Genomic DNA, 42,306 nt, shown 5'->3' on the forward strand with positions numbered 1-42,306 from the left:
GTTTGCTCTGGTATTCGGTAGCCACGGGAATAATGTGATTCATAGCTAGGTCACCGAGAACACGAGCCTCGATCTGGATTTTTTTTGTGTACATTTCCCACTTCACTTCGTTGCGGGCTTCCAGTTCTTTGCGCGTCATGACGCCTGTTGCTTCGAACATGGCGATGCTTTCGGGTTTCAGGTAATTGTCGAATATCAGCGGACAACTGGTTTCGCAGTCCAGACCGCGTTTGGCAGCCTCAGCTTTCCATTCGTCTGAATAACCGTTGCCATCGAACCGGATAGGTTTGCATTCCTTGATGTATTGGCGGATGATTTCCACGATGGCGGAGATTTTTGGCTCTCCCTTTTCAATCAATGCATCCACATCCTTTTTGAATCTTGTCAACTGGTGCGCCACCGCCGTGTTCAGTGCAATCATGGCACTGGCACAGTTGGCTTCCGAACCTACGGCACGGAATTCAAAGCGATTGCCTGTAAAGGCGAAAGGAGAGGTGCGGTTGCGGTCAGTGTTATCAATCAGCAATTCGGGAATCTGAGGGATATCCAGCTTCATTCCCTGTTTGCCAGCCAGCGAAATAAGGTCATCATTTGCACTTTCTTCCATGTGATCCAGCACTTGTGTCAGCTGTTTGCCCAAAAAAGAAGAGATGATGGCGGGAGGTGCCTCGTTGGCTCCCAGACGATGTGCATTGGTGGCACTCATGATGGAGGCCTTCAGCAATCCGTTATGGTGGTAAACTGCCATCAGGGTATTGACGACAAAAGTAATGAAACGCAGGTTGTCTTCGGCTGTCTTTCCGGGAGCCATCAGCAGGATACCGGTATCTGTACCTAATGACCAGTTGTTGTGCTTGCCTGATCCGTTAACTCCCTTGAATGGCTTTTCGTGTAGCAGCAGACGGAAACCATGATTACGGGCTACTTTGCGCATCAGTGACATGATGAGCATATTGTGATCTACGGCCAGATTACATTCTTCGAAAATGGGAGCCAGTTCGAATTGGTTGGGAGCCACTTCGTTGTGGCGGGTCTTTACGGGGATGCCCAGTTCCAATGCTTGGATTTCCAGGTCTTTCATGAAAGCTGCCACACGGGTAGGGATGGCCCCGAAGTAATGGTCTTCCAACTGTTGGTTTTTGCTGGCTTCGTGTCCCATCAGGGTACGTCCGGTCAGTAATAGGTCGGGGCGTGCGGCGTACAGGCCTTCGTCTACTAGAAAGTATTCTTGTTCCCATCCTAAATAGGCCATTACTTTCTTTACTTCGGGATTAAAATAATGGCAGACATCAACTGCTGCTTTATTTACAGCACTTAACGCTTTCAACAGAGGGGCCTTGTAGTCGAGGGACTCGCCGGTGTAGGCGATAAATACGGTGGGGATGCACAGGGTGTCGTCTACTACGAATACGGGGGAGGAGGGGTCCCATGCACTGTAGCCACGTGCCTCGAAGGTATTGCGGATACCGCCATTAGGGAAACTGGAAGCATCGGGTTCCTGCTGTACAAGTAGTTTGCCGGAGAATTCTTCCATCATTCCGCCCTTGCCGTCGTGTTCTACAAACGCGTCATGTTTTTCGGCGGTTCCTTCGGTCAGCGGCTGGAACCAGTGGGTATAGTGGGTTACTCCCAGTTCGGTTGCCCAGCGTTTCATGCCTGCGGCTACTTCGTCGGCGATGCTGCGGTCCAAAGGAGCGCCATTGTCCATAGCATCTGTCAGTTTGGCATAGACATTGCTAGGCAGGTATTTGAACATTTTTTCACGGTTGAATACATACTTGGCAAAGTATTCACCGGGCCTTTGGGCAGGTGTTTCTACTGTTGCTGCTTTCTTCTTGAAAGCTGTTTCAACTACTCGGAATCTTAATTTTGACATAATACCTAAATTTGTTTAGTTGTTAATTTATTTAGAGTGAATGATTTTCTCTTTATTATTTTGATTCAAAATGACTTTTAGTTGTATGCAGATTCGCCATGTTCATAAATGTCGAGCCCTTCTTCTTCAATTCTGTTCGGGACGCGCAAACCATGAATCTTGTCCAATCCTTTGAAGATGAGGTATCCCATACCTGCTGCCCAGCAACCTACTACTGTTGTACCGAACAGTTGTGCTAGCAGGAAGTTGTAACCACCACCATAGAGCAGTCCTTCTTCGGTGGCGAAAAGTCCGGTAAGAATGGTACCGAGGCAACCACAAACACCATGTACAGAGGAGGCTCCGACCGGATCGTCTATTTTCAATATGTGGTCAATGAAGTCTACCGAGAAAATCATGACGATGCCGCAGATGGCACCGATCATGACTGCTCCGAAGGGGGAAACGAGATCACATCCGGCGGTGACTCCGACCAGTCCTGCCAATACACCGTTTAATGTTAATGACAAAGAAGGTTTTCCATATTTTATCCAGCTTGCTGTCAAAGCGAAGAAGCCACCGGCGCATGCTGCCAGGTTAGTGGTCAGGAATACGTGAGAGATAACTGTCTGATCAGTACCGGTAGCTGCTGCCAGTTGAGAACCCGGATTAAAACCAAACCAACCGAACCAAAGAATGAATACACCCAGGCAAGCCAATGTCAAGCTATGTCCCGGGATAGCCTTAGACCTGCCATCTTTACCATATTTACCGATACGCGGTCCTAGAACGGCAGCACCTACCAGGGCAATCCACCCGCCTACTGAGTGAACGACAGTGGAACCGGCGAAGTCATGGAAGGTGGTTCCGAATATGTTTGTCATAAAAGAATTTTCTTCACCATTCATCAGCCATCCGCCACCCCACGTCCAGTGTCCTGATACCGGATAAATCAGTACGCTGATGAAGATGGTGTATACCAAGTACATGGAGAATTTAGTACGTTCTGCCATAGCTCCTGATACGATGGTTGCTGCAGTGGCACAGAATACGGTTTGGAAGATCAGAAACCCTTCAATGGGTAGTCCGTTGTCAATGACTTTGTCCATTATGTCAAGGTTGAAAAAATGTGGCGTGCCTACGAAACCTCCCACACCGAACATCAATCCGAAACCGATGAACCAGAAGAGGATGGAGCCGAACATAAAGTCAATCAGATTCTTCATCAGTACGTTGGCGGTATTCTTGGTGCGGATAAATCCAGCTTCCACCAAAGCGAATCCCGGTTGCATGAAGAATACCAGCATGGCTGCCAGCAGCATCCATACAGTATTCAGACCGGTTACAATTTCATTGATGGCTTCTGTGTCCGTGCTCCTGACAGGAGTTTCCGATAGTGCGTCTTGTGCCCAAAGGCTGGCTGGGAACAGAAATAAAAGTATAAAGAGTCTTTTCAGGTATAGTTTTTCCATACCTTTTCTATTAGTTGTATCCATAATTTTTTCGCTTAAGTTGTAGTATGATTTTTACTTTGTAGAGTAGTTTTGACCGGGGTGTGTAATGAGTTATTTCTCTTGTTCTGCATTGTACAAGGCAATATCTCCACGTTCTCCTGTACGGATGCGGATGGCATCTTCAACGGGTATGACGAAGATACGTCCGTCACCGATCTCGCCGGTATGAGCAGCCTTGAGAATGGCATGAATGGTTTTGTCCACATTCTTTTCGCGGACTACAATGGAAACCAGGATTCTCTCAATGGAACTGGTGTCATAAACCACTCCACGGTAAATGCGTCCTTGACGTGTTTTGCCAATGCCTCTTACATCGTAATAGGAAAACCATTCGATTTCGGCTTCGAGCAACGCTTCTTTTACGTCCTCGAATTTGGTCTTACGGATAATAGCTTCAATTTTTTTCATTGTTGTATTTGTATTTTGTATATAATGTAATCTTTTTACCTTCTAAAAAACTGATACCTTGTTGTTATCCTTGTATTTATGCTCTTTATGATTAAAAACTTAGCCCGAAAACGAAATAAGCCCCTTCAGTGCGTGGGTTTACGGTGACTTTTGCAAAAGCTGGAACGGAAAATGAATCGGTGATTCTTATCTCCTTGGCGGCTCCCAGGCTGATGTCGCATACGGCGAAACCGTTGGAACCGTTGCATACAGGGTCTTCGGAATAGTTGTAAAAGTCTGTGGCCCACGGAGTCGCTCCTATTTCCGCTGTCCATTCCAGTCCTGCCAGTGTGAAAGGTACGGTAGCCGAGATGTAGGAAGAATAGGCTCTGTCTCCTTCGTTATTCACTCCGTCGGTTCCGGCGAAATTGGTATACCAGTTCAAGGCCAGCGGTCCGAAGTCATAACCTATCTGTGCCTCGAAGGTATGGTTGGTATTGTGTGAGCCGTAATGGAAATACCCCGGTCCTCCATTGAACCAGTAATCTGTGACGGAGATACTGAACCCTCCTGTGGTGTAGCCTAATGTGAGGTCAATCTCTTTTGTATCTTCTTTTTCGATACCTGTTGTTCCCCATGCAGACAATGAGAACCCTTTGTAAGAAACTGACAACGTGGGTTGGATACTGACACCCCCCAAATCCTGGCCACGCCAGATGTATCCGCTTACAAAGTCGGCTCCTACGCTGGCTTCTACTTTGTCCTGCGCCATGCCCATTGCCGGAACAGCTATTGCCAAGGCCGACAGAAATGTTGTTTTTCTAAAACTCTTTTTCATTGCTTTTTACCTTTTAAATTCATAATAGTGAGTTTGTTATATCTCGTATGTATTTGTTTTTCTTGTAATGGTTTGTGCTTGTTATGTGATAAATGTTGTTTATAATATCCATCGCCTGATTCGTTTCATTGCCTCTTCACAGTCCGCGCGTTCGCCGAAGGCGGTCAGCCGTATGTAACCTTCTCCACTGGGACCGAATCCTACTCCGGGAGTACCTACCACATTGGCTTCGTACAGCATTTGTTCAAAGAACTTCCACGAGCTGATTCCTCGGGGAGCCTTCACCCATAAATAAGGTGCGTTCTCACCGCCGAATACTTTTAGTCCGGTGCTTTCCAGTCCTTCTTTCATGATGCGGGCGTTGGTCATATAATAGTGGATGGTGGCTTTTATCTGTTCCTTTCCTTCAGGGCTGTAAATGGCCTCCGCACCGCGCTGGGTAATGTACGAGGTTCCGTTGAACTTAGTGCATTGGCGACGGTTCCACAACCGGTTCAGCGGGATGCGTTTTCCTTCCAATGTGGCGGCGGTCAGCTCCTTGGGTACTACGGTGTAGCCGCAACGCACTCCGGTAAAGCCGGCGGTTTTGGAGAAGCTGCGGAACTCTATGGCTACCTTTTTGGCTCCTTTTATCTCGTAAATGGAGTGGGGGATGTCGGGGTCTTGAATGTAGGCTTCGTAGGCTGCGTCATAAAGAATCAATGTGTCGTTCTCCAGTGCGTAATTCACCCATTTCTTCAATTCTGCTTTACTGATAACCGTACCGGTGGGGTTGTTGGGGTAACATAGATATAAAATGTCTATTCTGCGGTCGGGGATAGCGGGAATGAAATTGTTTTCACTCAGGCAGGGCAGATAGACCACGTTGCTCCATCTTCCGTTTTCCAGCACTCCTGCTCGTCCGCACATGACGTTAGAGTCGATATATACCGGATAAATAGGGTCTGTCACACCGATGCTGTTATCGTGGCGGAGGATGTCCCCTATATTTCCCGTATCGCTTTTGGCGCCGTCACTGACGAATATCTCGCCGGATTCCAAATGTACTCCGCGTGAGGCATAATCGTTTTTCAAGATGGCGTCGATTAGAAAATCATATCCTTGCTCGGGACCGTATCCACGGAAGGTTTCTTTGCTTGCCAGTTCGTCCACTGCTTTGTGCATGGCTTCTATGGATGCTTGGGGCAATGGTTGTGTCACGTCTCCGATGCCCAGACGGATGAGGTCTTTTTGGGGATGGGAAACTTTGAATGCATTTACTTTCTTGGCAATGTCCGAAAACAGGTAATTGTTGGGCAGTTTTAAAAAATGTTCGTTTACTAATGCCATAATTGCTGTTGTTTTATAGTTTGTCTTTACTGATTTCTTATTCCTGTTAAATTTCTATCTCACCATCGAAAACTTTTACTGCGGGACCTGTCATGTACACATGTCCGTCTGTTTCGTTCCAATGGACTTGTAAATCACCACCATCCATCCTTACCCGTGATTTTCTTCCGGCCTTGTGGTTCAGGTATGCGGCTACGGCAGTGGCACAAGCTCCTGTTCCGCATGCCATGGTGATGCCCGAGCCTCTTTCCCAGACTCTCATCCTTAAGGAACCGTCCGGCAATACTTCAACGAATTCTACATTTGTTCGTTCGGGAAAAAGCGGATGATTCTCCAGTTTCGGACCTATTGCCGGCAAATTTACATTTTTTATATCATCTATGAAAATTACTAAATGTGGATTTCCCATACAAACAAATGTTCCTTTGTATTCTTTTCCATCTACTGTGATTGTTTTTGCCAACATTTTGCCGTCCGGGGTATTTATTTGTCTGGAGTTGGTAAGCAGGGGAAGATCCATGTCTACTGTTACTTCTTCTACCAGCCCGTTCTCCGTATGCAGTTTTAGGATCTTGATTCCTGAGAGCGTTTCCAGCGTGATGACTTCCTTTTGAGTCAATTTGTTGTCATATACATACTTTCCTATACATCTGGAGGCGTTGCCACACATCATAGCTTCAGAACCATCTGCATTGAATATGCGCATACTGAAATCCGCTTTGGTTGATTTTCCAATCAATACCAGCCCGTCGGAACCGATCCCCGTGTGACAAGAACTCCATTTGATGGAAGTTCTCACGGGGTCTGCTATGGGGTGTCTCAGGGTGTTTACGTATATATAGTCATTACCTGCTCCCTGCATCTTCGTGAACTTGATTGTTGTTGCCATTTTGTCTATAACTTCTTCTGTTATTATTTCCTTTTGTCTTATTTTGGTGCAAATATATATCTTTTTGATGTTTTATAAACAATGGTGCTATCTATATTCTTATTTATTTTTATTCTAATGATAAATAGAAAGCTATTTTAGGTGTTTTTCTTTCAAACTGAAATAAAAGTCTAGTTATATTCTTTTTAATTGTAATTCATTAAGTCTGTACTCTGTTATGGAACATATAGTTTAGGTAATATTTTGTTGGTTATTCAGTGTTGTATAATCGGTATCGTATATAATTAAGGTGGATGATCGATGTAACAAAATGATAATATATTATCGTATTGCTATATTATTTTGTTACCTTTGCATCCTGTTGGGTAAAAAAGAGATTTGTAATGCAGAATATTATTGCGATAGAAAATGGTGTGACCCGCCATCCGCTGTACCGGATGAAGGAACCGGTGAATATGACACTTGCCGCCGGAGAACATATAGCTGTTGTGGGAAGAAACGGGGCAGGAAAAAGTATATTGGTAGATACGATTACAGGTCGGTGGCCGTTGTTGATGAACGAAGTGAAATATGATTTCTCTCCCTCTCCTTCGAAGATGGCATACGAGAATATAAAGTATATTGCTTTCCGTGATTCATACGGAGATGCCGATGGAAATTACTATTATCAGCAACGGTGGAATGCTCATGATTTGGATGAAACTCCACTGGTACGTGATTTGTTGCCCGAAGCGACCGATTCAGGCCTGGAAAAGGCTTTGTATGAACTGTTTGGCATGGAGAGGATGCTGGATAAACATATCATTCTGCTTTCCAGTGGTGAGTTACGTAAGTTTCAACTGACAAAGACTTTGCTGAGTAATCCGCGTGTACTGATTATGGATAATCCCTTTATCGGACTGGATGCGAAGACGAGGGACCTGCTTCATACATTGTTGGGTGAACTGACTAAAGTAACCCATTTGCAGGTAATCCTTATCTTGTCTAAGTCCGATGATATTCCTGCTTTTATCACTCATGTTATTCCTGTGGAAGACAGGGTGTGTGGTAAAAAGATGACTTTGCAGGAATATTTGGCGGTCCGTAAGTCGATACCGGAACGGATGCTTTCCGAAGAAAAGGAGGCACGGATTCTGAATTTGCCTTACGGCGGTGATTTGTATCACACCGAGCACGTAGTCGATTTGAACAAGGTAAGCATCCGTTATGGCGAGCGTACCATTTTGAAAGATTTGGACTGGACAGTGAAATGTGGCGAGAAATGGGCTTTGAGTGGAGAGAACGGTTCAGGAAAGTCTACGTTGCTGAGTCTGGTCTGTGCAGATAATCCGCAGAGTTATGCTTGTGATATTACCTTGTTCGGCAGAAAACGCGGTTCCGGAGAAAGTATTTGGGAGATAAAGAAGCATATAGGATATGTCAGTCCTGAGATGCATCGCGCTTATCTGAAGAACCTTCCTGCCATAGATATTGTGGCAAGCGGGCTACATGATTCTGTGGGGTTGTACAAACGTCCGCGTCCCGAGCAGATGGCGGCTTGTGAATGGTGGATGGATATTTTTGGTATTGCAAATTTGAAAGACCGGAATTTCTTGCAGTTGTCCAGTGGCGAGCAGCGTCTGGTGTTGTTGGCTCGTGCTTTTGTGAAGGATCCTGAGTTGCTTATTTTGGACGAGCCTTTGCATGGGTTGGACTTGTACAACCGCCGGTTGGTGAAAGATGTGATAGAAACTTTCTGCCGTCGTAAGGACAAGACCATGATTATGGTGACACATTATCAGGAAGAGTTGCCCGCATGTATAACTAACTCTCTTTTCTTGAAGCGGAATTAAAAGTTCTTTTTCAAAAGGTACGTTCCGGGCAGACGGAAGACGACAGGTTAAACGATAGTGCCCTGTCGCTTTCCGGACAAGCCGGGGTGTTGGACTGAGTACAAATAATTCTACTGTTCGTTTCATAAATATAGCATTGAAATTTTTTAAAGAAAACGAATCATGGAAAACACATTAAAAAAGCCTATGACAGGCATTATTCCTCCTTTAGTGACTCCGTTACTGGATAATGACAAACTGGATATTGACGGTTTGGAAAGATTGATAGAACGACTGATAAAAGGAGGAGTGCACGGATTATTTATACTGGGTACCACTGGAGAGGCGCAGAGCATCAGTTACCGGCTCCGCCATGAAATGATAAAGGAAACTTGCCGTATCAATGCCGGAAGACTTCCGGTTCTGGTTTGTATTTCCGATACATCAATTGTAGAAAGTATTCATCTGGCACATGTGGGGGCCGAGTGTGGTGCTTCAGCCGTAGTTTCCGCTCCCCCTTACTATTTTGCTCCGGGGCAGCCTGAACTGGCCGAATTTTATGAAGACCTTATCCCTCAGTTGCCGTTGCCTATCTTCTTATATAATATGCCGTCGCATACAAAAGTGAATTTTGCTCCGGCTACGATACAGTGCATTGCCCGTAACCCTCAGGTAGTGGGATTCAAGGATAGTTCGGCCAATGCCGTTTATTTCCAGTCCGTGATGTATGCCATGAAGGACCGACCGGATTTTGCCATGCTGGTGGGACCGGAGGAAATTACGGCCGAGTGTGTGTTACTGGGTGGACACGGAGGCATCAATGGAGGTGCCAATATGTTTCCGGAATTGTATGTAGACCTGTATAATGCCGCCTTGGCACGTGACATGGAAACGGTGAGCCGTCTTCAACCCCTGGTGATGCAGATAAGCAGCAGTATTTATACTGTGGGCCAGCATGGTTCCAGTTATCTGAAGGGATTGAAATGCGCGTTGTCTTTATTGGGCGTTTGTGATGATTTTGTTGCGGCTCCTTTCCATCGCTTCAATGCTCCGGAACGCGAGAAGATACGCAAGGCGTTGGAGGCACTCCCTTTTTGTCCGGAGTTGAAACCTTAAATGCTCGGTCTGTATGCATATCATTGATATAATCGTCTTTTTGCTGTTTACCGGCGGAGTCGTGGCCTTCGGTTGTTCTTTCTTTAAGAAGAAAGGTACTTCCGAGGAGTTCACTTCTGCCGGCAGAAGCTTGCCCGGCTGGGTGGTGGGGATGTCCATCTTTGCCACGTATGTCAGCAGTATCAGTTATTTGGGATATCCGGGAAAGGCTTTTTCGGGAGATTGGAATGCGTTTGTATTCAGCCTGTCTATCCCTATAGCTTCTTATTTTGCGGCTCGTTACTTCGTGCCTTTTTACCGAAGCCAGGACAGTATATCGGCTTATAGTTTCCTGGAAAACCGCTTCGGCCCTTGGGCCCGTATATATGCCTCGTCCTGTTATCTGCTTACCCAGATTGCACGTACAGGCTCTATTCTGTATTTGTTGGCATTGCCCATGAATGTATTGCTGGGATGGAATATCCAGACCATCATTATTGTGACCAGTGTGGCTATTGTACTTTATTCCATGCTGGGCGGCATGAAAGCTGTCATTTGGACAGAGGCCATACAGGGGATTATTCTGATTGGCGGTGCGCTGGTATGTATGTTTATCTTGCTTTTTGACATGCCCGAAGGTCCGGCACAGACTTTCTCCATCGCTATGGAAGATGGAAAATTCAGCTTGGGAAGTTTTGGAAGCAGTTTAAGTGAGTCCACTTTTTGGGTGTGCCTGATTTATGGCGTATTTACCAATTTGCAGAACTATGGTATAGACCAGAGTTATGTGCAACGTTATCATACGGCGAAGAATGAGAAGGAGGCTAAGTTCTCGGCCTTGTTCGGAGGATATTTGTTTATTCCCGTTTCGGCTGTCTTCTTTATGATAGGGACCGGGCTGTATGCGTTCTATAAAGTGCATCCGGGGGTCTTGCCCGACGGAGTGGGGGCGGATTATGTCTTTCCGTTCTTTATAGTCAATGAGTTGCCGGTGGGGTTGACAGGCCTGCTGATTGCTTCTATCTTTGCCGCAGGTATGAGTACCATTGCGACCAGTGTCACTAGTTCGTCTACCATCATTCTGACGGATTATTATCAGCGTTTCCGCAAACATGCCGGAAACAGGGAACGGATGTTGGTGCTGAAACTCTCTAGTGTGGGAGTAGGAGTGGCAGGAATTCTGGTGGCCTTTGCCTTTATGAGTGTGCAAAGTGCGCTGGATGCTTGGTGGGCGTTGGCGTCTATTTTCAGCGGAGGCATGTTGGGACTGTTTCTATTGGGGTATATTTCGAGGAAGGCACGTAATTTTGATGCGGTACTGGGAGTCGTTTGTGGGGTAATTCTGGTTTGTTGGATTGTGATATCCCCTTTTGTACATGCCAATCTGGCTATCGTATTCGGAACGTTGCTGATATTTTTGGTGGGATTCCTGAGTGCTAATTTGTTTAATAAGAGAAGGTGTAAGTAGAATAACTTAATTTTATGCATTAGGCGTGTCAAAACCAAAATGACTGCTCCTAATGGTTACAGATAGTAATTATAACACTTAAAAGGGTCGTATCAAGCTCTGTATTGAGTAATGATACGACCCTTTCTTAGTCTTTTAGGATGCTCAAATCTCAGATTATAAGTTCATATTTCCAAAAACTGAATTTGGACACATCCACTTTTATGTATTTGTCGGTTACAATCTGTAATCTTTAGAATGTTCATCTTGTTTTTGATTCATTCTCCGGTTTTTTGATTGTTTTATCGTCCTTCTTATCAGATAAATCTTTGCAACTCATTGACCCTGTTTAATGCGGCATTGAAATCTTCCACCAGTTCTTTCATCACTTCATCCACCGTCTGTAATTTATGTATGCAGGATGCGACTTGTCCTATTTCCAGTTCCCCTTCGAATAAATCTCCTTCAAAGATTCCCTTTTTTGCACGTCCTTTTCCTAACAAAGTGCGTAGTTCATCCGTTGTCGCGCCACGGCTTTCCGCTTCTTCCACTTGTTTGAAGAAATCATTTTTGACCAGCCGGACGGGAGAGAGCTGTTTCAATGTCAGTTGGGTATCTCCTTCGTTCAGTCGCAGGCATCGGTCTTTGAATGTGAAATGAGCGGAACTCTCTTCGGTTAATGCGAAGCGCGTGCCTATCTGCACTCCGTCGGCCCCCAATGCCATAGCGGCTAGTATACTTTCTCCCGATCCGATACCTCCGGCAGCCATCAACGGCACAGTGGTAATCTGTCTGACGGCTGGAATAAGACATAGGGTGGTCGTTTCCTCCCGTCCGTTATGTCCTCCTGCTTCGAATCCTTCGGCTACGATGGCGTCTACGCCTGCTTCTTCGCATTTGGCGGCAAACTTGGTGCTTGCCACTACATGGGCCACAATGATGCCGTGCTCATGCAGGTGTTCTGTCCAAGTCTTTGGATTTCCGGCAGAGGTGAAGACGATTCTCACACCCTCTTCTATTACCATATTGATAAGGATGTCTATTTCGGGATACATCAGCGGAATGTTTACTCCGAAAGGCTTGTCTGTCGCCGCTTTGCATTTCCGTATGTGCTCGCGCAAGGTTTCGGGATGCATGGAGCCTGCTCCTATCAGTCCCAGCCCTCCGGCATTACTTACTGCGGAGGCCAGTCTCCAACCGCTACACCATACCATTCCTCCCTGTATGATGGGATACTTTATTCCAAAAAGGTTGCAAATTCTGTTCATATATAATAATTTAATAATTTGCACATTATTCATTATACAAAACAACTAACTTTTATTGAATGTTTTAGGGGGAAAGTAGTGAAAAAAGGAAAAATTCTTAGAAATTTTAAGGTTTGTAGAACAGAAATGGTCTATCTTTGTTCTCGGAATTAAAATTGTATATTTATAAACGGATAAAAACCATGTTATTGCAATTGCTATTTGTACTTGTCGCTATTATTGTAGGTGCCCGTTTGGGAGGTATCGGATTGGGAGTGATGGGAGGTGTAGGCCTTGCCATATTGACTTTTGTCTTCGGACTTCAGCCTACCGCTCCCCCTATTGATGTGATGTTGATGATTGTCGCCGTTATCTCTGCCGCCTCTTGTATGCAGGCTGCCGGCGGACTGGACTATATGGTGAAGTTGGCGGAACGGCTGTTGCGCCGTAACCCTTCGCAGGTGACTATCCTGAGCCCGTTGGTTACTTATCTGTTTACTTTTGTCGCAGGTACAGGGCATGTGGCCTACTCTGTGCTTCCTGTCATAGCCGAGGTAGCTACGGAAACTAAAATTCGTCCTGAGCGTCCTTTAGGCATTGCCGTTATCGCCTCGCAACAGGCTATTACCGCCAGCCCTATCTCTGCCGCTACCGTAGCGTTGCTGGGCCTGCTGACAGGATTTGACATTACTTTGTTTGATATTCTGAAGATTACCATTCCTGCTACATTAATCGGTGTGCTGGTCGGTGCTTTCCTTTCAAAAAAGGTCGGCAAGGAGTTGTTGGAAGATCCTGAATACCTGCGCCGTCTGGAAGCCGGAATGATTGATACAAAACATGTGGAACTGAACGATGTGAAGAATATGTTTCACGCCCGTATCTCGGTGATTATCTTTATTGCCGCCACACTGCTGATTGTATTATTCGGCTCTATCCCTGCTATGCGTCCTGTGTTCAACGGTGCGGCTTTGGATATGCCTTCTATTATTGAGATCTTGATGTTGTGTGCGGCAGCTATTATTCTTATCATTTCACGTACGGATGGAATCAAGGCTACACAAGGCAGCGTGTTTCCTGCCGGAATGCAGGCGGTAATCGCTATTTTTGGTATTGCATGGATGGGGGATACGTTCATCAATGGAAACATTACGGAACTGACAGGTTCTATTGAAGGGATTGTGCGTCAAATGCCCTGGCTGTTCGGTCTGGCATTGTTTGTCATGTCTATTTTACTTTATAGCCAGGCTGCTACGGTGCGTGCTATTGTACCGTTAGGAATAGCACTGGGTATTTCTCCGATGATGCTGATTGCTTTGTTCCCTGCCGTCAACGGATATTTCTTTATCCCTAATTATCCTACGGTGGTGGCAGCCATCAACTTTGACCGTACAGGAACAACGGGTATTGGAAAATGGATTCTGAACCATTCGTTTATGATGCCCGGAATGGTGGCTACCCTTGTTTCTATTGTGGTAGGCCTGCTGCTGATACAGGTATTCTAGAAAGGAAAGGGATAGGTGCGGTCAGGCTTGAAGATGAGTAATCTTTCATCTGTAACATGAGTAATCTTCTGCCTGTAACATTTATAATGATTCGATGTGCACATATATATCATCGGCGCATCTTCTTCCTCTGTGTGTGAACAAAATTTCCAAATAATTATTATAGTAATAAAACCTAAACTTGAAAAGATTATGAACGGATTAAGAAAACTCAGCCTTATGGCGGCAATGCTGGTATGTACCACATTGGCTGCTGTCGCCCAAAAGCCTAATATCCATATATTGGCTACAGGAGGGACTATTGCCGGAACAGGCGCTTCGGCTACTAAAACAAATTATACTGCCGGACAGGTGGCTATCAGCACATTGCTGGAAGCGGTTCCCGAAGTGAACAAAATAGCCAATGTGACCGGGGAACAGATTGTAAAAATCGGCTCTCAGGACATGAATGATGCCGTATGGCTGACGTTGGCCAAGCGTATCAACGAGCTTTTCAGCCGTGGAGATGTGGACGGTATCGTGATTACCCACGGGACTGACACGATGGAAGAAACCGCCTTTTTCCTGAACTTGACTGTGAAGAGTGACAAGCCTGTTGTATTGGTAGGAGCCATGCGCCCCTCTACGGCCATGAGTGCGGACGGACCGCTGAACTTGTATAATGCAGTAGTCACTGCCGCCGCCAGGGAATCACGGGGAAAAGGTGTCGTAATTGCTATGAATGGTTTGATTTTGGGAGCTCACGGAGCCATGAAGACCAATACGGTGGATGTACAGACTTTCCAGTCCCCTAACTCCGGTGCGTTGGGATATGTATTGAATGGTAAGGTTTTCTATAATATGGAATCTTTGAAACGCCATACCACCGGTTCCGATTTTGATGTAACCCACCTTGACAAGTTGCCGAAAGTAGGTATCGTTTACAGTTATTCCAATGTAGAAGCTGATATCATGACTCCTTTCTTGAATAATGGGTATCAGGGTATTGTTCATGCCGGTGTGGGGAATGGCAACATTCATCAGAATTTGTTTCCGATGTTGGAAAAGGCCCGTCAACAAGGTATTTTGGTAGTGCGTTCCAGCCGTGTTCCTACCGGACCGACTACCTTGGATGCTGAGGTGGATGATAATAAATACCAATTTGTGGCCTCACAGGAGTTGAACCCTCAGAAGGCACGTGTGTTGTTGATGCTGGCGTTGACTAAGACAAAAGACTGGAAGAAAATTCAGGAATACTTCAACGTATACTAGTCCATCCGGCACTTTTTCTTTTTATCTCTTTTTCTTTTGTGCGCATAAAAGAAAAAGAGAATACATTACAACCTAAAACTTTGACTTATGAAAAGAATAATGTTAGTATGCCTGACAGCCCTTGCTGTCTCAGGCACTTACCCTTTATATGCCCAATCTTCCGGAAGTGATTTCATGGCCGGTGACAAAAGCCTGTTTGAAGAAGTCACCGGTATCAAGAAGAAAACGGACAAGTTCAATCTCTATCTTAATATGCACGGTGATTTCAATATGAAATGGAACGACTCCGGATTTGATCGGGGCGCATTCGAAATGAAGCAACTCCGTATCGAGATGAAGGGAGATATCAATGACTGGTTGAGCTATCGTTACCGTCAGCGTCTGAATCGGGGTAACGATGGTTCCGGCAATATAGATAATGTACCTACCAGCATAGATTGGGCGGGAGTAGGCATCAAATTAAATAAGTTCTCATTTTTTGCCGGAAAGCAATGTGCCTCGTATGGTGGTATAGAATTTGATTTGAATCCGATTGATATTTACGAATATAGTGACATGATAGAGCACATGAGTAACTTCATGACCGGTTTGAATGTGGCATACAACTATAATCCTTATCAGCAGATACAATTTCAGGTATTGAACAGTCTGAACGGGCCGTCCGAGGAGATGTACGGGGATTTGGAACGTACCAAACTGCCGTTGGTTTATACCTTGAACTGGAATGGTAATTTTCTGGATGTTTTCAAAACCCGTTGGTCTGCCTCTGTCATGAACGAAACGAAAGGCGAGAAGATGTATTATTATGCTTTGGGTAATGAGTTTAATTTCAGCCCTAAATGGCACGCCTATTTTGACTGGATGTATTCTCATGAAGGGGTAGACCGTAAAGGGATTATAACTAGTATAGTAGGAACTGATAATCAGGCACACAATGCTTTTAATGCCGAATATATGTCCTATGTGTTGCATGTGAATTATCGTTTTGCCCCGAAGTGGAACTTGTTTGCAAAAGGAATGTATGAAACGGCTTCCGTTTATAAGGCAAGCGATGAAGTGGAAAAAGGTAAATATCGCACGGCATGGGGATATGCAGGAGGAATAGAATTTTATCCGATGGAGAGCAATCTGCACTTCTTCCTGGCATACGTGGGGCGTTCCTATAAATATACCGATCGTGCGAAGGCATTGGGTGAGGACAATTTCAGTACCCATCGTGTGTCAGTGGGATTCATTTGGCAGATGCCTGTATTCTAGCTCATGTTTTCCTTTTTTGTTTGTTATTCTGCATTGCGTTACCTCCTCTTGGAGATAGCGTAATGGCAGGATGAAGACGATAGAAGGGCAGAAAGAATATGTTTGTTTTTGTTTGGGAGCGATCAATTTATTCTTGAGCCAGACTTTCTACCGATTTGATGAAAGCTTCGGCACGTGGTCTGAGATAATCTACCAATGCGGCATCGCAATAGGCAAAGTCTTCGTAGTCTCCACTGTGCCGTTTGTCAAACAAGTTGCTGAATGTGCTGCCATGTTCCAGACTCAGTACTCCTGTGCGCACAAAGTGATAGGACAACATTGTTTTTACTCCATTGTGGGTGCCTGCCTCGATTCCCTTAGCTATTAACAAACCGGTGGCTGCATAAAAGCAGGCATAATAAAGGCGGTTGATGGCGGCGTTAAAATAATTTCCCACACGCATATAGTCAGCTTCTTCCAAAGTCTTATACGCTCGTTCAAAACGGTATTGAATCAAGGCAACGCGGTGCTCGGGGGATAGTTCCTGCTTCATAACACTATCCCTTCATTCATTACGTTCAGCGAAAACGGAGTCTGAAAGGGACGGTTCTCCCATAATCTGCGCAGCATAATCATTGGGCTGATAATAACTCCCGATTTTACTTCCAGTTCATAAAGCGGACGGATAATTTCCTGCTCGTATTCTGGAGTAAGCTGTGGCTCATCTACAAGAATAAGCAGATCGATATCACTGTCTGGGCGAGCCTCTCCGCGAGCTTCCGATCCATAAAGTATGATTTGGGCATTTGGTGCTACTTTGTGGAGGATACTGCGTATCATATCTACAATTTCGGTTCTTCGCATGATTTTTCTCCTTTCTCTATTTTATAGAAACAAAGATAATGAAAAAATGTCAACTTGTTACTGCCCTGTTTCTAAAAATATCTTTTTCTTTCTGGCCTTATTTAGTTCGATAATGCTTTTTCTATTGTATAGACCGGTGGTTTTTCTTCCCGAAAAACTTATCAATAATCAATGCGATAGCCCCATCGCCCGTCACATTGCAAGCAGTGCCGAAACTATCCATGGCAATGTAAAGTGCTATCATCAAAGCCTGTTCACTTTCTCCGAATCCCAGCATGGAAGACAGGATCCCCAATGCAGCCATGATGGCTCCTCCCGGTACTCCAGGTGCGGCTACCATTGTAATTCCCAGCATAAAGATAAATCCTGCAAACATGGGGAAATCAAAAGGCATTCCTTGCATAATCATCAGTGCCAGTGCGCAAGCGACAATCTTCAGTGTGCTTCCCGACAGATGAATTGTGGCGCATAGCGGAATGACAAATCCGGCTATATCCTCCGTAACCCCATTCTTGATGGTCTGCCGCAAAGTCACCGGAATGGTGGCCGCCGATGACTGTGTGCCCAATGCTGTGAAATAGGCAGGCATCATCTTTCCCAGTAGTTTGAACGGGTTCCGGTGCACAAACAGCGCTGCAATGGTATATTGAAAAACCAGCAGGAAGATGTGAAGCAGGAAAATTACTCCGATAATTTTAATGAATACCATCAGAATGTTATATACCTGTCCGGAATGAGTCATATTCAGGAATATACCGAATATATAGATAGGCAGCAGGGGCAGAATCACCGTCTGGATGGTCTTGACTATGATTTCTTTGAAATCGTTACATACGTTTTTCAGCGCTGTACTATCCAGATGTGCGATGCCCAGACCTAGCGTGAAGGCCAGGATCAAGGAAGTCATCACATTCATCACCGGAGGAATGCCTACGGTGAAGAACGGAGAAATGTCATGCGCTTCACTGATTTGTTCTATCGGCGCTCCCGGAGCAATCATGGAAGGGAATAAAGTCACTCCGGTGAAATAAGACAGGAATCCGGAGAACAAAGTGGCGCCGTATGCCACCAACGTTGTGATTACCAGCATCTTTCCCGCCTCCTTGCCGATATCGGCAATGGCGGGAGTGACCAGCCCGAGAATAATCAACGGAATGATGAAACCCAGGAACTCGCTGAAGATCCCGTTGAAAGTCACAAATACTCTCACCAGTTCGCCGGGAAGAACGTTTCCGAATCCTATACCCAATGCGATGGCGATGATAATCCGGGCTAATAAGCCGATTTTTAACCTCTTCATGATAATGTGCTATTGTTCAAATTGCAAAGATAGAATTATTGAACAAATTACCTATTAAATTGTTAAATATAAAAAGAACAATTTATGGAAAAGGCAGATATAGGATTAATCGGATTAGGCGTGATGGGGCAGAACCTTGCTCTGAATCTCGCTGACAAGGGATGGAAGGTCGTAGTATGGAACCGTACCGTTCCCGGAAAAGAAGAAAATGTAGTAGATAACTTTATAGCAAACCGTGCCAAAGGAAAAGGTATCATAGGCAGTAATGAACTGACGGATTTTGTCGAAGCGCTGAAAGCTCCGCGTGTCATCCTCTTGATGGTACAGGCAGGTCCGGCTGTCGATGAACTGATGGGTAAGCTGCTTCCTTTACTGGATAAGGGCGATATCCTCATTGATGGAGGGAACTCTTATTATGAAGATACGGAACGTCGTGTGAAGGAACTTTATGATAAAGGAATGTACTTTGTAGGTTGCGGTATCTCAGGAGGTGAGGAGGGTGCTCTGCATGGAGCGTCTATCATGCCTGGTGGTGCGCAAGAGGCATGGCCGGTCATTCAGCCGATGCTGAAAAGTATTGCGGCAAAAGCCGAGGACGGCACTCCGTGTTGCGAATGGGTGGGGCCCGGTGGGGCAGGCCACTATGTGAAGATGGTGCACAATGGCATAGAATATGGGGATATGCAGTTGATAGCTGAAACTTATTTCGCCATGAAGCATCTGCTGGCATTGAAGAACGAACAGATGGCGGATATTTTTGAACAATGGAACAAAGGACACCTGCACAGTTACCTGATAGAGATTACTTCAGCCATTCTGCGTCATAAAGAACAAGGAGGCGGTTATTTGCTCGACAACATTCTGGATGCTGCCGGACAAAAAGGAACGGGTCGTTGGAGTGTCATTAACTCTCTGCAACTCAATACGCCGCTGGACGTGATTGCCGAGGCTGTTTTTGCCCGTAATCTGTCGGCGGAGAAGAACTTGCGTGTGCTGATGTCCCAGCATTATATGCATGTGGAGAATCATCCGGTATATAATTATCAGGATACGGTGGCCGGATTGGAGAGTACCTTGTATGCCGCCCGTCTGATAGGTTATGCGCAAGGGTTTGCTCTGATGCGCACTGCCAGTGAACAATATGGCTGGAAATTGAATCTTTCCACCATCGCCCTGTTGTGGCGTGCCGGATGCATTATCCGTTCCGCTTTCTTGAACGACATTGCCGAGGCCTATCGCCGTGCGCCGGGATTGTCGCATCTGTTGCTGGACGAGCATTTCGGACGGGAAGTAACGGAAGCCCTGCCCGCGTGGAAGAAATACATCGGTGTCATGTTGAAAGAAGGATTGCCCGTACCTGTACTTTCCGCAGCGTTGAATTATTTTCTGGGTCTGACCACCAACCATTCCCCGGCCAATATGATCCAGGCGATGCGTGATTATTTCGGAGCTCATACCTTCGAGCGTGTGGACAGTCCACGGGGGGAATTTTTCCACGAACATTGGGAAGACAACTATTGATACGTCGCAACACAAAGCATTATACATTCATTTTTAAAAGAAAGAATCATGAGTTTACCACATAGTTTATTTTTGGTCATCTTCGGTGCATCCGGTGATTTAACCCGGCGCAAACTGATGCCTGCCCTGATAAAGATACATAACGGGAAACGCTTCCCCGAGCATTTTGCCATTATCGGCTGTGCCCGTACTGCATATACGGACGAAACCTATCGTGCTTATCTGAAAGAAGAACTGATAAAGTCCGGTTCTCTTACAAAAGAAGAGATGGAAACATTGGACGATTTTCTCTCTACTGTCCATTATCAGTCCATGGACCCGGCGGACGAAACCACTTATTCTCTGCTGAATGACCGTCTGAAGGAGCTTTCACCTCAATATGAGAATAATGGGAATTATTTATTCTACCTGGCCACTCCGCCATTGCTTTATGAACTGATTCCGAAATATCTGCATGATGCGGGCTTGCTGAAAAAGCCCGGATTAAAGCGTATCATTGTCGAGAAGCCTTTTGGATACGACCTTGCTTCTGCTCAGAAACTGAATAAGATCTATGCCGCTTATTTTAAAGAAGAGGATATTTACCGTATCGATCATTTCCTAGGCAAGGAAACGGTACAGAATATTATGGTGACCCGTTTTGGAAGTACCATTTACGAACCGATATGGAACCGTAACTATATAGATCATGTGGAAATCACTGCGGTGGAAAATATGGGTATAGGTACTCGCGGAGGGTATTATGACGGAGCGGGAGCTCTGCGTGATATGGTACAGAACCACCTGATGCAGTTGCTTGCCATTACTGCCATGGAACCGCCTGCCAAGTTTGACAAGAATGGTTTTCGTAACGAGGTGATCAAAGTCTATCAGTCCCTTCGTCCGCTGACTGATGAGTATATCCGTGATAACGTTGTCCGCGGACAATATATTGCCGGTGACGACCGTATCGGTTATCGTGAAGAAAAGAATGTTCATCCTGATTCCCGTACGGATACCTACGTGGCGATGTGCCTGTATGTGGACAACTGGCGTTGGCAGGGAGTACCTTTTTATATCCGTACCGGCAAGCAGATGCCTACCAAGGTGACCGAAATTGTGATTCATTTCAAACCGGCCCCTATGCAGATGTTTCAAATGAAGGAGGGCTTGTATAAAGGTGAGGAACTGATTATCCGTATTCAGCCCGACGAGGGAATTCTTCAGCGCATAGCCATGAAAGAACCTGGTGCCGGTTTCTATATGGGAACCATGGAGATGGATTTCAGCTATGACCAGCACGATCAGGAAACGGGGGATGCGTACGTACGCCTGTTGGAAGACAGTCTGGCGGGTGATCCTACACTTTTTACCCGTTCCGATGCCGTGGACGAGAGCTGGACTTACTTTGACAAGATTCTGGATTATTGGAAGAAGCATCCCGAAACTCCTCTTTATGGGTATCCTGCAGGAACATGGGGACCGAAAGAAGCGGATGTGTTGATCAACCGCAGTCATGCCGAATGGACAAACCCGTGCAAGAATCTGACACATTCCAATTTATACTGTAAATTGTAAGTCGTCATCTGTGAATAGTAAATTTAAACAGCAAACTCTGAGTAATAAATAGTGAATAAGATGATTGACCATAACTTGTATGCGTCGCCTGTACAAGCGTCGCAAGCCTTGATAACTCATATATTGGAAGCGATGGATAAAGAGCCTGAACGGCCTTTTACCATTGCTCTTTCCGGAGGAACTACTCCTGCCACACTTTTTGAGGTTTGGGAGCGTGAATATGCCGCATATACCCCTTGGCCCCGTATTTATTTCTATTGGGTGGACGAGCGTTGCGTGCCACCTGGCGATGATCAGAGCAACTTTGGCCTGGCCCATCGTCTGCTGCTTGGCAAGGTAGGTATTCCTGCCAGTCATTACTACCGTATTGTGGGTGAGGGCACTCCCGAAGAAGAAGCCAAACAGTATTCTTCCATAGTCAAGACCACCGTTCCGACCATGGACGGTGTGCCTGTTTTTGATTTTGTATTATTAGGGATAGGAGAGGACGGGCATACATCATCCATTTTCCCCGATCGTCAGGAACTTCTTACCGCCGGGGAACCGTATGAGGTGTCCGTCAATCCTTATAATAAAACAGTGCGTATATGCATGACGGGACGTCCTTTGATAGAAGCCCGGCATACCTGTTTTCTGGTGACGGGCGAGAACAAATGCAGTATTCTGAAAGAAATCCTTGATAAAAATAAAGAAGAGGTCTATCCGGCATCCTATATCTGGCATCATGCACGTAATCCGCAACTGTATGCATCACTTGTATCATAATATTTCTTTGAGATGAAGAGTTTAAACGAAAATAACTTTCTAGATGGGAAATGAATCAACTATGGACGCTATGTGTCCTATAGATATAAAAAAAGGAGCAACGCCTTGCTCCAACCTTTGTTAACCTTAAATCTAATACTATGAAAAACACAATGCAAAGGTACGGATATTTCGGAAATTTGCAAGATATTCTCTTCATTTTATAGGTTGAAACAATGTTATTTAACATAGAAAGGCATCCTGTTTACAGCTATTTGCAAAACAGGATGCCTTCACTATAATCCATTAAGACTCTTTAATAAGCGTGTCCGTCTTGTTCCAGTTCCTTTGCGGTAATGGGCTTGCGGTCTATGGCACGCCAAGCATAAATGATATAGGCCAGAACGAAAGGTACCAGAATGGAAACGTATGCCATGGTGCGTAGGGTAAACTCGCTGGAGCAACTGTTGGCCAAAGTCAGCGAACTTTGTAAATCGGCTGTAGACGGGTAGTAAGCTGTATTATTATATCCTGCGCAAAGTAATAAAGCTAATACAGTGAGCACGACACCGGGACCGGCAAACCAGATACCATTGGTGGCAGTCTTGCTGAATACAGCTTTTCCAATGCCCCAAAGAACCCCGACCACTCCGATGAGGAACAATACCAGCAATAGGGGTATATCCATCAGATTGAGGAAATACTTGTAAGGTTCCATATAAATTTCCTTTGTTTCGGGATTTACAGCGAAACCGTCGGCTAATAAAGTGCGGATAACGAAAGCCAGAAACAGGATAAGGAAAGGAATCGCATCGGTTATAAGCTGACGGCGGCAACGGGGAATCAAGTCTTTATCCCGGATGTTATTGATAAAATAAAGATTACCCAAAAGACGGGCCAGGAAGAATACGGCGAATCCCAAGACCAGATTCCAAGGATTAGTCAGCGCATCCAGTCCGTGCCATCCGTTGGCCCAACTGCTGATGACAGGCATCAGTTCATTGCCCATGTTGCCTTTATTAACCAGGAAATTGGAGCCGGTAAAGAAAGTAGCCACGGCTCCTCCCAGCAACAACGGACCCACAATGCCGTTTATAACCAGAAACCATTGGTAAGTGCGTTTGCCCAGCAGATTGCCCAGCTTGGACTGGAACTCGTATGAGACAGCCTGCAATACGAAACTGAAAAGAATAATCATCCACAACCAGTAAGCACCGCCGAAGCTGGTACTGTAGAACAGTGGGAAAGAAGCGAAGAAAGCGCCCCCGAAAGTAACTAAAGTGGTAAAAGTAAACTCCCACTTGCGTCCTGTGGAGTTTACCAGCAAGGCACGTTCTTCGTCATTGCGTCCCAGCGTGAACAATAAGGAATTACCACCCTGTACAAAGAGCAGGAACACTAACAGGGCTCCCAGTAACGATACCAGGAACCACCAATAATTTTGTAAAAATATATAGTCCATAATGTTCTAATTTAAAAATGGAGAATTGAATATTGAAAGATAGAACTGAAGAAACCTTAGTTCTCAATTCTTGATTCCCTCCGGCCCTTTCTTGATAGCCTTCAGCATAATACCTATTTCTGCAAAGAGCAGAACGGTGAACAACAGAAGGAAGATAAAGAAAGTAAGTTGTACAGACCCGGTCTGTAACTTGGAGATGGCTGCTCCTACGGGCAGCATATCCTGTATAGCCCATGGCTGGCGCCCTACCTCGGCTACCACCCAGCCTGCCTGACTACCGATGTAGGCTAGCGGAATAGTCCACAAAGCCACCCGTTGCAGCCATCGCATATCGGCCAGTTTCTCTTTTTTCGATGCAATCAATACGATGATAAAGAACAGGATGAAATAACCTCCCAGTCCCACCATGACCCGGAATGACCAGAAAGTAAGTCCCACATTAGGAACCAGATGGGTGGGGTCCTTGATATATCCGTAACCAAAATATTTCACGTTTTCGTCCAATGTCTTGCAAGCTACGGCGGCGCTTGCTTCGTCACCTGCCTTATGCGCTTTGCGGAATGCATCCAGAGCGGCGATGGCAATCTGTCCGCGTTTAATTTTCTCTTCGGCCGATAAAGCCGTTGTACCGTCGGGCATCTGATAACCACCTTCCAACAGATTGTTGATACCCGGTACATAGCCGTCTATGTCGTGAGTGGCAAGAATGGAAAGCATTTTGGGGATTTTCAAATCTCCTACAATGGTGAAGGGCACTCCGTTTCCACCATCGTGTAATCCTTCGGCGGCGGCCATTTTCATAGGCTGCACTTTGGCTACCTGTACTCCCGAAATATCACCCGTCCATGCAGTGACGAGGGAAGCGAACAGACCTACGGCGGCGGCAACTTTAATGCTGCTCAGAGCGAACTCCTTCTGACGGTTGCGCAGTAAATACCAACAACTTATTCCTACTACAAAAACGGCTCCCAGTATCCAGCTGCTTAACACTGTGTGGAAGAACTTGGCGACAGCCATGGGAGAGAGGGCGACAGCTGCAAAGTCCACCATTTCATTTCTTACTGTTTCGGGATTGAAAGCCATCCCTACAGGATATTGCATCCAGGCATTGGCGACCAGAATCCACCAGGCGGAGATCGTTGCTCCCAGTCCGGTGAGCCAGGTGGATGCCAGGTGGAAACGCTTGCTCACTTTGTTCCAGCCGAAGAACATAACGGCAATGAAAGTGGCTTCCATAAAAAATGCCAGGATTCCTTCGATGGCCAGTGGGGCTCCGAAAATATCTCCCACAAACCAGGAATAGTTACTCCAGTTGGTTCCGAACTCAAATTCCAGAATCAGACCGGTGGCGACACCTACGGCGAAATTGATTCCAAACAGTTTCATCCAGAACTTGGCTGTGTTCTTCCAGAATTCCTTACCTGTTGTCACATAAAAGGTCTCCATGAGCCCCATTATCACAGCCAATCCCAAAGTGAGAGGCACGAAAAGCCAGTGATACATGGCCGTCAAAGCAAACTGCGCTCTTGACCAGTCAATTAACGAAGTGTCAATGTTTTCAAACATAACTTTCTGATTTATTTAAATGTTTATGGATTTGCCCGTTCTATTAACTCTTCACCTACATACTGTTGTTTCTCTTCCGTTGTCTTGCCGCCAAGGAAGGAGGGGAAAAAGAAAAGTTTCAGAATAAAGAACATGATGAATAATTTGATAAGAATAATCGCCCAGAGGGTACGTCCCAAGGTCATCTCGCGAAAGCCGTCGCGATAGAATATCCAGATGCGTGTTAACAAAGAATCATTCATAAATTTATCTTAAAGTTGTAATAATTACAAAGAAAAACACTTTATCGGTAAAAAGCAAGTTTTTGTCCATAGAAATCTTCCGCAAATCTATATTTATTGCTAAAAATATCACGGTCCTCTACTTTTGTATTAACAAATTAAATAGTAAAAAGGATGAGACAACGAGTAGTATATTTCGCAATGATTTTGGCCGCGGTTACTTCGGTTTCCGCCCAAGAAGCCAAAAAATGGACGCTGGACGACTGCATTGACTATGCATTGGAGAAAAATATCCAATTGCAGCAGGATAAAATCTCATTGGAAGAGAGCTCGGTAGATGTGAAAACCGCCAAAGCCGCCCTCTTTCCCAGTCTGTCGTTCAGCACAGGACAGAATGTGACGAACCGTCCGTATCAGGAAACCAGTAACACGGTAAGCGGAACGGAGATCATCAGTAGTGATAGTAAAACCACTTATAATGGAAACTATGGTCTGAACGCGCAGTGGACCTTGTGGAACGGTAACAAACGCTTGAATACGATCAAGCAGAGGAGGACTAGTCAGCAGATAGCAGGGCTTGCCGTAACCGAAACGGAGAACTCTCTGCAAGAGCAGATTGCACAAATTTTCATCCAGATACTTTATGCCGACGAGTCGGTGAAGATTAACCGGAATACCTTACAGGTGAGCCAGGCCACATACGACAGGGGCAAAGAGCTCTTTCAGGAAGGGAGTATTTCGAAGGCCGATTTGGCGCAGCTGGAATCACAGGTAAGCAGTGACAAATATCAGTTGGTGACCTCTGAAAGTTCCTTGCGTGACTATAAATTGCAGTTGAAGCAGTTGTTGGAACTGGACGGTACGGAAGAAATGGATTTGGTTCTTCCCGAACTGGCCGATGAGCATGTCTTGCAACCGCTGCCTGCTCAGGAGGATGTTTATCAGCAGGCTTTGGCATCACGTCCGGAAATCCAAAGCAGCAAGTTGAGCATCGAGAATTCCAAACTGGATATATCAGTGGCTAAAGCCGGCTATCTCCCTACCATCAGTTTGAGTGCATCTACGGGGAGTATGACAAACAGTGCCAGTGACAATAGCTGGAGCAAACAAATGAAGTATGGCTGGAACAATATGATAGGATTGAACATAAATATTCCGATTTTTGATAACCGCCAGAATAAAAGTGCCGTACAGAAGGCACGCTTGCAATATGATAGTAGTCTGCTCGATCTGATAAACAAACAAAAGGAACTCTATAAGAATATAGAAAGTCTGTGGCTGGACGCTACTAACGCTCAAGAGCAATATGCGGCGGCCGAAAGCAAACTGAAAAGTAGCCAGGCCAGTTACGAGATGGTCAGCGAGCAGTTCAATTTGGGAATGAAGAATACCGTAGAGTTGCTTACCGAGAAAAATAACCTGCTCAGTGCACAGCAGCAACGTATCCAGGCCAAATATATGGCTATCCTGGACCGGACTTTACTGGACTTCTATGCAGGTCAGGATATAAAATTATAATCATAACGCTATACATATTATATTATGGAAAAGAAGAAAATTATCCTCACTACAGCGGTAGCCGTAGTGGTCGTGGCAGGCGGTTTCTGGATGCTTGGCGGACCGGAGGGGAAAAGTACGGTCGATTTCGCAACGGAAGCTGTAACGAAAGGCAATGTCAGCAATTTCATCACTGCTACCGGAACCATAGAGCCGGTGACAGAGGTGGAAGTGGGTACGCAGGTATCCGGTATCATTGATAAGATTTATGTGGATTACAACTCCGTGGTAAAGAAAGGAGAATTGATAGCCGAGATGGATAAAGTGACATTGCAAAGTGAACTTCAGTCGGCAAAGGCCACCTATGACGGCAATAAGGCAGAGTACGACTATCAGAAGAAATTATACGACCGTAACCGTAAGCTGCACGAGAAGCAATTAATCAGCGATACGGACTATGAAGAAACGGTTTATAATTTCCAACGTGCCCAAAGTGCATTGGAGCAAAGCAAGGCGGCTCTGGCAAAGGCTGAGCGTAACCTGTCATACGCAACCATCACCTCGCCCATTGATGGAGTGGTGACCAGCCGTGATGTGGAAGAAGGACAGACCGTAGCATCTGGTTTCGAGACTCCGACACTGTTCACCATCGCTGCCGACTTGACCAAGATGCAGGTGGTGGCCGATGTGGATGAAGCCGATATTGCCGGGGTGGAGGAAGGAGCCCGTGTAACCTTTACCGTGGATGCTTATCCCGATGATGTGTTCGAAGGAGTAGTCAGACAGATTCGTTTGGGAAGCACGAACAGCACGAGCAGCAGCTCTTCAACAACCACCAGCACCACTGTAGTTACTTATGAGGTAGTGATAACAGCTGATAATCCCGATTTGAAACAGAAACCGCGTCTTACCGCCAACGCTACCATTTATACATTGACTAAGGATAATGTGTTGACCGTTCCCAACAAGGCTTTGCGCTTTACTCCCAACAAGGACATAGTGGGAGGCCGTAAGATAAACGATTGCCAGAGCAGTCATAAAGTGTGGACACTGGATAACAATACCTTTACCGCCCATCCTGTAAAAATAGGTATTACTGATGGCAGCAAGACAGAGATTGTGAGTGGCATCACTGAAAATACACCGGTAGTGACAGAAACGGTAGTGAAAGGTGCTATGCCTGGAATGGAAGAACCGTCTGCCGGAGAAGGTGAAAGAAGTCCGTTCATGCCAGGCCCTCCGGGAAGCAATAAGAAAAAGAACAAGTAATAAAAGGTAATGCTTCCGTTTACATTGAAAGAATAAATCACATGAAAAAGATAATCGAATTACAAAATATAAAACGGAACTTCCAGGTAGGCGATGAAACCGTCCACGCCCTGCGTGGCATCTCTTTTACCATCTACGAGGGAGAGTTTGTTACGATCATGGGTACTTCCGGTTCCGGCAAGTCCACTCTGCTGAATACTTTGGGATGTCTTGATACCCCTACCAGTGGTGAATACCTGTTGGATGGTGTGTCCGTGCGTACCATGAGCAAACCTCAGAGGGCTGTGTTGCGCAATCGTAAAATAGGTTTCGTATTTCAGAACTATAATCTGTTGCCTAAGACGACTGCCGTAGAGAATGTGGAGTTGCCCTTGATGTATAACTCGTCCGTATCGGCTTCCGAAAGACGGAAACGTGCCATTGAATCACTGATAGCTGTGGGACTGGGTGACCGTCTGGAACATAAATCCAATCAGATGTCCGGCGGACAGATGCAACGTGTGGCCATTGCCCGTGCCTTGGTGAATAATCCTGCCGTTATTTTGGCTGATGAGGCGACCGGTAATCTGGATACCCGTACCTCTTTCGAAATTCTGGTACTTTTCCAAAAGTTGCACGCCGAAGGCCGTACGCTTATTTTTGTCACTCACAATCCCGAAATAGCCCAGTATAGCAGCCGTAATATCCGCTTGCGTGACGGGCATGTAGTGGAAGATACCGTCAATCCTCAGATCCTTTCGGCCGCTGCCGCACTGGCTGCCTTGCCCAAGAATGACGAGGACTAACCATAAAAAAGAATCATTATGAACGGAACAAATCTATTTAAAATAGCTCTCCGGGCCCTTGCCAACAACAAGCTCCGCGCTTTCCTCACCATGTTGGGGATCATCATCGGTGTGGCATCAGTCATTGCTATGCTTGCCATCGGTCAGGGCTCGAAAAAGAGCATCCAGCAACAAATCTCGGAGATGGGGTCAAACATGATTATGATTCATCCGGGAGCAGAGATGCGTGGAGGGGTCCGCCAAGACCCTTCGGCCATGCAGACGCTGAAACTGGAAAATTATGAAAAGTTGAGCGAAGAGTGTACTTATCTCTCCGACATCAGTCCCAACGTTTCTTCTTCGGGGCAACTTGTTGCGGGAGCCAACAACTACCCGTCTTCGGTGAGTGGTGTAAGTATGGATTATCTTACCATACGCCAGCTCACCGTGGAACAGGGGGAGATGTTTACCGAGAATGACATCCGTACGGCAGCCAAGGTCTGTGTCATCGGCAAGACCATTGTCGATAATCTTTTTCCCGACGGATCGGATCCGATAGGGAAAGTGATTCGTTGTAACCAAATTCCTTTCCGGGTAATCGGTGTGCTGAAATCAAAAGGGTATAACTCGATGGGCATGGACCAGGACGATGTGGTACTGGCTCCTTATAGCACGGTGATGAAACGACTGCTGGCACAGACTTACCTAAGTGGAATTTTTGCTTCGGCTCTGACAGAAGAAATGACCGAGGAAGCAGTAGATGAGATAACGACCATCCTGCGCCGTGAACATAAGCTGAAAGAAACGGACGCTGACGACTTTACCATCCGCACCCAGCAGGAATTGAGCAGTATGCTCAACACCACAACGGACCTGATGACCACTTTGCTGGCTTGTATTGCCGGCATCTCTCTGGTAGTCGGAGGTATTGGTATCATGAATATCATGTATGTGTCTGTAACAGAACGTACCCGTGAGATCGGTCTGCGCATGTCGGTCGGGGCACGAGGGGTCGATATTCTGAGCCAGTTTTTGATAGAGGCTATCCTGATCAGTATTACGGGTGGCTTGATAGGAGTGATTATAGGTTGCGGAGCCAGCTTTATGATTAAGGCAATAGCGCATTGGCCTGTGTTTATCCAACCTTGGAGCGTGTTGCTCTCCTTTCTGGTATGTACCGTTACTGGTGTGTTCTTCGGATGGTATCCGGCAAAGAAGGCCGCAGACCTTGACCCGATAGACGCTTTGCGTTATGAATAAGGGCGGAAAAGGTTTTCTGTATGGAGAGAAATGCCGGAACATACGTTCGGGTTTGCCTCCCCACGGTTGTGGAGAGCGCTCCTCATAACTATGGGTTGCGCTCTCCATAACTGTGAAGAGCGCGGCCCATAGCTGTGGGAAGCCAAACTTGAACGTATGAATAACAGAATAAGAGCCGTAGAAATCTTATTTCTAACCTAATCTTTCTTATCTTTGCCTATATGAAACAATTATTTTCACAGCGACGTTTTTTGGAACTGAGCATCCATATCGTCAGTTGGCTGCTCATATTTGGCTTCCCGTTGGTCTTTATGGACCGGGGAAGCGGCTTTAACCTGGCCCAATTCTTGCGGCACAGTTGTGTTCCTCTGTGCTATTTCGTTATCTTCTATGTCAATTACTTGTGGCTGGTTCCCCGCTATATGTTCACGGATGAAATGCGTAAGTATATTCTGAGCAATGCCGTGCTGATACTCTGCCTGAGTGTGCTTCTTCATGTATTTCTGGAAAGTATAAGTACGCCTCCGCCTCCTGAATTTGCGCGTCATATTCCACCTCGATGGATATTCTATGCGCGGGATATGGGGATGATGATATTCGTCGCCGGGTTGGGTGCGGCCATTCGTACCAGTCTGCGTTGGCGTCAGGCGGAAGAGCGTTTGATGGAAGCTGAGAGGCAAAAGACGGAAGCGGAGCTGAAAAACTTGAAGAACCAGCTGAACCCTCATTTTCTGCTCAATACATTAAATAATATTTATGCCTTGATTGCTTTTAACAGTGACAAGGCGCAGGAGGCGGTACAGGAACTGAGCAAATTGTTGCGGCATGTGCTCTATGACAATCAGCAGACTTTTGTCCCACTTGAAAAAGAATTGGACTTTATCCGTAATTATGTAGCCTTGATGCGTATCCGTCTGCCACAGCAGGTAGAAGTAAGTGTGAATTTGGAGGCAGACTCCGGAGGTGCGTTGCAGATCGCTCCCCTTATTTTCATATCACTGATAGAAAATGCGTTCAAGCATGGTATCAGCCCCACGGTAGACAGTTTTATCAGGATCTCTATCTCCGGGCATACGGATGGTACGGTGAGATGTGAGATTCTTAACAGCAACCACCCGAAGTCCGGACAAGATAAAAGCGGAAGCGGGGTGGGGCTGGAACAGGTAAGCAAACGGCTGGAACTGATTTATCCGGGACATTACGAATGGATAAAAGGTGTCAGTGAAGACGGACAGGTATATTCTTCTATATTAACCATACAGACTAAAAGCTTATGATACTGAATTGCGCTATTGTCGATGACGAACCGCTGGCTTTGGAATTGCTGAGAAGCTATGTGGAAAAAACTTCTTTTCTCCGGTTGGTAGGGAGGTATTCCAGCGCGGTGCAAGCTATGACAGAAATTCCTCTCCGCGAGGAGGTACATGTCTTGTTCCTTGATATTCAAATGCCCGAGTTGAACGGTTTGGAGTTTTCACGCATGGTCAGTCCCGAAACAAGGATTATTTTTACTACTGCATTCGGACAGTATGCCTTGGATAGTTATAAAGTCAATGCCTTGGACTATTTGTTGAAACCTATCAGCTATGTCGATTTTTTGCAATCGGTGAATAAAGCGGTGCAATGGTATGAACTGAAACAGAAGGCAGATAATGGTGTTGATGCTGATGAGGCGGATGATTGTATATATGTAAAAAGTGATTATAAATTGCTCCGAATTGCTTTAGACCGAATACTATATATAGAAGGGTTGAAGGATTATATTAAAATACATGTGGAGGATGAGCCGAAAGCTATCTTGTCACTTGTCAGTATGAAAGCTATGGAAGAGAAGCTTCCTTCTAGTCGTTTCATTCGCGTACATCGCTCGTTTATAGTGCAAAAGAGTAAAATCAAGGTGGTTGACCGGGGGCGGATTGTTTTCGGTAAGGAGTATATTCCGATTTCCGATAGTTATAAACAGGAGTTACAGATGTACTTAAATAGTCATTCTGTTTGAAAAAGTTGATATTTGAACGATAAAAGTTGATATTTTGTCGATATCCTTTTGCTAAAAAGAAATAATCTTTTTATATTTGCGGCATAGACAAGGGAAGTTGTGAAACTTCTTAATAGAATAGTTTAGTTAAGTCTAGTTTAGTTTTTGTGTTGTAAGTGCTCCCATCGTAAGCGAACGAATGGGAGCACGTTTTTTAGATACCTGTATGGGAGAAGTGTTCTGTTTCTGCAACAAATCCAGAGATTGGTTTGTTAATCATAGTATAAATAGAAATAATTCTCCTTATGAAAAAAATAATCCCCATACTGATTGCCATACTCATCTGTTTTGGTGTAGGCTGTACTGCTTCTTATTTTCAGTCGGAGGCCATACTCAACTGGTATCCTACATTGGACAAACCTTCTCTTACACCACCTGATATGGCTTTTCCCATTGCTTGGAGCCTTATCTATCTGTGCATGGGAATTTCTATCGGGTTGATTTGGCATATGTGGACAATAAGACGACAAATGATTATCAGATTATTCGGGTTCCAGCTCTTGTTTAATTTTACATGGAGCATTTTCTTCTTTTATCTCCGGAGTCCGTTGCTAGGTTTTGCAAACATTTTGGTGCTGGATGTGCTTGTTGTTTATTATATGATAGAAAGTTATCCGGTGAAGAAATCTTCGGCATACCTTTTTGTTCCTTATCTTTTGTGGTTGATTCTTGCCACTTATCTTAACGGCTATATATTAATGTATAATTAGAAGACTGTCATTGGCTAGTTGAACGGGAATTATGGGGTACAAGAAAAAATACCTATTTATAGTGATTGATAACCCTAGTGATTTTCCGTAACTTTGCGGCCATAAAGAGAAACAAAAAACATAACTATGTATAAAACAAGTAAATATACTCCGACGGACAAAATGAGTTATCTTATCTGTGATAACTATACATTGCTACAGGTAATGAGCCGTTTTGATCTTTCGTTGGGGTTTGGAGACAAGACTGTACAGGAGGTGTGCCGTGAAAATGGAGTGGATTGTCGTACTTTCCTTGCGGTGGTGAACTTCATGATTGAAGATAGCGACCGGATGGAGGACGATGTGAAGGACATTTCTATGCCTTCATTGATGAATTATTTAAAACAGGCACATCATTATTTCCTTGATTTCTGTCTGCCTACTATACGTCGTAAACTGATAGAAGCTATAGATTGTTCCACGGAAAATGAGGTTGCATTTCTCATTTTGAAATTTTTTGATCAGTATGCCGGAGAAGTGCGTAAACACATGGATTATGAAGATATGAATGTGTTTACCTACGTAGAGAATCTGATGGCAGGACGAGAAACGGGAGGATTCCGTATCTCACAGTTTGCCCGCAGGCATGATCAGATAGATGCGACACTGACTGAGCTAAAAAACATCATTATTAAATATTATCCGGCAAAAGGAAATAACCATTTGTTGAACGCCGTATTATTCGACATATTCAGTTGTGAACAAGATTTGGCATCCCATTGCCGCGTAGAGGACTACTTGTTTGTGCCTGCTGTACTTAGGCTAGAAAAGGAGGGGAAATGAAACGGACAGAACCTGTGCACGTTGCGGTGGCCGAAACGTCAGTCATTGTGCGTAGCGGACTTGTGGCTGTGCTGAAGCGCATGCCTGATCTTACAATACAGCCGGTGGAAATAACTTCTCTTGAAGGACTGCAGAATTGTATGCAGGGACATCAGCCGGATATTCTAATTATAAATCCTACTTTCGGAGGATGGTTTAACGTGGACGAGTTTAAATCGAACTATCCACAGGCATCTACCAAGTGCGTTTCTTTGCTGTGTTCAGTCACAGATACAAATTTGTTGAAGGGTTACGATGAGAGTATAGCGCTGTATGATGACATCGAAGTTTTAAATAAAAAGTTAGTAGATCTGATGAATCTTGGTGTGGATGAGACGGATGGCGAACAGGAAACGTTGAGCCAGCGTGAGAAAGAAATTATTTGTTGCGTGGTACGTGGAATGACAAATAAGGAAACGGCGGAAAAACTGTTCCTCTCCATTCATACGGTGATAACTCACCGCCGGAATATTGCGCGCAAGCTACAGATACATTCACCTGCCGGATTGACTATTTACGCTATCGTAAATAAACTGGTTGAACTAAGCGAGGTGAAGATGAACTTATAATACCTATAAATAGTGAGTGGAATAAGATAGAATACCTAAATGAAGTGATTGTGGATGTGGCCTCTAACCTCTATCTTTGCACTATAAGTTAGTCATATAGAAATTACGTAAACCACAAAGTTAGTTATTAGTTAAAAGCACTCCCTGCGAAGTGATTCGCGGGGAGTGCTTTTTTATTAGTAAGGCTTTTACCCACAATATTATGTTTTTTTACCTATTCCGCTTCATTATTCGTTAGAAATCTCGTTGTTTTCTTAACAAATATCCTCTAACTTTGTTATTTAGTATAGGACACATATTAACTAATGACAATGAAAGTAGGTTTATTTATTCCTTGTTATATCAATGCGGTATATCCGCAGGTGGGGATAGCCTCGTACAAGCTGCTGAAAAGTCTGGGAGTGGACGTGGATTATCCTCTCAACCAGACTTGTTGCGGTCAACCGATGGCGAATGCAGGTTTCGAGAATAAAGCGGTAGATTTAGCCCGCCATTTTGACGAACAGTTTAAGAATTACGATTATATAGTAGGTCCTTCGGCCAGTTGCGTCGTTTTTGTGCGTGATAACTACAGTCGTTTGTTGAAAGAAGACAAACATCGGTGCGCCAGCGAAGGTAAGATATATGATATCTGTGAGTTTATTCATGATATCGTCAGACCTTCTTCGTTGAAAGCCAAGTTTCCACATAAAGTGAGTCTGCAAAACAGTTGTCATGGAGTGAGATTGATGAAACTTTCTTCTGCCAGCGAACTTAATATTCCTTATTTCAGCAAACTGCGTGATTTGCTCTCTTTGGTAGAAGGAGTGGAAGTTGTGGAACCGGAACGTAAAGACGAATGTTGCGGTTTCGGCGGTATGTTTGCCGTAGAGGAAGATGCGGTTTCCGTGCAGATGGGGCATGACAAGGTGATGCGTCATATCGCTACCGGTGCTGAATACATTGTGGGGGCCGACAGTTCGTGCCTGATGCATCAGAATGGCATCATTGCCCGTGACAAACTTCCTATCAAGACATTGCACATTGTTGAAATCTTAGCGGCAGGATTATGAGTACGAAACATTCAAAAGCGGCTGCGGAGTTTCTGAAAAACAAGAAACAGGCCGCATGGCATGACGAAACACTTTGGCTGGTTAGGGCAAAGCGTGACAGACTGAGTAAAGAAGTTCCCGAATGGGAGGAATTGCGTAATATGGCATGTGCTACTAAACTATATAGTAACAGCCATTTGGATGAATTATTGGTGGAGTTTGAAAACAATGCGCGTGCTAATGGAGCCCATGTCTATTGGGCAAAGGACGCGGATGAGTATTGTAATATTGTCTACAATATTCTGAACCAGCACGGAGTGAAGCATTTTATAAAAAGCAAATCCATGTTGGCCGAGGAATGCGAACTCAACCCTTTTTTGGAAAACAAAGGAATTGAAGTGGTAGAAAGTGACTTGGGAGAGCGTATCTTGCAATTGATGCATCTGAAGCCAAGCCATATTGTATTACCCGCTATTCATATCAAACGTGAACAGGTAGGTGAGCTTTTCGAGCGAGAGATGGGTACGGAGAAAGGAAATTTTGACCCTACTTACCTTACACATGCAGCCCGGAAGAATCTCCGTCAGAAATTTATTCATGCTGAGGCGGCTATGACAGGTGCTAACTTTGCTGTAGCTTCTACTGGTGAGATTGTGGTATGTACCAATGAAGGAAATGCGGATATGGGTACTTCCCAGCCTAAATTACAGATTGCAGCTTTTGGTATGGAAAAAATTGTGCCGGACCGTGAATCTTTAGGAGTGTTCACCCGCTTGTTGGCCCGTTCGGCTACAGGACAACCCATTACTACATATACTTCTCATTACCGAAAGCCTAGAGAGGGTGGGGAGCTTCACATTATTATTGTAGATAACGGACGTAGTAAGATATTGGCCGACCAAAAGCATATCAAAACTTTGAATTGTATCCGTTGTGGAGCCTGTATGAATACATGTCCTGTATATAGACGTAGTGGGGGGTACTCTTATACTTATTTTATTCCCGGCCCTATCGGGATTAACCTGGGAATGTTGAAGGCGCCGTTGCATTATTATGACAATGTGTCGGCTTGTTCTTTGTGTTATTCCTGTTCGTTTGTGTGTCCGGCTAAGGTGGATTTGGCGGAGCAGATCTATCTGTGGCGTCAGGATTTGGATAAATTGGGTAAGGCAGACCGGATGAAAAGGGTAATGTCCGGTGGCATGGAATTCATGATGAATCGCCCTTTGATATTCAATATGGCATTAAAATGGGCGCCATTGGTAAACGGAATGCCACGTTTTCTTATCTATAACGGATTGAATGACTGGGGAAAAGGGCGTGAGATGCCGAAATTTGCTAAGGAGAGTTTCAATGAAATGTGGAAGAAAGGTAAAGTGAAGTAATTATGAGCAGCAGAGAAGATATATTGCAGAGCATCCGGCGTGCTACACATGTAAAATATGAGAAACCGGATTTAAAGCCATTGGAAGATATGGCATTAACTTATCCCAGTAAGGTGGAACAGTTTTATCTCATCATGAAGCAGGTAGGAGGGGAAGCCATTCTTTTGGAGAAAGAGGAGGACGTGAATGATTTCATTAAAAAGGCTTATCCTGGAGCCAAACGCATCGCTTCTAATCTGAAGACTATTACATGTGCGACATTTAATCCCGATGATGTGGAAGACCCTGCAGAACTGAATGGGACGGATTTGGCCGTTATAGATGGAAAGATTGGGGTTGCGGAGAATGGTGCGGTATGGATAGAACAGGATGTAAAGCAGCGTGCCATTTATTTTATTGCCGAAAAATTGGTTATTCTTCTAAACAAGAATAAGATTGTGAACAATATGCATGAAGCATATAAACTGATTGATACAGGCGAATATGGCTTCGGAACCTTTATTTCCGGTCCGTCAAAGACGGCTGATATTGAGCAGGCTTTGGTAATGGGTGCTCATGGGGCACGTGATGTGATGGTGGTGCTGATATAAGTGTATTGTTTCTTATATATAAAAAGGAGATGAGGCGAAAATTATAGGGCTCATCTCCTTTTATTTTATAGAATATTATTAGAATATTTTGCCACACAAACGGAACTTAAGTACCGGATAGACAGTAAGTTTGTCTATGATATCAGTGAAATCATTATCAGCTTCTGCTGTTAAATCAGACAAATCTCCGTTATTGGTATATACTTTGGGAGTGTTATGGAATTGCACACCCATTTCGAACATGAAGCCAATTCGTTTCTTAGGAATCGCTCTTCCGAAACCTAGTCCAAGATAAGGACGGAATGAAGAAACCTTCAAACCACCAGATATATTTCCGTTCTGATCTACAGGTATACGATAGTTTCCGATTTCAATACCTACTTCTTGTCCTTCTTTAATCAGTTCTGCCAACTCATCGCTGTGCCCTTTAATCTTGATGAGTTTTCCTCCTCCGAAATAAGCACCACCGCATACAAAAAAACTAGATGATTTGAAAGGATATACATTCAGCAATATTTCACCGGCAGTACGTCCCATTCCTCCTTCTACATCTATGCTGGTAGGTATATTTCCTTCATAAGAACCTTCAATATCTACATCCACATCTGTAGAATAAGTAAAGTTCGGCATAAAAGAAACTCCTGCACGTACAGCCAAGTAACTTCCTATAGGACTAGCTACATCAATACCTATACCTGTGGTACTTGCACTGACGCCTACAGCTAATGAATTAAAAATACCAGGACTTTCAGAAGAGTCTTGAGCAGCCATCTGATGGTTGCCTACACACATAATGTAAGTTAGGCAGAGTAATAGTAGTCTTTTCATATTTATAATAATTTATGTTTTAGATGCGAAATTAGATAATTTTATTGAAATGATGAAATATTTCCATTGATTTATAGCAACATCTTGTCTTCAGTATATTTTTAATTTAAATATACGGTATTGAAATATTCACCAAATAACGTTTTGGCTGTTTCCAATTGTTTTAGAGTATTTTCTTTTATTCCGTTTAGTTTGTATTCTTTTCCCATGGCTTCATATTTGTGTACGCCTAATGTATGATAAGGTAGTATTTCTACTCTTTGAATCATTTGATAATTCTTGAAGTGCTCTCCTAATGCCCGTATATCTTCCTCAAAGGAACTATAGCCTGGAACTAATACATAGCGCAACCAAAAAGGCTTTCCGTTTTTTTCAAGCCATCCGGCGGTACGTATGGTTTGTTCGTTGCTGCGTTCTGTCAGTTGCCGATGGCGCACATTATTAAATTCCTTGATGTCTAATAATACGAGGTCTGTCCATTGTAGCAGTTCCTTTACTTCTTCATTCCATATACTGCCGTTGGTATCTATACAGATGTGGATGCTTTGTTCTTTTAATCGCTGGAATAACGGAATCAGTGCTTTTGCTTGCAATGTAGGCTCGCCGCCGCTGAAAGTCACACCTCCTTTTTTACCGAAAAAAGCTTTTTGGCTGACGGCCATACGCACAATTTCGTCTATTGTTGTTTCCGTACTTTCACCTTTGGTGTCAATTGTGTCGGGGTTGGCACAATAGAGGCATCGGAAATTGCATCCTTGTAAAAATACGACTAAGCGTAAACCGGGACCGTCAAACGTCCCCATTGACTCGTAAGAATGGACTCTGATCATAATGGTTTGTCTTTAAACTGGTAAGGGCAGGTTTAAAACCCGCCCCTACGATGAATGTATATGTGATGTTACATTCTTTCGTGGAAAGAACGGCTGATTACTTCCAGCTGATGTTCACGGCTCAATTTGATGAAGTTTACGGCATAACCTGATACGCGGATGGTTAGTTGCGGGTATTTTTCAGGATGTTCCATTGCATCTTCCAACATTTCACGGTTCAGCACATTTACATTCAGATGATGTGCTCCTTTGGTGAAATAACCGTCCATCATGGTTACCAGGTTCTCTATACGGGTTTCCTGGTCTACCCCTAGTGATTTTGGTACGATAGAGAACGTGTTACTGATGCCGTCCTGGGCATCACGATAGCGTAGTTTGGCTACAGAACTCAATGAGGCGATGGCACCGTTCTTGTCACGTCCGTGCATCGGGTTGGCACCCGGAGCGAAAGCCACTCCTTTGGCACGACCATCAGGAGTGGCACCTGTTTTCTTGCCGTACATTACATTGGAGGTGATAGTCAGCAGTGACAGGGTAGGGCGGGCATTTTTGTATACCGGATGTTTCTTTAATTCTTCACTGAAGAAATAAACCAAATCTACCCCTAAGTGGTCTACGCGGTCATCATCATTACCGAAGCAAGGATATGCATTTTCAATATCAAAGCCTTCGGTCAAACCTATATCATTACGTTTGGCACGTACTTTGCCGTATTTGATGGCAGACAATGAGTCAATGGCAATGGACAGACCGGCTACGCCATATGCCAGATTGATACGTGGATCGGTATCAATGAATGCCATTTGAGCCTTTTCATAATAATATTTATCGTGCATATAGTGAATGATATTCATCGCATCATTATACACACGTGCAATTTGCATTAATACTTTCTTATAATTAGACCATACTTCTTCAAAGTTCAGCAAGTCCCCTGTCAATACAGGAATATCTTTCACCATTACAGTTCCTGTATTCTCACAACGTCCGCCATTGATAGCCAGCAATAGGGCTTTAGCCAGATTGCAACGTGCTCCGAAGAACTGGATTTGTTTGCCGATAGCCTGATAAGAAACGCAGCAGGCGATACCATAATCATCACAGTTACGCACTTCGCGCATCAGCGTGTCGTTTTCGTATTGTATAGAAGAAGTGTCGATAGAAACTTGTGCACAGAATTCTTTGAAACCTTCCGGCAATTCCGGACTCCACAGTACAGTCATATTAGGTTCGGGTGACGGACCCAGATTGTATAGTGTCTGCAAGAAACGGAAGGAAGTTTTTGTAACCTTGGTACGTCCGTCGTTGAAGCGTCCGCCGATAGACTCGGTTACCCAGGTGGGATCACCTGCAAAGATATCGTTGTATGATTGCATACGCAGATGACGGACCATACGCAACTTGATAATGAACTGGTCTACCAGTTCCTGCGCAAATGACTCGTCAATTTTACCATGATCCAAATCATATTGAATATAGATATCCAGGAATGAAGAAACGTTGCCCAATGACATAGCTGCTCCATCTTGTTCTTTCACGGCAGCAAGATATGCCATATAAACCCACTGAACAGCTTCTTGTGCATTAGTAGCGGGACGACCCAAGTCGAGTCCGTAATATTCACCCAATATCTTTATTTCTTTCAGTGCTTTGATTTGTTCGGCTACTTCTTCGCGCAGGCGGATACGGGCATCGGTCATCGGACTGGTGATATTGTGCAAATCTTCTTGTTTTGCTTCAATCAGTCGGTCGATACCATACAGTGCCAAACGGCGGTAGTCACCGATGATACGCCCGCGTGCATAATTATCGGGCAGACCGGTCAGGAAACCGAGTGAACGGAAAGAGCGGATTTCTTCGGTGTAAGCATCAAATACGCCATCATTATGGGTTTTGCGATAATGAGTAAAGATATCCTTTACTTTTTCATCTACTTCCACACCGTTTTCATGGCAGGCTTTTTCTACGACTTTGATACCACCATAAGGTTTGATGGCACGGCGCAAAAGTTCATCCGTTTGAAGACCTACAATCAGTTCGTTTTCACGGTCAATGTATCCTGCTTTATGTGAGGTGATGGTAGATACTGTTACATTATCAAGGGAACGAACTCCGTTATTGGCACGTTCTTCTTCTAGTGCCTTGAGGCATTCGTTCCACACTTTTTTAGTTCGCTCTGTGGGGCCTGCCAGAAATGAGGCATCGCCCTCATAAGGGGTAATGTTGGTATGTACGAAGTCTGAAACATTAATTTCCTTACTCCACAATCCATCCTTAAAAACTTTGTTCATTTCCATACTGTTATTCCATTATTAAGAGATTTAGGGCTGCAAAGGTACTCCTTTTTTGTGAGCTATGCATCACTATTAGTAGGTATAATGCGAATACTTGTGCATTTTTAAGTATAAAGTGGTCAATAAATGAAAAAACAATAAGGACTCTTTATAACAATTCCATAAAAAATAAAGCTAATTGGTGACAATAAACCAATTAGCTTCTAAAAGTAGCGGAACCGGGAATCGAACCCGAGTTTCAGCCGTGAGAGGGCTGCGTCCTAGGCCACTAGACGATACCGCCATCAGTTAGTCTTAATTCTTTTTCTAAGACGGTGCAAAGTTAGAAGTTTGTTTTTAATCTGCAAAATAAAAAATGATTTTTTTTATGCTATTACTATTATAAATCGGAATTTAATTTCTATGAAGAAGTATCATATGTTTTATGTAGTAAAATTGAAAGTCTAAAAAGCACCTTTACTCTTCCTCCCGAAAGCCTTGACAGCAAACTGTTGAAAAATGAATATAAAAAATAAGTCGTAAAATTAATTTACGACTTATTCGCGGAAGCTGGGGGATTCGAACCCCCGGTACGGTTACCCGTACGTCAGTTTAGCAAACTGGTGGTTTCAGCCACTCACCCAAACTTCCTTCTTATCAGAAGCGTTATCTCTCAAACGCGGTGCAAAGATAAGGGGATAAATTGAAATATGCAAACCTTTTGCTCTTTTTTTTTAGATATATTTTTTGATGGAAATAATAAGG

General features: G+C 44.6%; 37 protein-coding genes and 2 tRNA genes. 21 read left to right on the forward strand and 18 right to left on the reverse strand.

Annotated elements, in window-relative coordinates:
* From AB5935_RS05140 to dapF, 6 genes are all read right to left on the reverse strand, one after another.
* On the reverse strand, positions 1-1,876 hold a 1,876-nt coding region (locus AB5935_RS05140), incomplete at its 3' end, for a glutamine synthetase III (protein ID WP_410525485.1).
* A 77-nt stretch (positions 1,877-1,953) separates the two neighbouring features.
* Positions 1,954-3,351 carry an ammonium transporter gene (locus AB5935_RS05145; RefSeq protein WP_007838316.1) on the reverse strand — a complete coding sequence of 466 codons (1,398 nt, stop codon included), beginning with the start codon at positions 3,349-3,351 and terminating at the stop codon, positions 1,954-1,956.
* Between the two features lie 69 nt (positions 3,352-3,420).
* On the reverse strand, positions 3,421-3,777 hold the full coding sequence (locus AB5935_RS05150; RefSeq protein WP_007838317.1) for a P-II family nitrogen regulator: 357 nt from the start codon (positions 3,775-3,777) through the stop codon (positions 3,421-3,423).
* Between the two features lie 91 nt (positions 3,778-3,868).
* Complete coding sequence (locus AB5935_RS05155) at positions 3,869-4,594, reverse strand: hypothetical protein (RefSeq protein ID WP_007838318.1); 726 nt, start codon at positions 4,592-4,594, stop codon at positions 3,869-3,871.
* A 99-nt stretch (positions 4,595-4,693) separates the two neighbouring features.
* On the reverse strand, positions 4,694-5,923 hold the full coding sequence (locus AB5935_RS05160) for an LL-diaminopimelate aminotransferase (RefSeq protein WP_007843920.1): 1,230 nt from the start codon (positions 5,921-5,923) through the stop codon (positions 4,694-4,696).
* Positions 5,924-5,969: 46 nt separating this feature from the next.
* Positions 5,970-6,812 (reverse strand): diaminopimelate epimerase, encoded by an 843-nt coding sequence (gene dapF / locus AB5935_RS05165; RefSeq protein ID WP_007838320.1) that lies wholly within the window; start codon positions 6,810-6,812, stop codon positions 5,970-5,972.
* A gap of 383 nt (positions 6,813-7,195) precedes the next feature.
* Here dapF and AB5935_RS05170 point away from each other — a divergent pair, with 383 nt between their 5' ends.
* The 3 genes from AB5935_RS05170 to AB5935_RS05180 all read left to right on the forward strand — a co-directional run bounded on the left by AB5935_RS05170 (position 7,196) and on the right by AB5935_RS05180 (position 11,186).
* The gene (locus tag AB5935_RS05170; RefSeq protein WP_038609283.1) at positions 7,196-8,644 is read left to right on the forward strand and encodes an ATP-binding cassette domain-containing protein; all 1,449 of its coding nucleotides are present in this window, start codon (positions 7,196-7,198) and stop codon (positions 8,642-8,644) included.
* 162 nt (positions 8,645-8,806) lie between these two features.
* Positions 8,807-9,739, forward strand: a complete 933-nt coding sequence (locus tag AB5935_RS05175) for a dihydrodipicolinate synthase family protein (protein WP_038606418.1) — start codon at positions 8,807-8,809, stop codon at positions 9,737-9,739.
* 13 nt (positions 9,740-9,752) lie between these two features.
* Complete coding sequence (locus AB5935_RS05180) at positions 9,753-11,186, forward strand: sodium:solute symporter (RefSeq protein WP_007838324.1); 1,434 nt, start codon at positions 9,753-9,755, stop codon at positions 11,184-11,186.
* 296 nt (positions 11,187-11,482) lie between these two features.
* On the opposite strand, the gene AB5935_RS05185 is transcribed toward AB5935_RS05180, so the two are convergent.
* Positions 11,483-12,433: an NAD(P)H-dependent flavin oxidoreductase gene (locus tag AB5935_RS05185; protein WP_007843929.1), complete on the reverse strand. Its 951-nt coding sequence runs from the start codon at positions 12,431-12,433 to the stop codon at positions 11,483-11,485.
* Positions 12,434-12,615: 182 nt separating this feature from the next.
* On the opposite strand from AB5935_RS05185, the gene AB5935_RS05190 reads away from it, so the two are divergent.
* The 3 genes from AB5935_RS05190 to AB5935_RS05200 all read left to right on the forward strand — a co-directional run bounded on the left by AB5935_RS05190 (position 12,616) and on the right by AB5935_RS05200 (position 16,422).
* The gene (locus tag AB5935_RS05190) at positions 12,616-13,914 is read left to right on the forward strand and encodes an anaerobic C4-dicarboxylate transporter family protein (protein ID WP_007838326.1); all 1,299 of its coding nucleotides are present in this window, start codon (positions 12,616-12,618) and stop codon (positions 13,912-13,914) included.
* A gap of 192 nt (positions 13,915-14,106) precedes the next feature.
* Positions 14,107-15,165: an L-asparaginase 2 gene (ansB, locus tag AB5935_RS05195; protein ID WP_007843930.1), complete on the forward strand. Its 1,059-nt coding sequence runs from the start codon at positions 14,107-14,109 to the stop codon at positions 15,163-15,165.
* 87 nt (positions 15,166-15,252) lie between these two features.
* Positions 15,253-16,422 (forward strand): porin, encoded by a 1,170-nt coding sequence (locus AB5935_RS05200; RefSeq protein ID WP_007852378.1) that lies wholly within the window; start codon positions 15,253-15,255, stop codon positions 16,420-16,422.
* Positions 16,423-16,549: 127 nt separating this feature from the next.
* Here the strand turns inward: AB5935_RS05200 and AB5935_RS05205 are convergent, their stop codons facing one another.
* The 3 genes from AB5935_RS05205 to AB5935_RS05215 form a co-directional block, all read right to left on the reverse strand.
* Complete coding sequence (locus tag AB5935_RS05205; protein ID WP_008652268.1) at positions 16,550-16,954, reverse strand: HEPN domain-containing protein; 405 nt, start codon at positions 16,952-16,954, stop codon at positions 16,550-16,552.
* The gene (locus AB5935_RS05210) at positions 16,951-17,265 is read right to left on the reverse strand and encodes a nucleotidyltransferase domain-containing protein (protein ID WP_007838333.1); all 315 of its coding nucleotides are present in this window, start codon (positions 17,263-17,265) and stop codon (positions 16,951-16,953) included. The genes AB5935_RS05205 and AB5935_RS05210 overlap by 4 nt, the downstream gene beginning before the upstream one ends.
* A gap of 121 nt (positions 17,266-17,386) precedes the next feature.
* The gene (locus tag AB5935_RS05215) at positions 17,387-18,565 is read right to left on the reverse strand and encodes a dicarboxylate/amino acid:cation symporter (RefSeq protein ID WP_038609286.1); all 1,179 of its coding nucleotides are present in this window, start codon (positions 18,563-18,565) and stop codon (positions 17,387-17,389) included.
* Positions 18,566-18,649: 84 nt separating this feature from the next.
* Here AB5935_RS05215 and gnd point away from each other — a divergent pair, with 84 nt between their 5' ends.
* Genes gnd through pgl form a run of 3 tightly spaced genes read left to right on the forward strand, consistent with a single transcriptional unit; the run spans position 18,650 to position 22,408 of the window.
* Positions 18,650-20,086 carry a decarboxylating NADP(+)-dependent phosphogluconate dehydrogenase gene (gene gnd, locus AB5935_RS05220; RefSeq protein ID WP_038609290.1) on the forward strand — a complete coding sequence of 479 codons (1,437 nt, stop codon included), beginning with the start codon at positions 18,650-18,652 and terminating at the stop codon, positions 20,084-20,086.
* A 48-nt stretch (positions 20,087-20,134) separates the two neighbouring features.
* Complete coding sequence (zwf, locus tag AB5935_RS05225; protein WP_007838342.1) at positions 20,135-21,643, forward strand: glucose-6-phosphate dehydrogenase; 1,509 nt, start codon at positions 20,135-20,137, stop codon at positions 21,641-21,643.
* Positions 21,644-21,703: 60 nt separating this feature from the next.
* On the forward strand, positions 21,704-22,408 hold the full coding sequence (gene pgl, locus AB5935_RS05230) for a 6-phosphogluconolactonase (protein ID WP_038609292.1): 705 nt from the start codon (positions 21,704-21,706) through the stop codon (positions 22,406-22,408).
* A gap of 295 nt (positions 22,409-22,703) precedes the next feature.
* On the opposite strand, the gene cydB is transcribed toward pgl, so the two are convergent.
* The 3 genes from cydB to AB5935_RS05245 all read right to left on the reverse strand — a co-directional run bounded on the left by cydB (position 22,704) and on the right by AB5935_RS05245 (position 25,657).
* Positions 22,704-23,849 carry a cytochrome d ubiquinol oxidase subunit II gene (cydB, locus tag AB5935_RS05235; RefSeq protein ID WP_007838344.1) on the reverse strand — a complete coding sequence of 382 codons (1,146 nt, stop codon included), beginning with the start codon at positions 23,847-23,849 and terminating at the stop codon, positions 22,704-22,706.
* A 63-nt stretch (positions 23,850-23,912) separates the two neighbouring features.
* Entirely contained in the window at positions 23,913-25,415 is a 1,503-nt protein-coding gene (locus AB5935_RS05240; RefSeq protein ID WP_038609295.1) for a cytochrome ubiquinol oxidase subunit I, read from the reverse strand.
* Between the two features lie 23 nt (positions 25,416-25,438).
* Positions 25,439-25,657 carry a DUF4492 domain-containing protein gene (locus AB5935_RS05245; protein WP_007838346.1) on the reverse strand — a complete coding sequence of 73 codons (219 nt, stop codon included), beginning with the start codon at positions 25,655-25,657 and terminating at the stop codon, positions 25,439-25,441.
* 153 nt (positions 25,658-25,810) lie between these two features.
* On the opposite strand from AB5935_RS05245, the gene AB5935_RS05250 reads away from it, so the two are divergent.
* The 12 genes from AB5935_RS05250 to AB5935_RS05305 all read left to right on the forward strand — a co-directional run bounded on the left by AB5935_RS05250 (position 25,811) and on the right by AB5935_RS05305 (position 37,610).
* On the forward strand, positions 25,811-27,154 hold the full coding sequence (locus AB5935_RS05250; protein ID WP_038609299.1) for a TolC family protein: 1,344 nt from the start codon (positions 25,811-25,813) through the stop codon (positions 27,152-27,154).
* 24 nt (positions 27,155-27,178) lie between these two features.
* Positions 27,179-28,402, forward strand: coding sequence for an efflux RND transporter periplasmic adaptor subunit (locus AB5935_RS05255; protein WP_368327343.1), 1,224 nt, complete (start codon positions 27,179-27,181; stop codon positions 28,400-28,402).
* 41 nt (positions 28,403-28,443) lie between these two features.
* Entirely contained in the window at positions 28,444-29,187 is a 744-nt protein-coding gene (locus AB5935_RS05260; RefSeq protein ID WP_007838354.1) for an ABC transporter ATP-binding protein, read from the forward strand.
* 18 nt (positions 29,188-29,205) lie between these two features.
* Complete coding sequence (locus tag AB5935_RS05265; protein WP_038609302.1) at positions 29,206-30,426, forward strand: ABC transporter permease; 1,221 nt, start codon at positions 29,206-29,208, stop codon at positions 30,424-30,426.
* A 221-nt stretch (positions 30,427-30,647) separates the two neighbouring features.
* Positions 30,648-31,703 carry a sensor histidine kinase gene (locus tag AB5935_RS05270; RefSeq protein WP_038609305.1) on the forward strand — a complete coding sequence of 352 codons (1,056 nt, stop codon included), beginning with the start codon at positions 30,648-30,650 and terminating at the stop codon, positions 31,701-31,703.
* A complete protein-coding gene (locus AB5935_RS05275; protein WP_007838363.1) occupies positions 31,700-32,425 on the forward strand; it encodes a LytR/AlgR family response regulator transcription factor in 726 nt (241 codons plus the stop codon). Before AB5935_RS05270 ends, AB5935_RS05275 begins: the two co-directional genes overlap by 4 nt.
* A gap of 284 nt (positions 32,426-32,709) precedes the next feature.
* The gene (locus AB5935_RS05280; protein ID WP_007843949.1) at positions 32,710-33,174 is read left to right on the forward strand and encodes a TspO/MBR family protein; all 465 of its coding nucleotides are present in this window, start codon (positions 32,710-32,712) and stop codon (positions 33,172-33,174) included.
* A 126-nt stretch (positions 33,175-33,300) separates the two neighbouring features.
* Positions 33,301-33,996: a hemerythrin domain-containing protein gene (locus AB5935_RS05285; protein WP_007843954.1), complete on the forward strand. Its 696-nt coding sequence runs from the start codon at positions 33,301-33,303 to the stop codon at positions 33,994-33,996.
* Positions 33,993-34,604: a response regulator transcription factor gene (locus tag AB5935_RS05290; RefSeq protein ID WP_007838373.1), complete on the forward strand. Its 612-nt coding sequence runs from the start codon at positions 33,993-33,995 to the stop codon at positions 34,602-34,604. Before AB5935_RS05285 ends, AB5935_RS05290 begins: the two co-directional genes overlap by 4 nt.
* A gap of 311 nt (positions 34,605-34,915) precedes the next feature.
* Positions 34,916-35,656 carry a (Fe-S)-binding protein gene (locus AB5935_RS05295; protein ID WP_007838375.1) on the forward strand — a complete coding sequence of 247 codons (741 nt, stop codon included), beginning with the start codon at positions 34,916-34,918 and terminating at the stop codon, positions 35,654-35,656.
* Positions 35,653-37,020, forward strand: a complete 1,368-nt coding sequence (locus tag AB5935_RS05300) for a lactate utilization protein B (protein WP_007838377.1) — start codon at positions 35,653-35,655, stop codon at positions 37,018-37,020. Before AB5935_RS05295 ends, AB5935_RS05300 begins: the two co-directional genes overlap by 4 nt.
* Positions 37,021-37,022: 2 nt before the next feature.
* Positions 37,023-37,610, forward strand: a complete 588-nt coding sequence (locus AB5935_RS05305) for a lactate utilization protein C (protein WP_007838379.1) — start codon at positions 37,023-37,025, stop codon at positions 37,608-37,610.
* Between the two features lie 78 nt (positions 37,611-37,688).
* On the opposite strand, the gene AB5935_RS05310 is transcribed toward AB5935_RS05305, so the two are convergent.
* The 5 genes from AB5935_RS05310 to AB5935_RS05330 all read right to left on the reverse strand — a co-directional run bounded on the left by AB5935_RS05310 (position 37,689) and on the right by AB5935_RS05330 (position 42,192).
* Positions 37,689-38,438, reverse strand: a complete 750-nt coding sequence (locus tag AB5935_RS05310; protein ID WP_007843958.1) for a hypothetical protein — start codon at positions 38,436-38,438, stop codon at positions 37,689-37,691.
* Positions 38,439-38,539: 101 nt separating this feature from the next.
* A complete protein-coding gene (gene pflA, locus AB5935_RS05315) occupies positions 38,540-39,268 on the reverse strand; it encodes a pyruvate formate-lyase-activating protein (protein WP_007843960.1) in 729 nt (242 codons plus the stop codon).
* A gap of 68 nt (positions 39,269-39,336) precedes the next feature.
* Positions 39,337-41,565, reverse strand: a complete 2,229-nt coding sequence (gene pflB / locus AB5935_RS05320; RefSeq protein WP_007838384.1) for a formate C-acetyltransferase — start codon at positions 41,563-41,565, stop codon at positions 39,337-39,339.
* 207 nt (positions 41,566-41,772) lie between these two features.
* Positions 41,773-41,845 (reverse strand) — tRNA-Glu (locus tag AB5935_RS05325).
* A gap of 260 nt (positions 41,846-42,105) precedes the next feature.
* Positions 42,106-42,192, reverse strand: a tRNA-Ser gene (locus AB5935_RS05330).
* Positions 42,193-42,306 lie beyond the last annotated feature (114 nt).

Source organism: Phocaeicola sp. RTP21198st1_B8_RTP21198_201120, assembly GCF_040929485.1.
Taxonomy (GTDB): Bacteria; Bacteroidota; Bacteroidia; order Bacteroidales; family Bacteroidaceae; genus Phocaeicola; species Phocaeicola dorei.

Bases quoted from the DNA above. Each gene is read 5' to 3' on its own strand.
- AB5935_RS05210 (WP_007838333.1), bottom strand. From the start codon at position 17,265: ATGCGAAGAACCGAAATTGTAGATATGATACGCAGTATCCTCCACAAA.
- AB5935_RS05155 (WP_007838318.1), bottom strand. From the start codon at position 4,594: ATGAAAAAGAGTTTTAGAAAAACAACATTTCTGTCGGCCTTGGCAATA.
- AB5935_RS05150 (WP_007838317.1), bottom strand. From the start codon at position 3,777: ATGAAAAAAATTGAAGCTATTATCCGTAAGACCAAATTCGAGGACGTA.
- AB5935_RS05255 (WP_368327343.1), top strand. From the start codon at position 27,179: ATGGAAAAGAAGAAAATTATCCTCACTACAGCGGTAGCCGTAGTGGTC.
- AB5935_RS05285 (WP_007843954.1), top strand. From the start codon at position 33,301: ATGTATAAAACAAGTAAATATACTCCGACGGACAAAATGAGTTATCTT.
- AB5935_RS05205 (WP_008652268.1), bottom strand. From the start codon at position 16,954: ATGAAGCAGGAACTATCCCCCGAGCACCGCGTTGCCTTGATTCAATAC.
- dapF (WP_007838320.1), bottom strand. From the start codon at position 6,812: ATGGCAACAACAATCAAGTTCACGAAGATGCAGGGAGCAGGTAATGAC.
- AB5935_RS05290 (WP_007838373.1), top strand. From the start codon at position 33,993: ATGAAACGGACAGAACCTGTGCACGTTGCGGTGGCCGAAACGTCAGTC.
- gnd (WP_038609290.1), top strand. From the start codon at position 18,650: ATGGAAAAGGCAGATATAGGATTAATCGGATTAGGCGTGATGGGGCAG.
- AB5935_RS05170 (WP_038609283.1), top strand. From the start codon at position 7,196: ATGCAGAATATTATTGCGATAGAAAATGGTGTGACCCGCCATCCGCTG.
- pflA (WP_007843960.1), bottom strand. From the start codon at position 39,268: ATGATCAGAGTCCATTCTTACGAGTCAATGGGGACGTTTGACGGTCCC.
- AB5935_RS05270 (WP_038609305.1), top strand. From the start codon at position 30,648: ATGAAACAATTATTTTCACAGCGACGTTTTTTGGAACTGAGCATCCAT.
- AB5935_RS05305 (WP_007838379.1), top strand. From the start codon at position 37,023: ATGAGCAGCAGAGAAGATATATTGCAGAGCATCCGGCGTGCTACACAT.
- cydB (WP_007838344.1), bottom strand. From the start codon at position 23,849: ATGGACTATATATTTTTACAAAATTATTGGTGGTTCCTGGTATCGTTA.
- pgl (WP_038609292.1), top strand. From the start codon at position 21,704: ATGATTGACCATAACTTGTATGCGTCGCCTGTACAAGCGTCGCAAGCC.
- AB5935_RS05300 (WP_007838377.1), top strand. From the start codon at position 35,653: ATGAGTACGAAACATTCAAAAGCGGCTGCGGAGTTTCTGAAAAACAAG.
- AB5935_RS05200 (WP_007852378.1), top strand. From the start codon at position 15,253: ATGAAAAGAATAATGTTAGTATGCCTGACAGCCCTTGCTGTCTCAGGC.
- AB5935_RS05145 (WP_007838316.1), bottom strand. From the start codon at position 3,351: ATGGATACAACTAATAGAAAAGGTATGGAAAAACTATACCTGAAAAGA.
- AB5935_RS05185 (WP_007843929.1), bottom strand. From the start codon at position 12,433: ATGAACAGAATTTGCAACCTTTTTGGAATAAAGTATCCCATCATACAG.
- AB5935_RS05310 (WP_007843958.1), bottom strand. From the start codon at position 38,438: ATGAAAAGACTACTATTACTCTGCCTAACTTACATTATGTGTGTAGGC.
- AB5935_RS05275 (WP_007838363.1), top strand. From the start codon at position 31,700: ATGATACTGAATTGCGCTATTGTCGATGACGAACCGCTGGCTTTGGAA.
- AB5935_RS05180 (WP_007838324.1), top strand. From the start codon at position 9,753: ATGCATATCATTGATATAATCGTCTTTTTGCTGTTTACCGGCGGAGTC.
- AB5935_RS05160 (WP_007843920.1), bottom strand. From the start codon at position 5,923: ATGGCATTAGTAAACGAACATTTTTTAAAACTGCCCAACAATTACCTG.
- zwf (WP_007838342.1), top strand. From the start codon at position 20,135: ATGAGTTTACCACATAGTTTATTTTTGGTCATCTTCGGTGCATCCGGT.
- AB5935_RS05265 (WP_038609302.1), top strand. From the start codon at position 29,206: ATGAACGGAACAAATCTATTTAAAATAGCTCTCCGGGCCCTTGCCAAC.
- AB5935_RS05245 (WP_007838346.1), bottom strand. From the start codon at position 25,657: ATGAATGATTCTTTGTTAACACGCATCTGGATATTCTATCGCGACGGC.
- AB5935_RS05250 (WP_038609299.1), top strand. From the start codon at position 25,811: ATGAGACAACGAGTAGTATATTTCGCAATGATTTTGGCCGCGGTTACT.
- AB5935_RS05175 (WP_038606418.1), top strand. From the start codon at position 8,807: ATGGAAAACACATTAAAAAAGCCTATGACAGGCATTATTCCTCCTTTA.
- pflB (WP_007838384.1), bottom strand. From the start codon at position 41,565: ATGGAAATGAACAAAGTTTTTAAGGATGGATTGTGGAGTAAGGAAATT.
- AB5935_RS05260 (WP_007838354.1), top strand. From the start codon at position 28,444: ATGAAAAAGATAATCGAATTACAAAATATAAAACGGAACTTCCAGGTA.
- AB5935_RS05215 (WP_038609286.1), bottom strand. From the start codon at position 18,565: ATGAAGAGGTTAAAAATCGGCTTATTAGCCCGGATTATCATCGCCATC.
- ansB (WP_007843930.1), top strand. From the start codon at position 14,107: ATGAACGGATTAAGAAAACTCAGCCTTATGGCGGCAATGCTGGTATGT.
- AB5935_RS05190 (WP_007838326.1), top strand. From the start codon at position 12,616: ATGTTATTGCAATTGCTATTTGTACTTGTCGCTATTATTGTAGGTGCC.
- AB5935_RS05280 (WP_007843949.1), top strand. From the start codon at position 32,710: ATGAAAAAAATAATCCCCATACTGATTGCCATACTCATCTGTTTTGGT.
- AB5935_RS05240 (WP_038609295.1), bottom strand. From the start codon at position 25,415: ATGTTTGAAAACATTGACACTTCGTTAATTGACTGGTCAAGAGCGCAG.
- AB5935_RS05295 (WP_007838375.1), top strand. From the start codon at position 34,916: ATGAAAGTAGGTTTATTTATTCCTTGTTATATCAATGCGGTATATCCG.